The organism is Psychrobacter sp. TAE2020 (assembly GCF_018919485.1).
In the GTDB taxonomy this organism is placed as follows: domain Bacteria; phylum Pseudomonadota; class Gammaproteobacteria; order Pseudomonadales; family Moraxellaceae; genus Psychrobacter.
Genome location: NZ_JAHLMU010000001.1, coordinates 2,880,694 through 2,938,364, shown reverse-complemented (window position 1 = coordinate 2,938,364; position 57,671 = coordinate 2,880,694). Strand labels below are relative to the sequence as shown.

The window sequence follows — 57,671 nt, the reverse complement described above, 5'->3', positions numbered from 1 at the left end:
TTACCATTCAATATTCACTTCTCGTGATAATGTGGGTTTTGTGGAGAATCAATTGGGAACGGTTGGGTAACATAGTCAACCATGCTGATAGCCGCGGTCAATGCATGAATACTAGTGTCAGTATCCTCGTAACTGACTATAGCGCTATTGCTGGCGGCATCGAGCTCAATAGCAGTTACGCCAGTAATGTTTTTTAGCGCTATCATAATACTGTCGAGGCCTTTAGCATCTCTGATATTATCGATACTTACTCTCGCTGTTTGCATAGCCATAAGCTTGCCCTCTCATTTTGGAAGATGGTGTTTATTGAGTATCTAAAACCTCAAAGCCTTTTACTAAGTCGTCAAGCTGCTTTAATTGCTGTAGAAATGGTTCAAGCTGGCTCATGCGTAGGGCACAAGGACCATCGCACTTGGCCGTCTCAGGACTAGGATGCGCCTCTAAGAACAATCCTGCCAAGCCTGTTGCCATGCCTGCACGTGCCAAAGTAGTAATCTGCTCACGGCGACCACCAGCACTATCACTACGCCCACCTGGCTGTTGCAAACTGTGAGTCACATCGAAGAATACTGGCACATCCATCTGCTTCATAGTATCGAAACCTAGCATATCAACTACTAAGTTATTATAGCCAAAAGCGCTGCCACGCTCGCACAAGATAAGCTTATCATTACCAGCCTCAAGACACTTATCAATAATATGACGCATCTCGTGCGGCGCTAAGAATTGTGCTTTTTTGATATTAATAATAGCGCCAGTCTTAGCCATTGACTCTACTAAGTCAGTTTGCCTAGACAAGAAGGCTGGCAGCTGAATAACGTCAGCAACTTCAGCTACGGGCTGCGCTTGATGAGGTTCGTGAACATCAGTAATGATCGGCACTTGATAGCGCTCTTTGATTTGGCCTAGCCAATCAATACCCTTTTCTAAACCAGGTCCGCGAAACGAATGCAAACTTGAGCGGTTGGCTTTATCAAAGCTGGCTTTAAACACATAGCCAATACCTAAGCGCTGACAGATATCGATATACTGTTCAGCAATTTCAAAAGCCAACTCTTTGGACTCTAAAATATTCATACCACCAAATAACACAAATGGCTGATCATTACCGATAGTGATGACTTGCTGACTATTGATGCTGGTGTCTGTTTTTTTGGGCGTCACAAGCTGGATATGTGACTGCGCAGTTAGTAAAGGGTCCATAAAATAGCCGTCCTAGTTATTATTGCTGATTAGCGCTGCTGATTATTATTATCTGGTACTCGATAGCTATTGTAACTGATAGTCCTGTAAAAAAAAGCCGCTAAGTTGCATTAGCCACAAACGATATAAAATCAAAACCATTCACTTGCATAAGCTACTGACCAAAAAAAGACTACTCCGTAGAGTAGTCTTTTTTTTATTTCAAACCATTAAAACTACAGCTATTTGAGCCTAACAGTGTTTGCAATTATAATTATTTGAGCTAAAACGCGCTTAAGCTCAAAAAACTAGTTAATATCGCTATAGTTTTTAGCCGCTTTTACGAAGCTATTAAACAACGGATGGCCACCGCGTGGCGAGCTAGTAAATTCAGGATGGAACTGCACCCCGATAAACCATGGATGCTCAGCAATCTCTACTGATTCAACTAAATGCTGTTTAGTTGAGTAGCCCGATATAGTCATACCAGCTTGCTCTAGTGGCTCAATGTAACGGTTGTTCATCTCATAGCGATGGCGATGACGCTCTGTGATTATATTAGAGCCGTATATTTGGCTAAGCTTACTACCAGCGACTAGCTCCGCTTGTTGAGCTCCAAGGCGCATAGTACCACCAAGATCAGAATCATCACTGCGTATTTGCAATTCGCCGCGCTCATCTAACCACTCAGTAATCAGACCAATAATCGGCTCGGCAGTCTTACGATCAAATTCAGAAGAGTTGGCATTGATATTGAGCACATTACGAGCGTACTCGATTACTGCCAATTGCATACCCAAGCAGATACCTAAATAAGGTACTTTGTTCTCGCGAGCATAAGTAATAGCTTTTATTTTACCTAGCGTACCGCGCTCACCGAAGCCTCCAGGCACTAAGATAGCATCAGCTTGTTTCAAGCGCTCAAGCAAGCTATCGTCAGTCTCTAAATGCTCAGCATCGATATAATCGATATTTACTGCTGCTTTATGGGTGATGCCAGCATGCAGTAAAGCTTCATTTATTGACTTATAAGCATCAGGTAATTCAACGTATTTACCTACCATAGCTACGGTTACCGTAGTCTCAGGATTGAGCTGCGCCTCAACGACTTTGTCCCAATCACTCAAATCCGCTTCTGGCAAATCAAGACCAAAACGCTCACAAATTAGATCATCTAGATTCTGTTCATGCAGGGTGCGTGGAATTTGATAAATACTCTTAGCATCTTCGCACATGATGACCGCACGCTCTTCAACGTTAGTAAATAGCGAAATCTTACGACGATTATCAAGAGAAATCTTGTGCTCAGAGCGACAGATTAGGATATCAGGCTGCAAGCCAATGGAGCGCAGCTCTTTTACTGAATGCTGCGTCGGCTTAGTCTTAGTCTCTCCAGCGCTAGCAATGTAAGGCACTAAGGTTAAATGCATAAGCATGGCTTTATTACGACCAAGCTCAACTTGCATTTGACGCACTGCTTCCATAAATGGTAATGATTCGATATCACCAACAGTACCACCAATCTCAATAATAGCCACATCGTAGCCTTCACCACTAGCTAAAATCTTACTCTTAATCTCATCAGTGATGTGCGGAATAACTTGTACAGTACCGCCTAAGTACTCGCCGCGACGCTCTTTGTTTAGAACGTTTTGATAGATACGGCCGCTGGTGAAGTTATTACTCTTACTCATTTTTGAATGGCGTAAAAAACGCTCATAATAACCCAAGTCCAAATCGGTCTCTGCCCCATCAGCAGTGACGAACACTTCACCATGTTGAAAAGGACTCATAGTACCCGGATCAACGTTGATATACGGATCCATCTTGGTCATAGTGACATTGACACCACGTGCTTCTAATATCGCGGCAAGAGACGCTGCGGTGATACCCTTTCCTAGCGAGGACACTACCCCACCGGTCACAAATATAAACTTGGTCATAGCACTCTATCAGTAATTGGTAAAAGAGGATTTTACTAAAAATACGTCATGAAATATAGGGCAAAACCAAAACTCTGTTAAATAGTTAGCTTTTAAGCTCTACTAATACTGATGTTGACACTTTGACCCGCTAAATTGTCTGTAAAAAACTCATAGGACTAAAAAAAACTCACCCCGAAGGATGAGTTTTTAAATCTAAAAGCAGTTTGGTTTAGTTTGGTAAGGATCATTTCTACAGCAAGCCTAGCTTTAGAACTTATATTCTAAACCTGCACCAAAGGCAAATACATTGATATCAGACTCAATAACATCATAGCGATCAAATTTTTCTTTACCATTTTTATTAACTTTATTTACTTTACCTACAGCAACGTAATCTGCTGAGTTTTGACCAATATAAGCATGTCCAGTGATATCTTTTTTAAACTGGTAAGTACCTCCTAGCACAATCTGATCTGAGTTTGAGTTGCTAAAACCATTTAGATTATCAGTTTTATTATATTGCACATAGACGGTGGTAGGTTTTGCGAAGCTGTTTAAGCCCATCTTACCACTGACTACTAGGCCTTTTTCTTTATCTGAGCCGGCAAAATCATAATCAGCTTGCTGATACATAACCCCTAGAGTTACTGGGTAATTAATATAATGAGTCAAATCGGCAGTAGCAGTAGCACGTATAACATCACCGCCATAATCAACTTTATTCTTTTGCTTAGCATCAGCTAGATCTAACAGATTGATATCGTCTCTGACATCCATATCTTTACTATAAGCAACGCCAGCGGTAAAGCCAGTACCTTGGTCAAACATCAATGAAGCGCCGTAGCCGTTTTTGCTATCATCAAAGCTTTCATCAGCGGCGTATTGGAGAGCTAAAGCTACTGGCAGCTCTTTGTATTGAGGGGCAAACCAGACGATTGAATTGTTCTGGCGAGAGTCATCTAGCATATTGAGTGCGCGTAGCTCATTTTCATTTTTGAGCTTACTATCGCCTAGATTATCCCAATAGCCTTCAGTAAGGGTGACGTTATTCACTTCACCTAATACTGATGAGTTGCGACCTAAGCGCAGTTCACCGAAGCGTTTATTGGCTAAACCTAGATAAGTATCACGACTTTTAAAGCCATCTTTATCTCCATCAACACTGATACCGTACTCTAACTGATACACCACTTCAGTTGCATCCGTTATCGACTCAGAGCCTTTAAGGCCAATACGCGAGCTATGGGAGTTTATTTTTAGTGCTTTTTTATCATAGTCTGTTGGGGCATCTGTGGTCTCATTGGGAGCAAGACGAGTCATAACATCAGACTCAAAATTAACATAGTCAGCGGTCACAAAAGCTTTGCCATAAACCTTGGGAGCTGCATGCGCAGTAGAGAATGCTACAGCCGATAATGCTGAAGCTAAAAGTATTTTTTTCATAACGAAACTCGATTTTACAGTGATATTTAGGTCATTTTGCACAGTATTAAAACGCAGACATAAAACCAAGCATAAGCTTAGAAATAATTATCTTCGTATAACTGGCTTTAAATAGGGGGCTAGGCAACATTTGTTGCTGGGTGAGTACTTGGGCTGCAAGGATAGCAACTTTGACATTATTTGCAACATTTATCGCTAAGGGAGTCGCTGACTTTTTTAATAGTAAGAACTACTACTCTGTAAGTTTAGTCTTTGTTTATTTAGTAGTGATAAAAATATAGCTGTTTATTAAAGACATAAAAAAACTCACCCCGAGGGATGAGTTTTTTTAATACTATTCTAATAGTTAGATTAGAATTTGTATTCTAGACCAGTACCAATTACTACTACTTTAGCATCGCCCGCTACCTGAATATTAGAATTAGCTAAATTATCAGCCATAACATTATCAGCTTTGTTCATACCAGCATAGGCATGCGCAATGATGTTATCTTTATAGAAGTACTTACCACCAACAACGATTTGATTTGAATCAGAATTATTAAAACCATTCAAATTATCAGTTTTGTTGTATTGTGCATAAATAGAAGCTGGACGGGCAAAGTTTGCTAGAGCCATCTGAGCGCTAACCACCAAACCTTTTTCTTTAGAAGATCCCTGATTATAATCAGCTACTTGATATAGCGCACCTAATTTTACAGGAGCAGCCATATATTTACCTAGATCAACAGTAGCGGTACCACGGATGATATCACCATCGATATTTTGATCTTTATCATATGCAACACCAGCTGTGTAGCCAGTACCTTGGTCAAACAACATCGCAACACCGAAGCCTGTGTCATCAGATTTATCACCATCTACATCATTAGAGCTATACATTGCTGATAATTGTAATGGCAGACCGTTATACTTTGGTGCAGTCCAAATAAGTGAGCTTGCAAGACGGTTACTATCCGCCATGTTTAACGCTGAAACTGTTTCTTTCTCATTTACAGTTTGGCCTAGATTATCCCAGTAACCTTCGTTCACAACAACGTTGTCAATACGAGCTAGGGTTGATTGGTTTTTACCAGCACGGAACTCACCAAACTGTTTGTTATTTATACCAAGGAATGTATCACGGTTAGTGAAAGTAGCGTTATCACCAGAGATACTTGTACCATACTCTAACTGATAAATAACATCAGTGTTAGCAGTCATAGCTTCAGAACCTTTAAAGCCTAAACGTGAAGCATGAGAATTAATCTCTACGGTGCTTTCATCATACATATTGCCAGCAGGGCCATCAAATTCGGCATTGATGTAGTCAGCCGCTAAAAAAGCTTTACCATAAATAGTTGGTGCTGCATTGGCTGCAGATACAGATAGGGCTGCGATGGCTGTAGCTAGAAGTAACTTTTTCATGGGGATATCTCCACTTCACAATTTTAGTAATAAGCTAGCTATTATTAGCTGGTGCTCATAATGGTATCGTCACAAATCCACAAAGATATAATGTGTAACTGGCTACCTAGATTAGTCAGAAACAAGTTTGACGTAGTTTTGTTACCATAAGATGAAAAAACAACTACTTACATAATTCATACCATCAACTTTAAGGTTAATGTAACTGTCATGTAATGTTCGGTTGTTAACTTTCTGATGCGTAACATGCGTTACCAAACTCATACTTCGGATATAAGCATAACAACTTTGACATAATTTGCAACATATTTTTTAGTCTTGATAGCCGTTTTTTGTTGTTATTCCCTGTAAGCCTTTAGTAACATTAGCGCCGATAATAAAAAAATTGCAATAAAAAACACTGCTACTTTGCAACAAAGATAGCAATGCTATATATCAATAAAAATAACAGACCTATACAAGCATCCTATAGCGTAGACCAGTTATAAATCTACTGATCTACCCTATAGCGGCCTAAAGCATAAGTAAGCTCGTGTGAGCACTATTGATCGATTAAGCTGATCTAGAGACTACCCTTTAGCTCACGACGTGCGTGATGTAATAAAGGCTCAGTATAGCCACTTGGTTGCTCTCGACCTTTAAATACTAAGTCACAAGCCGCCTTAAAGGCTATTGAGCCATCAAAGTCAGGGCCCATAGGCTGATAGCTAGGATCATTAGCGTTTTGACCATCGACCACTTTTGCCATACGCTTCATCACTTCCATAACTTGTTCAGTGCTGACAATATTGTGATGCAGCCAGTTAGCGATATGCTGACTCGAGATACGCAATGTGGCTCGATCTTCCATCAAACCGACGTTATTAACATCTGGTACTTTTGAGCAGCCAACGCCTTGGTTTACCCAGCGTACTACATAGCCTAAGATGCCTTGGGCATTATTCTCTAGTTCTGTCTGTGCTTCCTCAGCCGTCCAATCAGTATCTTTAGCCAGTGGAATACTCAAGATATCATCTATATTGGCACGCTTACGTGATTTTAGACGGCTTTGCACTTCAGCCACATCTACCATGTGATAATGCATACTGTGTAAAGTGGCGCCAGTCGGTGACGGTACCCAAGCAGTATTAGCCCCTTGTTGCGGATGAGTAATCTTAGTGGCCATCATCTCCTTCATATCATCAGGACGCGCCCACATGCCTTTACCGATCTGAGCATGACCTTGCAAGCCAGTTTCAAGGCCAATATCGACGTTCCATTGCTCATAAGCTGGCTGCCATGCTTGTGCTTTCATCTTGATTTTACGCACAAAAGGTCCAGCATTCATACTAGTGTGCATCTCATCACCAGTACGATCTAAGAACCCCGTGTTAATGAAAATAACCCGCTCTTTAGCTTGGCGAATAGCTTCTTTAAGATTCACCGTCATCCGGCGTTCTTCATCCATAATGCCCATTTTGATGGTATAACGTGGTAAACCTAATACATCTTCAGAGGCTGCAAATAACTCATTAGCAAACTTCACTTCATCAGGACTGTGCATTTTTGGTTTGACGATATACATAGAACCTGTGCGCGAGTTCAAGTGCTTAGACTTGCCTTTCAAATCATTTAATGACATAAGCGGGGTAATCAATGAATCCATAATGCCTTCAAAAACTTCCTCTGGTCCATCACCCAAATCTACTAATATAGACGGGTTCTGCATCAAATGGCCGACGTTACGGATAAGCAATAGAGCACGACCAGGTAATACTAGCTTGCCGCCATCTGGGGTAGTATATTCGCGATCAGGGTTTTGCTTACGAGTACGTAACTTACCCCCTTTTTCAAAGCTTTCTTCTAGATTACCATTCATCAAGCCAAGCCAATTGCGATAGACGGCAACTTTTCCTTCAGCATCGACGGCAGCAACAGAATCTTCGCAATCTTGAATAACACTAATAGCAGACTCGAGTAGCACATCTTTAATATTAGCTGGATCATCCTTACCAATGGAGCTATTAGCATCGATCTGAATCTCGACGTGTAGGTTATGGTTCTTCAGCAAGATAGCCGTTGGGTTATCCGCAGCTCCGACGTAGCCGACGAACTTAGTTGGATCAACAAGCTCGATACGCTTATCACCTTGGGCAATCTCAAGCTTGCCATCGACTATTGCAAAACCAGTAACGTCATTATAAGAGCCAGAAGCTAAGGCAATATTGTCGTCTAAAAATTTCTTAGCGTAAGCTACGACTGCTGCACCACGTTTAGGGTTATAGCTGCCTACCGGCTCTTGACCATTTTCTGAACTAATAACATCAGTGCCATATAACGCATCATATAAACTGCCCCAACGAGCGTTAGTAGCGTTCAGTGCATAACGAGCATTTTTAACCGGCACTACCAGCTGTGGCCCAGCTATATCAGTAATTTCTTTATCGACATTCTTAGTGCTAACTTGGAAATCACCGCCTTCAGGCAGCAGATAACCGATGTCGGTTAGAAATTGCTTATAAAGAGGATAATCAATGACCCCCTCTTTGGCAGGATGATCTAAATGCCATTGGTCAATTTGGTCTTGTAGTTTGACTCGGGTAGCCAGCAAGGCTTTATTACGTGGCGTAAACTCTTTGACAACCTTCTCAAAACCTGCCCAAAAATTATCTGAATCGACACCGACGCTAGGTAGCACTTCATTTTCGATAAAGTCATACATTTGCTGTTCGATGGCAAGAGTGCCTTTTTGGATACGATTAGCGTGAGAAGCCTGGCTCATAGTAGTGTCCTTATCTATACGTTAAAGGTGTTAATGTTGAGTTGTGCTATTGGTTGCGCAAACTAATCAGGGTTTAGCGTGCTATATTTCATCCGAACTACACTCATTTTAGATTCAGATATCTGTTATCAAAAACAGTAGTAGTTAACTAAACTTCAATAATCTAAACCTTAATTTTCTCTCAAATAAAAAGCCGCTGACTAAATTTTAACGGCTTTTAATCATACTTTATGAGCAGTAAACTTAATGCCAACCAAGATCATTCTAAGTGCAGATCAAAACCATTAGAATATTACTGTAAAACCATTCTATAGTGGCTTGATCTGCCTACTAGCGCAAACTGATAATAAATGCTAATTATCCAGCAATAAACACTAGTAACTAATAGTAAGACAAATTACCTAGAAAGCAAAATGCATCCTACTATCAAATTAAGAAATAAACAATAATTAGCCATTCATAAGATAAATAGCGAAGTTTTATATTAATGATACCTTAGGCTGTGTATACCTTTAGCGAGGTACTACAACTTAGCTAATGACATGACTTGAGCGTCTACATAAACTGTAAGTAATCATTACCAATGATCTTTAGCGCTCCTTACTATCGCTGAGATTCAATCAAATAAAGAGGATGACTGCTATAATAGCGCTGATAGAACCTCCTTAATAAATACTAACTTGCCAATAAAGCTTGAATATTCTATGACTCCTTATAAAAACCATGCGCTAGATGCAAAACTAGCCATTGAGCCAGCATATAAAGACAACACTACTAGCGCTGTTAATAGTAACGACGATAGCGATGACAGTAGCGAAGACAGTGTCGATGTGGCACGACTACGCACGCCTATCAAAGTTGACCTGACGCCTATCTATGACTTTTTAGGCAGCCGGACAGACTCAACATGGGTAGACCATGCTCTTAACCACTTACCTTTACTCATACAAGATCATGCCAACTGTGAAAAGAAGGCTGCAGGTACAGCGATGAATCTTATCTTTCGCTATGAGTTTGCCTATGATTTGCAGCGTAAACTTGCGCAGCTAATACGCGAGGAGATGCTCCATTATGAGCAAGTGCTCGGTATCATGCATGAGCGTGGGCAGGATTGGCAGTATCTGAGTGCTGGACGCTATGCTAAAGGTATGCTCAAACATAAGCGTACTTTTGAGCCTGCAGCAATGATAGATATATTGATTATTGGTGCTTTTATTGAAGCACGCTCCTGTGAGCGTTTCGCAGCATTGGCTGAGGTAATAGAAGACCCCCGTTTAGCGAAGTACTATCGCTACTTACTCAAGTCTGAAAGTCGGCACTTCGAGGATTATTTAGCTTTGGCGCAATCACTATCTGAAGACAATATCGATGATCGAGTAGCCTTTTTTAAAGTGTTGGAGTCTGAGCTGATATCGAGTCCAGATACTGAGTTGCGTTTCCATAGTGGCATACCTGTTTAATACCAGTCTCGCTATTTGCTTGTTTGCCTGATTAGCTTGCTTGCTTTTTTAATAATCACTTAGGTAAATTTATAATGAGATACTAATACAATAAGCACAAAAATAGCGCAAAAAAAGTCCTTGCTACTAGTCAATAGTATTGATTAGTAGCAAGGGCTTTTTATAAAACTGTTTTACTATTGTTATAAATCTGATTGGTGACTTTAGCGACTAGCGCTTTGTGACACTAGTATCATATTGTTTATTGGCTTTTGCCACGTTATGGGGATCATGATCTTCAGTAATACGCTCAGCGGCAGCTGGATTAACTTTTTGTAGCGCATCATCAGGAACTATGCCTTTATTATCAGCAGCGTCCCTCAACTTATAATTTTCATCAGAAGTTTTTCGGTCATCATCGCGATTAACTGGTGTAGTCATAATTTGCCCTTACTTTCATGGCTGATTAAAAAAACAGTCGACTTGTATGCAATAATTGATTAGTTACTATTAGTCTTTTTGGTCAGGGTTTAAAATGCGGCTTTGCGCATTATCAACACTAGCATAACGATTCATCTCAGTAATGCCTTCGCTCTTAGGAGCTTCGCTACCCACAGTATATTCGTTAATTCCTTCATCAAAAGCACTGCCCCCTTGTTGATCTCGACGATCAGGCTGACGAGCAGCATTATCACCCTCGTTAACATGTACATTATCGACTATATTTTTATCAAAAGTATCAGTGCCATTAGTAACAGACGTATTAGCTTCTAGCTCATCATGATTAACGATATCATCTTGAGTGATAATATCCCCTTCTACCCACTCATCATTAGCTCCAGTAGTAGCCAAGACGTCTTGATGATTCACTCTTTCACTTACTACACGCTCACTAGTGTTGCTATTAGCTATACGTGAATCTATAGAATTATCATCCAAGCTTTCTATATCCTCAATGAGCCCTGCTCCTATTACCGTTTCTTGCAGAGTTCGAGTGCCTTTGATTTCATCATGCTCAGCAACACTGGCATGATTATTTATAACAGTATTAGCAGTGTGTTCAGTGACCATTTCATTTAAAGTTTCATGACTGCTAATTGGAGTTTTAGTTAATGCCGGATCTTTGGTTTCCATTTTATTATCCTTAGAGTAGTTAGGCTTATTTAATAGCTGTTTATCTAATAGCTTAGTCAATAACTTAGTCAACAATCGTAGCTTAGGACTTATCAATCAACTTAAATAATTAAATCTTATTACCATCTTGACTTAAGTCATAGGCATTTAGATCACCAACATTTTTGCCGCCATCTGGTAAGTTTTCCTCTTTACGAGGATCAGAATATATTTCATCTGTTTCTTGAGATTTTTGCTGAGGACCATCTATTTCTGAATCATACTTGCGTCCTTCATAGCTGCCTTTTGCATTATCTGGAGCTACAGAAGCAGGATCCTCTACAATGACCTGTTCTTCATTATTAGGCTGTTCATTATCAATCATCAACTGCTTATCAATAGTAATGTCATTACCTAAAGTACTTTTAGCATTATTTATAGCAGGTTTCATAGCGTGTCCTTGACATAAGTATCATGATTATTATTAGTAGTGAGCTTACTTATCAGTACGAGATTTTTCATCAATAAAAGGGGTAGCTTCTTCTGCCGTCAACTTTTGTGGTTTATCATCCTGTTCGGACTGGTCCAAATTAATCTTGATCTGCTCGGCATCAGATTTTTTTACGGCTGTTGTTACTGCAGACTTTGGTTCTAGATCCTTATCTGAGCTATTCATAACCTCTCCTATCAGCAATTAAGGTTCAATATTAACAATGATTATTGTCTCTAAAAACTAGCTGTAACCCCATATAACCCCTTTATCTAAGATCTGAATTAAATAACTTTAGCGGTTAATAGAAAGCCAGTAATAGGCAATTAATAGTTTGGCAGCAATAATATTCAATACTATAAACCACTTAAGTATAAGTAATTATCCGATTACTACTCTAGTGTACTGCGGTATCAATATGTGAATATATGTGAGGTTAAAACACGGTTTGTAACTCAATCTATTTTGTAAAAAAAACCAAATATAGCTTATTAGCCATACTTGGTTTCTTATAGATATTACTACTGTCAAACTCAGGGGTTATTAACTACCCCCTAACTATCTCGGACTCTCACCAGCATTACTAGTGATACCCTACCAATGCTATTAGTAAAGCATTGGCTGTTAAGCGTCTAAGCGTCACTAACACCGCTAATAGTCTTTAGTAGATAATCTTGCGCAGTGTGAGCGGTCTCGCCAGCACTTGGCTGTAGCTGTTCCCACTTCCCTTTACCCTCCAAACTCCATGCCTGTACATTATCTTGTAGATAATTGAGCAGACCATCTTGATAGATCTGTTTAAACATCTTTTTATCTTGAATCGGAAAGGCGACTTCTACTCGGTGGAATAGATTGCGATCCATCCAATCGGCACTAGCACAGTACAAGCGCTCGTCGCCATTATTGTGGAAATAATAAACCCGAGTATGCTCTAAAAAGCGGCCAATGATCGAGCGCACAGTGATATTCTCAGACAAGCCTTGTACTTGTGGACGCAGGCAACACATCGAGCGCAAAATAAGCTCAATCTTAACCCCTGCTTGTGAGGCATCATAAAGCTTATCAATCAGACGACGCTCAGTTAAAGCATTAGTCTTGATGATAATATGAGCGAGCTTACCAGCTTTAGCATGAGCAATTTCGTCGTCAATAAAGCGCATAAGCTGCTCATGCAAAGTAAAAGGCGCATGAAGTAGTTTTTTTAGGTTAGCAGGTTTGCCCATACCTGTAAGCTCTTGGAAGATTTTATGCACATCTTCTGAGATGTCAGGGTCAGCGGTAAACAAACCATAATCGGTATAAACCTTGGCATTGGCCGCATGATAGTTGCCGGTTCCCAAATGCACGTAGCGAATGATTTTGTCATCTTCACGGCGCACAATCAGCATTAGCTTGGCATGAGTTTTATAACCCACAATGCCGTATACCACTACGGCGCCAGCCTCTTGTAGATAATTAGCAACGGCGATGTTGGATGCTTCATCAAAACGAGCGCGCAATTCGATAACAGCGGTAACCTCTATACCATTACGCGCAGCAGCAGCCAGTGCTTGTACGATCTCAGAGTTAGTACCGGAGCGATATAAAGTTTGTTTAATCGCTAATACTTTAGGATCGTTAGCGGCTTGCCATAACAAGTTGATAACGGGTGAGAAAGAGTGAAAAGGATGATGTACTAATACGTCCCCTTTACGCATCGCACCAAACATACTAGTACTGCGATCGAGCTTATCAAATTCGCGGCGAAATGCTTTGGGTAGGACATGAGTAAAAGGCTGATAGCGTAGATTAGGAATATTAAAATCAAATAACAAACGAGTTAGGTTCACTGGACCATTAACTCGGTAAAGCTGATTTTCATGCAACTCAAACTGGTTAAGTAGATAGTCACTAATAGGCGTTGGACAGTCAGTAGTTACCTCAAGGCGCACTTTATCACCGAAGCGACGATTCTCAAGCTCACCTTCTAAAGCTTTGGCAATGTCATCGACATCATCAGCTAAGTCCAAATCTGCATTACGAGTCAGTCTAAACTGATGGCAACCCGTGACATTCATCCCTGGAAATAAATCACCGATATGCTCATGAATCACTGCCGAGAGCATCACATGGTGCTCTTTACCACCCGTCAACTCATCAGGTAAGCGAATGACTCGTGGCAAACTACGTGGTGCTGGTACTATAGCTAAATTAATATCGCGACCAAAAGCATCCTTACCTTCTAAACTGGCAATAAAGTTCAAGCTTTTATTGACTAAACGGGGGAAAGGATGGGCTGGATCAATACTGATCGGTGTCAATACTGGTGATACTTGCTCAATAAAGTAACGCTTCATCCATGCCGACTGCTCGCTATTTAGCTCATCACGCTTTAGATAACGAATATCTTGTTCCGCTAGCGCCGGTAAAATGTCCTCATTCAAAATACGATACTGCTCTTCGATAGCCTTATGAGTAATCGCTGATATCTCGCTCAAAGTTTCGCTTGGGCGCATACCATGAGGGCTATGCGCAGCATCACCGAGATTGAGCTTTTGCATAAGACCAGCTACTCGAATCTCAAAAAACTCATCTATATTCGATGAAAAAATAATTAAGAAGAATAAGCGCTCAAGCAAAGGATGCAAGGGACTTGCCGCTTGTGCCAATACTCGTAGATGAAACTGCAATAAAGATAAATCACGGTTGATATAGCTGTTCGAAGAATAACTACCATCATCAAAACGTTGCCAATCAATTTGGGTAAGAGGCGAGTGCTTAATGAGAACGCTGTCCTTACTACTACCGATATTACTATCATTATTAGGGTTATTAGGGTTATTAGGGTTATTAGTATCGTTATTATTATTACTTTTCACTATTGCCATGCTCCTACTCCAGGTTGTCATTAGGCACTATTATCTACTTCGATTGCTACTACAACTATTCAGTGCTGTAGCTACTGTATAGGATAATGATGTCACTGATACTTTTTTAGTATTACTTAGGCTATTATACTTATACGAATTTTAGTTATTAGACTTATTAGACTTGGTTTAATAAAGACATATTAAAATAAAGGCTTATCACCATAAAATCTTAGTACTACAAATTAAAGATGGCCTTTATAGTTATGCCTATTGCGGTAAAGCGGCGTTGTTCAAGCGTTTTTTTATAATACGCTGCTTATTACGCAAACGTCTATCATTGCGATTATTTTCATAATATTTAGGGTTGGTCAAAGTGGCAATGAGCAGTGCTGACTGATCTCGGTTTAGATTGGCAGCTGATTTATCGAAATAGTGTTGTGCAGCGGCCTCAATACCATAAATACCATCGCCAAATTCTGCGACGTTAAGATAAGCACTTAGTATACGTGGCTTGTCCCAAAAGGCTTCGATCATTACCGTAACCACTGCTTCTTCGCCTTTACGAATGTAAGAGCGATGTGAGGTCAAAAATAAGTTTTTGGCTAATTGCTGAGTGATAGTAGAACCGCCAGCAGAGGACTTGCCAGTCGCTTCGTTCTTTTTCATAGCTAATTCAATGCCTTTAAAGTCAAAGCCGTTGTGCTGACTAAAGGTTGAGTCTTCGCTGACTATAGCCGCTTGTTTGGCCGACTTAGCAATCTGATCATAATCTACCCAAGTTTGAGTAACGCTGCCACCAGTGAGTCGATGCGTAAGCATAAACATGCTGTTATTAATAGGCTGGGTCTTCCACAATAACAACAGTCCTGCTACCAACACATGAAAAGCTATCATTAAAATTATCACTGCCAGTAATAGCCGTTTGATAAATCCGCCAAAACTTGTCATGTGTTAAGTGTCCAATTAATTAAAAGAATAATAAGTGACCAAGATTGAAGCTGATTAGTAGGCTATCTTACCCAATCTCACTATCTGTGTCACTGCTGCTGTTATTATTTGGCTGATTTCTTTATCATATACAACATTCCCCACCTCTATAACTAGTCACACTATCTCCAACAAACCACTGCGATAGCCAGCACTTTAGTAGTAGCTATTCTACTATCAACCACTTTGCTATGAGTTTTTATATGAGTAACTGTATGAACTATCCTGACCCTATGCAAGCACTACGAGCGGCTATTATTGAGGCTACACCTAAGCTCAATCAACCTGAACTCTATCAGCAATGGTGGCTACTAGGTACTTCAGGCTGTCACTTGTGCGACGATGCTGAAAACATACTAATGCGCTTACAATCCGTACAGCCGCTTAGTTACCAGAATATCGATATCGCTGACTTTGATGAAACTTTGATGCTGAGCTTTGCCACTAGCATTCCAGTATTATTGACTGTCAATAAGCGTTTAGATTGGCCCTTCTCAGTACTAGATTTGCAGCAGTTATTGTCTGAGTATTAACCGTTAACTTACCTCACTTATCTTTTTATTATGTTAGCCATAGTTAGCTTTTAAGCAATAAGCTAGCGCGCACTCGAATATAAATATGACAATAGCCACTCTACTCCTACCAGATAATAGTCACTTCATCGTTAGCCGCTTAATGCTAAGCGGTTCATCCCTACTAAAATAATCTACATAAATTCAAATGCTCAGGTAAAAATAGGGATTACCTGTATACTGCTCAGCGTGTTAAACCGTAACCACCAAGCTTTATCCCTGTATCTACTAGATAGCTGTATTGATTTCTGTAATTAGAGATTATTTACTAGTAAAATTTTTTGACTTTTGCTATGTTGTTCAATGAGTCAACTCCTGACGTTGACTCATTGAAGTTCTATCTATCAACTGTATAAATTTCACTCTATGTTCAGTCCCTTATAAAAAACAAAAGCCAGATAGAGTCAAACACTAATAAACCAGTTAATTGGCAAAATATTTGATATGACTTTAGCCTCATTGAGGTAAGCTTAGTAAAATAATGGATTAGTACACATTGCAACAAGGATTGTTCAAATGTATACATTTTTGGCCTTAGCGCCGATTTTAGTAGTTCTCGTACTGTTAGTAGTTATGCGGCTACCCGCCAAAATATCTATGGGCGTTGCCTATTTAGTCACTGCACTGTTAGCTTTATTTGTCTGGCAAGCTAGTGGCGCGCAAGTAGCTGCCGCCACAGTAAACGGTATCATCGTTGCCCTCACCCTATTGTTTATTGTATTTGCTGCTATTTTATTATTGAATACCCTAAAAGAAGGTGGTGCTATCATCGCTATTCGTAAAGGGTTTATGGATATCTCACCCGATAGACGTATTCAAGCCATTATTGTCGCTTGGCTATTTTGTTCAATGGTCGAAGGCTCGTCAGGATTTGGTACTCCCTCTGCTATTGGGGCACCGTTACTACTCGCCTTAGGGTTTCCGGCGATGGCCTGCGTTATGGCTGTGCTTATTATTCAATCGACGCCGGTATCATTTGGCGCTGTAGGTACTCCAGTATTACTTGGGGTATGGACAGGAATCAATGATAAAGAAGATATCACTCAAGCTATTGCTCCGCTATCTCCAGAAAACTATCTATTACAAATCACCGCTAATATCGGTCTTATTCATGCCGTAGTAGGCTTTTTAATTCCGCTAATTCTAGTGGCTTTCTTGACCCGATTCTTTGGTGAGAAACGCTCTTTTGTTGAAGGCTTAAAGGTCTGGCCTTTTGCTATTTTTGCTGGTCTTAGCTTTACCATTCCTTACTTTTTAGTAGCCAAATATCTAGGCCCAGAGTTTCCGTCACTAGTTGGTGGTTTTATCGGCTTAATGATCGTATTGCCTGCCGCAAAACGTGGATTTTTGATGCCTAAAGAGATTTTTCATTTTGCGCCAAGAGCTAAATGGGATAAAGACTGGCTAGGCTCGCTGCCTGAAGAAAAGTACGATGACACTATTGCCCCGAAGTTTTCTTTGGTCAGAGCATTTTCTCCTTATCTTGTGGTAATCGCTTTATTGATTATAACAAGAGTAGTAGCACCGCTCAAAGCGTTCTTAACTGGTGATATGACTACCATCGAATTTAGCAATCTATTTGGTACCACCATATCTAGTAAAGTACAGCTGGCCTACTCTCCGGGTACTATTTTAATTATCAGCTCATTACTATGTATTTTATTATTCAAGATGAATGCTCAAGCGGTGAAACGTAGTTGGAGTAATTCAGCCAGAACTATGGTTGACGCTGCACCAGCCCTACTGCTTTCTGTGCCTATGGTACAAGTATTTATTAACTCTGGTTCAGCAGCTGATGTGGTTAATGCCCTACCAGCTATGCCGATACTATTGGCTGAAAGTGCCGCTGGTGCCTTTCAGAATGCCTGGCCATTAGTAGCGCCGTGGATTGGGGCAATGGGTGCCTTTATTGCAGGCTCGAATACGGTTAGTAATATGATGTTCTCTTACTTTCAATGGTCTACTGCCAGCCAAATTGGCTTCGATACTAATCTTGCAGCCCAGGTGGTCGCTCTACAAGCCGTAGGCGGAGCAGCTGGTAATATGATTGCCGTGCATAACGTGGTCGCCGCTTGCGCAGTAGTGGGACTCATGGATAAAGAAGGCTACGTTATTCGCAAAACCTTGCTGGCAATGACCTATTACGTCATTCAAGCAGGATTAATTGGCATGGGTATTATCTTTGGTAATATAATGTGGTGGATCTTAGCGGTGATTTGGCCAATAGTATTCTTTGGGCTTATGGCCATAACTGGTAAAAAAGCCACTAGCTCAGTCATAGACAACCGCTAAAACCTATACTCTGACTAACAAAAGATCATTATTAGTATTCGAGCTGACGCTACCATGATCATTATGGTAGCGTCAGCTTTATAGTCAGACAGCTTTTACAATTAAACAGGCATTGAGTTATCTGTTTAATTAATAAGGAAAACCCCATGAAAAATTTAAGCAAGATCACTGAGATTGAAGACTTACGCCGCGTAGCAGAGCGTAAGATTCCTCGTATGTTTTATGATTATGTCGATTCAGGCTCATGGACCGAAACTACTTATCGCAATAACGAAACCGACTTTGATCGTATCAAGCTGCGCCAGCGGGTATTAGTCAATATGGAAGGGCGTTCGCTAGCTACTGAAATGCTAGGTACGCCAGTCAGTATGCCAGTGGCCATAGCCCCTACTGGCTTTACTGGGATGATGTGGGCGGACGGTGAAATTCATGCGGCGCGTGCTGCCGAAAAGTTTGGCGTACCATTCTCACTATCGACCATGAGTATTTGCTCTATCGAAGATGTGGCAGAAAACACTAGTGCACCGTTTTGGTTTCAGCTCTATATGATGCGTGACCAGGATTTTATCGCCAACTTGATTCGACGGGCTAAAGCTGCCAACTGCTCTGCTCTGATCCTAACCGCTGATTTACAAGTGCTGGGTCAACGCCACAAAGACATCAAGAACGGCCTATCTGCTCCACCAAAGCCAACCCTTGCTAATATCTTAAACCTGATGACTAAACCCGAATGGTGTCTAAATATGCTGGGCACCAAAAGACGCACTTTTGGTAATATCGTCGGTCATGCAAAAAACGTCGAGGATATTTCATCGTTATCGGCTTGGACAGCTGAGCAATTCGATCCAGCACTGAGCTGGGACGATGTGGCGCGTATCAAAGATATGTGGGGTGGCAAGCTGATTATCAAAGGCATTATGGAGCCTGAAGATGCCGTGTTAGCCGCTCGCAGTGGTGCCGATGCGCTAGTGGTTTCTAATCATGGTGGCCGTCAATTAGATGGGGCACCCTCCTCTATCGCTGCGCTCAGCGATATTGTGCAAGCGGTACGCGCGGAGAGTAGTCAGATTGAAATTTGGCTCGACAGCGGTATTCGCTCTGGTCAAGACGTGCTCAAAGCTATGGCCTTAGGCGCTAATGGCACTATGATTGGGCGAGCGTTCTTATATGGCCTCGGCGCTTATGGTGAAGATGGGGTACGCCGAGCGCTTGAGCTGATCTATAAGGAGTGTGATACTACTATGGCTTTTTGTGGTCATACTGATATCAACCAAGTAACCGATGACATCTTAGTCAAAGGCTCGTTTGAGCAGCTCAAGACGTCGCTACCTTATGTCGCCCCTATGCGCTGGTAGTATCGATAATGGCAGTAATTTTGTTTATAATGCAGATATCTTTTATACTCTACCCATAACTTTTAACTGATATTTAGCACTATGACTATCAAGCAATTATTTAAAACGGCACCGTTAACGACTCTATTGCTAATCAGCTTTATTTGTCTGTATATCCTGCAAGTGTTAACTGGTGTCGATGCCAATAATCCAACGACTGAAGCTTTATTATACTGGGGCGCCAATGCTCTGCCTTTTAGCATGGGTGATCAGCCTTGGCGCTTAGTGAGTAGTGGCTTTTTACACATTGGCTTGATGCATCTACTCTTTAATGGTTTTGCCATGTACTTCTTTGGACAAATTGCAGAGCCGATGTTTGGTTCAAGCAAGTTTCTTGCGCTGTTTTTATTAGCAGTGATCGGTGGTAACTTGCTTAACAATCAGATGACTTGGTTGGGCATTTTGGACGGCACAGGGCAGCCCGGATTATCTGCTGGGGCTTCTGGTGGCATTATGGGTATCGGTGCGGCGCTGCTAGTGGCAGCTTTGTTTAAGATATCAGTCAATAACATGGTACTCAACTTAAAAAGCTTAGTGCTGGTTATGGGTATCAATCTAGTCTACGGCTTTGCAGTACCTGGTATTGATAATGCAGGTCATATCGGTGGCGCTATCACTGGGGGCATTATGGCCTTAGGCTTTGGTATCGCTTATCGTCAGCGTCTCAAAGCCCAGCTAGCGGCTATTCCCGCAGCGGTCTATCGGACTACTGATCCAACTTCCACTATTTACACTACTGAGCAAGCCGCCAGTATTACTGATAGCGACAATTTCGATAAAGACTCAGCACACCTCGATAATACTAATCAAAGTTATACGGTTGACCAGCGCATTTATACCAATAATAATGTCGATAACCCTGTAAACTTAGCTCATAATACTAATACAAACCAAGCCTTTGACCCAGCTGATTTGAATAGCAATATTGGTGCTGATGTTCATTCTGATGCCAGTGATGACCCTCAGATCACGAATAGCTATGCTGCAGTGTTAGCAGCAAAACCCGCTATGCTTTGGCAATTACTGCCTTGGATTATTATTATAATTATAGCTATAGGCTTTAGCTGGTGGTGGCTAGATATTCATAATCAAATATTAAAAGTATTAGCTGCTCAATAAAGTAGTGCTCAGCTTCACCTTATTCTTCATCGCTTATGAGATCCGACTATGTCTAAACTATCTATTATTAATACGCGCACTGTATTGGCATCAACCGCCGCCGTTACTTTGCTAGCTACAGCCGGTATGGCAAATGCTGCCTTGTTTAAAAACATACCTACTGATCCAGACGCTGAGTTAAGCGTTGGCATAAATGTTTTGTATACCAACAGTGCTTATGATACTGATAAGAATCAAGTACGCGTATTGCCTGGGGTTTTTTATGATAATAATAGATTTTATGCGCGCGGTGCTCAAGCTGGTGCGTACTTAATCAATGATGGTACCAATCAGCTATCAGCTTATGCACAACTCGATGGTAATTCATTCGATCCTGATGATGCTAACGGGGCGCTATCGGGTCTTGATGAGCGTAAATTATCAGCAGCGGCCGGTTTAAGCTATCAGCGTCTCACTCCTGTTGGTGGCTTCCGCGCCCAATATGCTGCTGATATCTTAGATCGTAGTGGTGGCAATACTGGTCGTTTATCTTACATTGGTAAAGTCAGTAAGAACAAGCTAACTGTCTATCCAAGCTTTGGTTTTGAATACCATGATGCGGATTATAATAATTATTACTACGGGGTTAGTAACGAAGAGTCAGCGCGTACAGGCGTTGATGCTTACGAGTCTAATAGTAGTTTAAACCCTTATATCAATGTCAGCGCTAACTACGACTTTAGTGATAAATGGGCAGGATTTGCTAATCAAAGCGTAAGCTACTTAGCCAATGAGCAATACGACAGCCCGATGGTTGACTCGCGTGTAGACGCAACCTCTACCCTTGGTTTGCTGTATAAGTTTTAGCAATATCAGCTTAAAAGCTAAATTTTAGTATTTGACGTAGGCTGGGCTTTTAGCCCAGCTTTTTGTTGGGCAAAATTAATGGGTTTGTGCGTATGTCCCCTACCACAGCCAAAAATCTACAAACCATTATTTAAAATAGAAAAATTATCGTAGGCTGGCGCTTTTAGCCCAGCGCTTTTGATTATACAATTTAACAGGGCACAACTTATAGCTTGTTAGCTAAGCTGCTATTTTTATTTAACAAAGGTATTTTTGCCTAGCTGTTGCTGGGCTAAAGCCACAGCCTACAAAAGCTGTTGAAACCTAGATTTTATGACAAATTATGGTTATTGTATAATAAGCTGTTGGGGGTCGCAAGCTCCGCCCAACCTACTGATGCACTATCAATTTAGTTATTTTGTATTTATTGCTGTTTTCTAATACCAAGGGGATGGAAAGAGGAATTATCTCCTTGTTCTTTAGCTTTTTTATACCAAATCAAAGATTTTACATGATCAGGATTAACCCCTAAACCATATAAATACATCCACCCTAAGTTTACTTGTGATTTTGGATCGCCTTGACGGGCAGCGATATCGAACCATTCTCTAGCTTTTAAATAATCTTGCTCTACTCCTTTGCCTTCAAAATAAAGCAAACCCATAAAGAATTGAGCATTGACGTTACCCTGATTAGCAGATTTTTCAAACCATTTTGCCGCTGCTATATAATCAGAGGCTACCCCTAATCCTGAGCCATATATTGCCCCCAAAGCATATTGAGCGTTTGCTTCCCCTTGTTTGGCTGCTTTTAAAAACCACCTTCTGGCTTCAACATAGTTTTTGTCTACATCTAAGCCTTCAAAGTACATCGCTCCAATAACATATTTAGCGTCTACATCTCCTTCATTGGCAGCTTCCAAAAGCTCACTCATAATTTGGCTGTAGTCCTCTGTAACTTCATTCTCTGACTCATTATTCTCAACAAGACTATTTTGTGAGTTGCGCTCCTGTTGTACCTTAAACTGTTCAGTTATCACTTTATCACTTGCTGATGCCGATGGACCGAATCCAACTGCTAAAGCTAGCCATAACCCTAAGTGAACCGCTCTATTTATATAGTTTGGTTTTGAATACATAATTTCACTCTCAATGTTTCAATCACTTTATAATATAGGGTTTGCTCGTAGAATGCGCTTTATGCATCGATAAAAACGATCTGTGCAGATGACTTTTGGAAAGCACCCTACGCTTACTTTGTCATGTTAGCAGTTATAAGCAATGTCTAATTTACGATTTATGAATAGTTTAGAGTACGGTTTAGCCCTGATTGCATCTAAAAAAAGACCTTGCCATATAACATGACAAGGTCTTTTTATTAAGTAGGTTTATAAATTCGTGGGTTAGCACCCAAGCTACAGACTCAATAAAATCTAAGCCTTACTTTTCAAATACTCTAACATAGTGTCTGCATCTGATACTTCAAACGGGTCTATTGGGCAGTTGTCGCCAAAGTCATCTTCTTTAAACACTTTTTTAACGGCTTTATTGTCGACAAGCATCGAATAACGCCATGAGCGCATACCAAAGCCAAGATTACTCTTATCAACCAGCATGCCCATTTTACGAGTGAACTCACCATTGCCATCAGGCAGCAAGAAAACATTTTCGCGGTTTTGCTTGAGACCCCATTGGTACATGACAAAGGCATCATTGACAGAAATACAAACTATTTTATCTACGCCCAACGCCTTAAACTCATTATAAAGCGCTTCATAACGAGGGAGATGGCTGGTCGAACACGTTGGCGTAAAGGCACCTGGTAGCGAGAACACAACCACTTTTTTATTGGCGAATAACTCATCTGTGGTTAGGTCATACCAAGTGAATGGGTTGTCTCCTCCAATAGAGTCATCGCGAACACGAGTTTTAAAAGTCATATCAGGTACATGGGTAATCATTATTTACTCCGATTTAAGTTATTGTCTTTTTTTCCAAAATTCTGCATGTGTATGATAATAGCTATAGTAATCCATAAGCAATCTTTGAGCTTATATCCACTATATAATATATAAAACTAGCTTTAAAAATATCAACCAAAAAAAGACCTTGCCACATCCTTATATAAAGGGCGACAAGGTCTCTTTATCAAGCCAAAAAAAATTTTAAATTAAGAAGGATGCACCATATCCGCAGGCGTGACCCACTCATCAAACTGAGCTTCAGTTAGCAGCTCTAGCTCAACGGCTACTTGCTTAAGAGTTTTGTTTTCTTTATAAGCTGTCTTAGCGATTTTAGCGGCGTTTTCATAGCCAACATGACGGTTTAAGGCAGTAACTAGCATCAATGAGTTATGCAAGAAATCATCGATTTTATCTTTTACTGGCTCAATACCAACTGCGCAGTTATCGTTAAAGCTGTTGCAAGCATCACCCAATAATTGGATAGACTGCAACAAGTTATAAGCGATCACTGGTTTAAAAACGTTCAACTCAAAGTTGCCCGATGCGCCGGCCATATTGATAACCGTATCATTACCCATAACTTGCGCTACCACCATAGTCATAGCTTCTGACTGAGTTGGGTTGACTTTACCCGGCATGATAGAAGAGCCTGGCTCGTTTTCAGGGATAGTTAACTCGCCAAGACCACAACGAGGGCCTGATGCCAACCAACGTACATCGTTAGCGATTTTATTTAAGCTGGCGGCTAAAGTTTTTAATGCACCAGAAGCGAATACTTCTGCATCACGAGCAGCTAAGGCTTCAAACTTATTCGGTGACGTAACAAAAGGCAAGTTAGTCAATGTGGCTAATTGCTCAGCTGCTTTTACCGCATAGTCAGGATGAGCGTTAAGACCAGTACCGACCGCCGTACCGCCTAATGGTAGCTCATACAAGCCCTGTAAAGCATTATCAATACGCACTAATGAGTGGTCAAGTTGGCTGACATAGCCGCTAAACTCTTGGCCTAAAGTCAAAGGCGTAGCATCTTGTAAATGGGTACGACCAATCTTCACAATACTATCAAATTCTTTGGCTTTATTATCTAAAGTATCGCGCAATGACTTAATAGCTGGAATCAATAAGCTATTGATTTGACGAGCTGCAGCGACACGAATAGCCGTTGGGAAACTGTCATTGGTTGATTGTGCATGGTTGACGTGATCGTTAGGGTGGATAGGCTGATAGCTACCACGCTCAGAACCAGCAATTTCGTTAGCACGGTTAGCCAATACTTCGTTCATGTTCATGTTTGATTGAGTACCAGAGCCGGTCTGCCAAACAACTAACGGGAACTGATCTTGCAGGCCACCGTTAATTACTTCGTCAGCAGCTTGGATAATCAAATCACGCTTATCAGTATCGATACGCTCAAGGCTAGCATTAGTGATCGCCGCGGCCTTTTTGACTAACGCCATCGCTTCAATCATGGCACGTGGCAAAGTCTCGCCACCGATTTTAAAGTTCTCACGGCTACGTTGGGTTTGCGCGCCCCAGTAGGCATCAACGGGCACTTCTACGTTGCCCATAGTGTCTTTCTCAGTACGCGTTGCCTGATTCTGTGTCGACATAACTGCCCTCTTTGATAATTCGTTAGTGGATGGTTTGACGGTATAAAGTGCAACACCCGCTGCACAAAAAGGAAAATAGGATGTAAAGCGTCATTATGATAGCATGACTTATCATAAATTTCCTCAAGACCACTAGTTAATGAGTATAAGGGACTTGGATGTCTAACAAGCAAATATCGATAACCAGAAAGTCCGCCGAAAGCACCGAAATCAAAGGCACAGCTAATAACCCAGCAAGCCCTAAACTTAACCTTAATTCAGATGTTACTGAAAATGTGATAACCGCTATCACTGATAATGATAGTCGCCCTATCACTGATGCGGCGTTGCCTGATTCAACAAAAAACCTCGTTAACCCACCTCGAAGACATTTCACTCGCCAGCGTCGGCTATTAACCACTAATCAACGACAGCAGTTTGCGCGTGATGCCAGCCTGCATTTAATCAAGCTACAGCAGCGCTTGCCTGCCAATGCGCGAATCGGCTTATACTATGACGGCTTTGGTGAGCTGCCGACTCAGCCACTATTGGATTGGTGTTTACGTTTAAACTATCAGCCTTATTTGCCTGTGGTTGGCTCGCTTGGTCGCGATGATAAACGACTGCGTTTTGTACCGATTTATCATAATAAGTTAATAAAGGTCCCAACTCGTATCCATAGTTTAGGCATGAAACAAAACCATCATCGTCGTCTGCTATGGGCCAGTGAATTGGACTTGATTGTCTGTCCATTGACTGCGCTCGATACTCAAGGTAATCGAATGGGGATGGGCGGTGGCTTTTATGATACGACGCTGAGCAAAAGCTATCAGTCAGGTTATAAGAAACCATTAAAAATAGGCTGGTGCTATGACTTTCAAGTAGTCGAGCAGCTAGTCAGACAATCTTGGGATGTGCCGTTAGATGGCCTAATAACGCCAAGTGATATAAGGTGGTTTCGATGAAAGACGACTCTAAAAATAATACTGATAATAAATCTAGCGCAGATGGCGTCATTGATTATTTACAAGCATTGGACGATAAAGATGGGCAACATGAGCAACTTTATTATAGTCAAGAACAGTCATTCAGTTCTGATGAGTTAGCCGGCGTTATTAATGAGCAGCGCTTGGCTAAGTTACTGGCGCAGAGTGATGATTTTTTGAATAGTTTAACTGTTGAGATTGAGGATTTTGATCAGGACTCTGACAAGGATAACCATTAACAAATTGAATACATTGTAGGGTGCGCCCAGCGCACCGATAGTTAATCGTAACTCTATTTTCGCTTAACACCGCCCACCCTATGCAACGGCTCAACCTATTTCGCAGTCTACTTATCAACATTTCAAATAATGATTTTGCACAATGATGTGCTGGGTTAAAACCCAGCCTACGCAAAACGGTATTGAACCTTGCACCGCAAAACTTATAACACCATCGCTGCTATCCAACCGAAGGCTAATAATGGAATATTATAATGCAGGAAGGTTGGCACTACGCTGTCTCTAATATGGTCATGCTGACCATCGACGTTAAGACCAGAGGTCGGTCCAAGAGTTGAGTCTGACGCTGGTGAACCGGCATCACCCAATGCCCCTGCGGTACCAACGATGGCTACCGTGGCTAGGGGTGAAAAGCCCAGCGAGATACATAACGGCACATAAATAGCGGCTAATATAGGAATAGTCGAGAACGAGGAGCCAATACCCATAGTCACAATAAGACCAAGCGCTAGCATAACAAAAGCGGCTACCGCTTTATTACCAGCAAATAATGAAGTAGCACCATCGACTAACGGCTGAATCTGCTCAGTGGCTTTCATGACTTCAGCGAATCCTTGAGCGGTGATCATAATAAAGCCAATCATCGCCATCAGCTTGATACCATCATTAAACACCGTATCAGCATCTCGCCATTTAACCACCCCAGTGGCCATGAACACCCCGAAGCCAAACATCGAGCCGAGCAGCAACGAATCGGTATACAGCTGCACGACAAAAGCCGTGACAATGGCTACTAGTGCTACTAGCGTTTTTAATTTGCTTTGTGCTTGTGCCGCAGCAGCCGTTTTACTTAAGGCATCGCCCTCTACTACTTCGTTGTTTATCGCATCATGAGCTTGTTTATCAACTGCTAGCTGCTGATACTCGCGGGGTTTACGGTAGCTTATAAATACGGCAACCAGCAGACCAGTAAACATACCTAGCGCTGGAATGGCCATCGCTTTCGTCACTGAAATATTACTAACGTCAATCCCAGCTTCACCAACGTTTTTGAGCATAATTTGGTTAAGATAAATATCGCCAAATCCATAAGGGATAAACATATAAGTAGTGACTAGGCCAAAGGTGATTAGACAAGCAATCAGTCGTCTATCAATATGCATGCGGTTAAAAGCTAGTAATAGCGGTGGTACTAATAAGGGGATAAAGGCAATATGAATAGGGATTAAGTTTTGGCTAAAGCAGCTCATCATCACTAGACCGGCGAATAGCATATACTTAATCATGCCACTAGTACCGCCAGCATCAATACGCTTGATAACTGAGCCTGCCAGCGACTGTGGCAACCCTGAATGAGCAATCGCTACCGCAAAGGCCCCCAGTAGCGCATAAGATAACGCAATTTGGGCTCCATTACGGATACCTTCTTGAAAGGCATTTAGGGTATCAGTCACCCCAAGACCTGCTATCAAGCCGCCAGCCATCGCACCGATGATCAAACTCAATACCACGTGTACTCGCGCTAATGATAGCCCTAGCATAATAACGACTGCTAGTAGTACCGCATTGATGGTCATGTTCTTGCCCCTTGCTTTTTAACGGCTATAATCGATTCAATTGAAAAAAATATAGTGAAACAGTCCTGTGAAGATGATTTTTCAAGCTCTTTGACGCCAGCGCCGTGGCTGTAATACAACCACAGTCGCTAGAACAATTCATGATCATAGTTATGAATGACACTTTTTTGTTTTCAATAGACTATAGCTTATTGGATTATCCACTTTTTTGTTTAGTCACTGGTTTATGACGGGCGTTATTTTACCTTATTTTTCTCTCAAAGCCCATTTATAGAACCAGCTAGGCAGCACACAGTAATGACCTGCACTATTTTGAGGTTAGTAGTTTAACAAGCCTTGCAATTTTTTATGGGGACACCATTTATCTAAACATGAACCCAACTTGACTGAACAAGTCTGGTTAACAAGGAAATAAAACAAATGACTGACTATACTATTGATAAAGACAACATTGATATCGATGTGTCGACTGCTGTAGAAGATGATAAGCAAGAGGCTGTGCAAGAAGACCAGCTAGATGATCCTACAACGGCGCCAGTAGAAAATTATTTGCCTTTGCTGGCCCTGCGTGATGTAGTGGTTTATCCACATATGCAGATTGCGCTATTCGTTGGTCGTGCACCATCGGTCAAAGCGGTTGAGTTGGCACAAGCAGAATATGGTAATAAAGTATTAGTAGTCGCCCAAAAAGATTCGCTTACTGAAGATATTGATCAAGATAATCTCTATCAATATGGTACGGTTTGCCGCATCGTCAGCACTATGCCACATGACAGCGATGAAGACTGCATTAAGGTATTGATCGAAGGTCAGTATCGTGCGCGCGTCGATAGTATAGAAGAGCACGATGATATTTTGATGGCTACTTTTGAGCAGGCTGATGTCGATATAGAAATGGATGACAGCCAACAGAAAAACACCATCAAAGCTTTGACTAGCCTGTTTGAGAGTTATGCGGATGCGCGTTTGCGTAATGCTCGTGAGCTGACTCGCGTGGCTAAGCGTATCGATGACTTGCTTGAGCTAGTGTATTTTATCTCTACCCGAGTATCGATGGACTTAGAGATCAAACAGTCGTTCTTAGAAAACAACGATATCAAGACTCACATCAATACTTTGACTGAGTACTTAGTCAAACAAAGCGCTGAACAAAATATCGAACAAGATATCCAAGATGCTGTACGTCAGCAAATGGAAGACAATCAGCGCGAGTACTTTTTAAATGAGAAAATGAAAGCTATCAAAAACGAGCTGTCAGATATGAATGACGGGGCGTTTGATGGTGAAGATGATGTTGGTGAGCTAGAAAAACGTCTTGAAGATGCCGACTTACCAGAAGATGTACGCAAAAAAGCCGATCAAGAGCTGAAAAAGCTAAAGATGATGCCACCAGCATCGAGTGAATCCTCAGTAGTACGTAACTATATCGAATGGATTTTAGACACTCCGTGGAATGCTACTACTAAAGTTTCTATTAACTTAGAAAAAGCTAAAACAGTTTTAGATGAAGATCATTATGGTCTAAAAGACGTCAAAGATCGTATCTTAGAGTATTTAGCAGTACAGTCACGAGTGAAAAAACTGCGTGGCCCAATCCTTTGTCTAGTCGGTCCTCCTGGGGTAGGTAAAACTTCCTTAGGCGAGTCAATTGCACGGGCTACTGGTCGTAAGTTTGTACGTATGGCATTGGGTGGCGTGCGTGATGAAGCTGAAATTCGTGGTCATCGCCGTACTTATATCGGTGCTATGCCGGGCAAAATCGTGCAATCATTAGCTAAAGTAGAAGTCAAAAACCCACTATTCTTATTAGATGAAGTCGATAAGATGGCACAAGACTTTCGTGGTGATCCAGCATCAGCTTTGCTAGAGGTATTAGACCCTTCACAGAACGATAAATTTAATGATCATTATTTAGATATGGACTTAGATTTGTCGCAAGTGATGTTTATCTGTACCGCTAACAGTATGGATATCCCAGCAGCGCTGCTTGACCGTATGGAAGTCATCCGTCTGCCAGGCTATACCGAAGAAGAAAAAGTCAATATTGCCCAAAAATATCTAGTGCCTAAAGCTATTAAGCAAAATGGTCTCAAAGAAGGCGAGATTGAGATTGTAGAAGCGGCATTGCATAGCATCGTTCAGCGCTATACCCGAGAAGCCGGCGTACGTAACCTTGAGCGTGAAGTTAATAAAATCTGTCGCAAAGTAGTGCGTAGCTCGGTTGAGAGTCATGGCGCCCGTGCACCGAAAAAAGATGAGCGTAAGCTGATCGTCGTTGATGATAATAATATCGATGATTACCTTGGTGTACATCAGTATGACTTTGGTCTTGCTGAAGAAGAGCCTGAAGTTGGTCGTGTTACTGGACTGGCTTGGACACAAGTTGGCGGTGAACTACTGACTATCGAAGCGGCAGCGATGAAAGGCAAAGGCGAGCTTATATTTACCGGCTCTTTAGGGGACGTGATGAAAGAATCCATCCGTGCTGCTATGAGTGTGGTGCGTGCCCGTGGTGATAGCTTAGGCATTGATTACGAGACCTTTAAAACCACGGATATTCACGTTCATATGCCAGAAGGTGCGACGCCAAAAGATGGTCCATCTGCTGGTGGGGCACTTACTACTGCACTAGTCTCGGCTATCACAGGCATCCCTATCCGTCCTGATATTGCTATGACAGGTGAGATTACTTTGCGTGGTAAGATCTTACGTATCGGTGGTCTTAAAGAGAAGCTATTAGCGGCGCATCGTGGTGGTATCAAGCATGTGTTGATTCCAGCAACTAACGAGCGCGACTTAGCAGATATTCCTGATAACGTCAAAGCAGGCCTGACCATTCAGCCTGTAGCAACGATTGATGAAGTATTAAAAGCGGCATTAGTTAGCATGCCAAAACCGCTTAAGCCAGCTAAAGTGACGGTAGATAAAGCCACCAGTAAAGCACTACATAGCTAATAGCAGTAGCTTTAATTAGCTTTAAAAAATCATAAGCTAAAAAGCCGCTCACTATCATAGTGGGCGGCTTTTTTATGGGTGATACTATTTTAAAGCAAAATAGCAATTTGAAAGCAAACATAGCGGTTTTAAAGCAAACATAACGATTTGATTAAGTGAAGTTTTAAGTGCAATACGTTATTTAATAGTTACCGTCATATAATAAGGCTTCGGCGTATTACTTTCACGTGCTTGGTTACGTGGCTGTAGTACTCGAATCGTATGTTCGCCTGTTTTGTCTAGCTTTACTGGATCTAGGCTCAAATCTGGAGAATTAGTGCCGTAGAGTACAGGATATAAGTCGCTGCTACCAACAATAGTCGCACTCACGCTTTGGCCTTTTTTGGCGTAGAACTGGTACTCGCAGTATTGATCCCCTTTCACTACCCCTGCTCGGCTAACATCATAACTGCCTTTAGCTACACGTAATTCTTTCACCCCGCAATCTGCAGTATAGTGTAAATCACCGCTTTGTACTGCAGCTGAAGCAGCCGTTATTCCCGTGCTCATGATGCCTAAAGCTAATGCTGCTGAACCGGCCAAACTAATTAGAGTACGCATATTACTTCCTTCTATTTATTAATTAATATCTACTAGCCATTACTAATGCTAATTATTGCTGTCATAGTTATTTTTTAGAGTAATAATATCTAAATCTGACTAGCTATTTTGCCTCACTGATTACCTATTAACCATTTTATTTCGTCACCTTATGTTAAGCATTTAGTAAGCTATTGCGTCTATATGGTTATGACACTTTACATATATTAACGCTTTGTTGCGTTTTTGATAAATATCTAACTCTATAGCTTGGTTATACTCCCTATGATGAGATTACGAAATATTGAATTATTTATAATATATTTTTAATTTAATGTTCACTCAGTTATAAGTAAAAAACCTTATAAAATATTTTCTATTTTCTATTCTATTATTGGAGCTAACGATGAATAAGTTAATGATGACAAGTGCTTTACTATGTGGTTCAGTATTAGCAATGACTGGTTGCCAAACGGTACAAGATCAATTAAAAACTGGTAATCCTCTTAGCCAACCAGTACTTAAATCAGCCATTATGACTACTGATGGCAGTAACAAAGAGATTGGGCAAGTCTTCTTACGTCCTGTTGAGGGCGGTGTGCAAGTCTATGGTAAATTGATGGGTCTGCAGCCGGGCGCAACAGTTGCTCTGCATATTCATGAGACCGGTAGCTGTGGCAATATGGGTAAAGATGCAGGCGGTCACTTTAACCCTGACAAATTCCCACACTCAAACCCAGACGATGTAGCAGGTCATGCAGGCGATTTACCAAATGTGACCGCTGATGAGAGTGGCGTTGCTCCTATCAACTATGTCAATAAGAAAATCTCTGCTGCCCAAGCGGGTAAATATAGCGTTAATCGTCTAGCATTCATCATTCATAGTGGTGCTGATGATTATACTAGCCAGCCTGCAGGCGCCTCAGGTGACCGTATTGGCTGTGGTATTATCGTGGCTAACTAATCGGTAAACCTAGATGTGATTAACCATAAAAAAACCTCTTAGATTATCTAAGAGGTTTTTCTATTAATAGCTTATTAAATGAATGAGGAATCTACTCCTCTACCCACTCACCCTTACGCCAGAATAATCCCCAACGTGAGGCTTTACCATTTTTTTCTGAGCCAATATATTGCTCTTTTTTCTTACGGGACCAACGCAGAATAGTTGGGTTACCCTCAGGATCTTCGTCCGGCCCTTCAAACAGATATTGAAACTTATCTTCCATTTTATCTTTAATCTCACGCAGTTCCGCCAATTTTGGTGGTCGTGTTTCGCGCACTTTCGGGAACTTGGAAGCGGCTAGGAACATGCCTGCTGCCCCTTCACGCAAGATAAAATGATCCTCATGCTTAATCGACTTAAGCTCTGGCATGTCGATAGGATCCATACGTGGCGGTGCCGGCTCACCGGTCTTAAGCACTTTGCGAGTATTATCACAATTTTGACAAGCAAAGTAAGGTCCAAAGCGGCCAGTCTTAAGTTCCATTTGACCATCACACTTATTACAATCAATCGTTGGCGAATCTGAGCCTGGGACTTCAAACTTACCTTCTTCTAGCACATAGCCGTCACAATCCGGATTGTTACCACAAACATGAAGCTTTAGGCCACCATCAACGATATAGCCGTTCATAGCCGTAGCACATTTAGGGCAACGTTTTTTCTCCATTAAATCTCTGACTTCAGCCGCTTCATCATTACCTTCTGGATCATCCAGATTGGCAAAAGCTTCGACTGGCATTAAGTTTTTGGTGCCTTTACAACGCTCTTTAGGCGGCAAATTATAGCCAGTACAGCCCAAGAATACGCCTGTCGAGCCAGTGCGCAGTTGCATCGGACGATCACATAAATCGCAATGGACATCGGGCACATCAGTGGGATCATTGGGACGCATACCATCTGCATCTTTGGCATGTTCGACTTTCTTTTTAAAGTCGCCATAGAAGTTATCAAGTACATCTTTCCAATCACGCTCTCCATCTGCCACATGATCAAGCTTATCTTCGAGCGCTGCGGTAAAAGTATAATCCATCAAGTCTGGAAAACTGGCGACCAGTCTATCAGTGACAATATCGCCCATTTTTTCAGCGAATAGACGCTTATTCTCAAGTTTGACATAGCCTCGATCTTGAATAGTGGAGATGATAGAGGCGTAAGTAGAAGGTCGACCGATGCCTTTTTTCTCCAGCTCTTTAACCAGACTGGCTTCCGTAAAACGAGGTGCTGGCTTAGTGAAGTGTTGGCTTGGATCAAGCTGATCTAAGATCAATACATCGCCTGTTTTGACATCAGGTAGTAATGTATCATCCGCTTTGGCTGGTGATAACACTCGCGTATAGCCATCGAAAACCATAGTACGACCACGAGCTTTTAGCTCAACATCTGCTGCTGCCACGAACAAGTTCACGGATAGATATTTAGCCGCTGTCATCTGACAAGCCACAAACTGCCGCCAAATTAGCTCATAGAGTCGAATAGCATCGCGCTCCACGCCTTTGAGCTGAGTAGATTTCATATTGACGTTAGAAGGACGAATCGCCTCATGCGCTTCTTGGGCATTTTGCTTATTACCATAAAAGTTAGGCTTTTCAGGCACATATTTAGCGCCATAGCTGTCTTCGATATAGCTACGTGCCGCAGCTAACGCATCACCCGATAAGAAGGTTGAGTCAGTACGCATATAAGTGATGTGACCCGCTTCATAGAGACGCTGTGCCAAAATCATAGTCTTTTTGACTGAGAATCCTAAGCGAGTACTAGCGGCTTGCTGCAAAGTTGAAGTGATAAATGGGGCACTTGGCCGTGACTGAGTGGGTTTCTCTTCGCGCTCTTTGACTATGTAATCGGCCGTATTTAGCACGGCTAATACTTTATCGGTTTGCTGTTTATTAACCAGCTTTAGTGTCTTACCGGCTTGTTTAGTAGCTTCTAAACGTATAGCTACTTGCTCAGCGTTTTTCTTAGCATCGGCTATATGAGTATCAGCGTGAATCTGCCAATATTCCTCAGGAATAAAAGCGCGAATTTCGTGCTCACGCTCAACCACTAGACGCATAGCTACTGACTGCACTCGCCCTGCTGATAGACCACGAGCAACCTTTTGCCAGAGAATAGGCGAGACCATAAAGCCCACTACGCGATCTAAAAAACGTCGTGCTTGTTGCGCATTGACGCGATCGATATCGAGTTTTGAGGGTTGCTTAAAAGCATTTTGAATAGCATTTTTGGTAATTTCGTTGAATACTACACGCTCATATTTACTATCAGCGCCGCCGATGACTTCTTTGAGATGCCAAGCGATAGCTTCTCCTTCCCTATCCATATCCGTTGCTAGATAGATCTTGTCAGCGTCTTTGGCTAAGGCTTTGAGCTCTTTGATAACCTTGGTTTTATTCGGCAATACTTCATAGACTGCCGCCCAATCATGTTCAGGATCAACGCCCATCCGTCGCACTAGTGCTTGCTGGGTTTTTTCTTCTTTTGATAAGGTTTCATCTTTATTAGTAGCAGCTTTTTTTGCGCCTTTACTAGCCCCTACTGGTAAGTCACGGATGTGGCCAATACTTGAACGGACAATAAAGTCATCGCCCAAATACTTATTAATCGTTTTTGCCTTAGCTGGTGATTCGACAATGACCAAAGACTTACTTTTATTGGGAGTTTTGCTAGTTTTAGTCACAGTTTTAGCAGCTGCTTTGGTAGCAGTAGATGAGGTAGCACTTTTTTTGGTTGCGGTTTTGGCCATATTTGACTACACCATAATATAGGGAATAAAAGGAGGTATAAGTTAGTAGCTAAGCATTTTTAATTAAGCATTTTTGACTGCACTTGGTATCAACTAAACGTTTGTACCGTTAAATATTTGATCAGGCAAGCACTACAGCTACTCACAAAAAGGTAATAAACCATAGAGCAGTCCAGTAATCATTGCTAAATAATGAACCAATAGCTACGATATAATTACCAAACAGCAATAAACTTAGCAAGACGTTACACTTCTATACGTCAAGCTGTCAACTGTAAATAATACAACTTTAGCTAAAAACACTTAGCTGAGCATACTCTATCTGAATAAAATCTGAGTCAATAAATAATCTGATCTATGGTTAGAGCCTGTTCAACTTTCAAAACTAGAAACTAGAAACTACTGATAGCTAAGAGCTTTTGTTCATAAACTAGTCAAGTTAGTTACTGCGTCATCATTATTTATAGCTGGGTTATTTGTAGCACTGCTTGACAGAATTTGCATCTGCAACGCCCACTTCTCAAGCTGAGCTTTTAGCGCTAACAAGTCAGGCTCAATAGCAGCTGCTTTATAGCTCGGATTAGTCATAGGGCGCACATAGGCGATATCTTCCCAATAAATAACGATGCTATTAGCTTTAATCAGTAACGCTTTAACAAACGGCTCAATCGTATCTGGTAACGCCAGCGCCGTCTTATCTAAATTAAAATTAGCTGCTGGCTTCGCCGTTTTTGACCTGCTGGATGGTTGAAAAATCGTATCAGTATTCAGCTCACTAGCTGGTTGATTGGTCACAGCATCAGTACTAGTATCTGGACGCCACTGACCATCGATAACTTGATAGCGTGTTAACGGCAGCTGTAGGGTGTCTAGCACCACACCGTACTGCCCTAACATACCACGGCCATACTCATTGTCTTTACCCCTGACCCAATCCGGGCAAGCAACTAACTTAGGATTGAGCTGCAAACGTCGCGCAGTCATACGCAGCTTATCCAAACGCTGATCAATAGCGCTAGGCTTGAGCGCCATCATACTCCCTAATACAAAGAGTACAATAGCGATGGCAATCCACATTCCCATGATAACTTAGCCTTTTGACAGATTAGGATGAACTAAAACAACATATCGATACTAGCAACGGTTATAGAAACTTATTTATTTAGCTATTTGCTGATAGCAATATAGCTATCGGTACTCGTTATAACTACTAGTACTCGCTATAGCAACAGATACTTACTCTATTACAAATACTAAGGTAGCTCCTTATATGAGCACTAACATAACCATTGATCTGGCTATTAATGCAGCCACCAACCTCACTAGTTATATAAAAAACCCTTATCTATAGCTACTCATAATGAGTACGAACTAGTAGAAATCAAGCTCTACTTGAAGTTCAGTCAGCAACTAGAGGCTTTATAGTACTAATAGTTAAAATAATTAGCCTATTGTTTTGACTACTATATCAATAGCTTAACTGCACAACTATCCAAGCTAATAACTACTATAATAACAATATACAAAAAGTTGCTTTGATAAAAAAATGCTATGATAAACGATAATTTCGAAGCTGCGGAGGTTTATTATGTCTTATTTTCTTACTACTATAGTAGCTACCCTAAAGCCCCTATTGACTCAATATGCAGCCTCTACTATCACTAAATCAAATATTGCCTTAGTAATAGCGAGTGCGGGCCTGTTGTCTTTGTCAGGCTGTGCCACTACCCAAAGCTTAACTCCACAGCAATGTCAGGCCAGCAATTGGCAGGAAGTTGGTTATGGGGATGGGGTTAGTGGACGCTCGGGAGCTTACTTCGGTCACTACACTAACAGCTGCGCTAGTGTAATCGGTGCTACTCCTGATCGTATCTTATGGGAACAAGGTCGTCAGCGAGGGTTAAAGCAATACTGTACTGAGCTAAATGCCTATAAAGTAGGTCGTGAAGGCTATAGCTGGCAACCTGTTTGTCCACTCGAGGGCATCGATAAGCTAGAAGAGGCTTATGCGCAAGGACGTTACTATTATATTCGTCAACGTGACCTAGATTATTTACGTTCACCTTACCCCTTTGGTTACGGTAATCGTCTAGGTTATGGTCGCTATGGGTATGCGCCATTCAGTTATGGCTGGTAAGCTTTTATATAAATATTGGCAAATAAGATAAAGAAAGCCTCGCAAGGTAAACCCAGCGAGGTTGGAGAAGATTGCTATTATTTTATTTATTTTTCTTATTATCCTAGCTATATTTTTACTGATTGCGCTACTAATATATATAATTCGGCTGTTTTTCTGACCGCTGCTAACTGCTAATTCAGCATGGTGTGGTGAGCATGCTGTAGTAAGCACACTAAGCTTAGTGCAGTTAATATAAGACAAGCTTAGTTTTACATCCGGTCTAACTGCTCTAGAAGCCAGTTGCTAACTTTAAATACTAATACTGACTCAGTATGATCCAAACCTAATAATTAAAAACCAACCGCTATTACCTGCTATTCATTCACAAAAGCTATCTTAGTCAGACCCGCCTGACTAGCGGCGGCCAATACTTGCGCGACGCTATCATACTTACTTTGCTTATCAGCGCGCAGTTGCAGCGAAGGGTCTTTACCGGTATTTGCCGCTTGCTGTAACCGAACTTCTAACTCTGCCATACTAATCGGATCACTATCCCAAAATATCCCAGCATCTTTGTCTATGCTAATTTGGATAGCTTCTGCTGGTTGCTCATTGAGTGCCGCATTAGTCTTAGGTAAATCTAAAGGTACTGTTGGATTCAGTACAGTGGCAGTCAATAAGAAGATAATCATCAATACTAGCATCACGTCAATCAGCGGAATGAGGTTCATCTCATTCATACTCTGTACGTCATCGTTACCTAGTTGAAAGGCCATAATTTTCTCGATATATTCTTAATGTAATCTCAATTGATTTTCAATTATTTCTTCTGCTATTTAGAGCTGTGAGCTAGAAGCATTACGATACTGATTACTGGTTTCTACTGTTTGGGCAGGAGCTGGATTTACTGCTGTTTCAGTACGTATAGAAGGAGGCGCAGAAGGTACAGTGGCCCTAGCAACTGACTCAGATAATAAATCATGAGCTCTATCATTAGCATGATACATGATGCGGCGATTGACACGTACCGCAAGGTTATAAAACACTACTGCTGGGATAGCAACTGCAATACCTAAACCAGTCATAATTAGCGCTTCGCCAATCGGCCCTGCTACTTGTCCCAACCCTGCTTGACCCGTGGCACCGATATTGTGCAGCGCATGAAAGATACCCCATACTGTACCGAACAGACCGATGAATGGGGCAATCGCCGCAGTAGTACCTAAGATAGGCAAGCCGCGCTCACTATTATAACGATAACGACCGATATATTTTAGCAGCGCTTGTTCAATCACCAATCGACGTGTTGCAGCATCAGCCCCAGCTAATTCAGGATGTTTTGCTTGGATCTTTTGAGTCAAATCATCAGCAACACTTATCGACAGCTTACGGCTTTGAATCACTCGCACGATACCTGTTACCCAAGAGGTAACAGATAAAGCTAGTAATAAGAAAAATAGACTCTTAGTAACTATATCACTGTATTGCCAGTAGTTTGCAAAGTCCATTTCAGACCCCTTAGTTGTGTTTTATAGCATAACCTTACTAGGGTTATTTAATAAAAAATTTATAGACGTTATTATTTATTGATTGTGGATTATTAAGGCATTTTATAAGTAACTGATAAAGTAACGTTACCAACTCTTGGCACACCATCTTTAGTAAAAGGTTTAAATTTCCCTTTGCCTGCTTGTTGTACTGCGGTTCTATCTAATAAAGCATTGCCCGAGGAATTTGCCACTTTTACACTTTCGATGCCACCTTGTTTGTTGACACGGAACAATAGTCCTACGGTAAAGCTATCCCCTGATCTAGCGCCTTTTTCAGCACGAGAAGGAAAACTAAAGTTAGGCGGCGATCCTGCCCAACTAGCGTTACCAGCAGTGAAACTCATAGGCTCGTTGTTAGCGGCCTCAATTTTAGCTTGAGCTTTTGCAGCATCTGCAGCTGCCTTAGCATCTGCTATATCTTGTGCTCTTTTACTATCAGCAACCGCTTTAGCATCAGCCATATCTTGTGCTCTTTTACTATCAGCAACCGCCTTAGCGTCAGCCATATCTTGTGCTCTTTTACTATCAGCAACTGCCTTAGCATCAGCCATATCTTGTGCTCTTTTACTATCAGCAACTGCCTTAGCATCAGCTATATCTTGTGCTCGTTTAGCATCGGCGCTCGCTGTAGATATCTTACTGTTAGTAACGATATCTAACGGTTGTTGATTGACTGGCTTTGCAACAATAGGCTGTTGTTTTACCGTCTTAGCGATAGGCAGCTTAAGCTCATTAGGTTTAGTCTTTTCTTCTGTCACCGGTGGTATTATTACTTTTTTGCTAGCAGGTTTGATTTTTTCGATAGCTTTTTCAACCACTTGTGGCTTAGCAGTGACAGGTTTGACTTTAGGCTGAGCTTTAACCTCTAATACAGGCTCTGGTTGCGTTATCTCTATGTTGTCGATTTTTAGTGGTTCAATTTCGATAGATGGCTGGAGTAGCTGTATTTCGATAGGAGGCAAAGCTTTGGGTGGCGGAGTAATAGGCGTAGTTGGATTTACCATCACCAATGCCATAGCGGTTAGCAGGTGTAGTATTACTACTATGCCGATAGCAGTCACTATCAGCTTGAGCGATGATGTATTGGGATTCGTTGAGGCCATAACACCTTAACCATTAACTAAATTACAGTGAATTAAAAATAGCATAGTAATACAAACGATAACCATTATCAATAAATATAATAAGTTTATTGACCATTGTCGCTAGCAGTCATTATCTACCACCCTACTACCCTTTTAAGAGACTATAACTACCCATAACTAGGCTGTTAATAATAACCATTATCGTTTTTGTTGATAAATATTCTTATTTGCTTTATCATTAACTCTTGATAAGTGATTATCTAGCTAAGGTTTTATAGTAAATAAACCGACTCTATAATTAACTTCAACACTATTAATTTTAGCATTATTAACCTTAGTACTATTAACCTTAGTATCATCGAGCATTGTTTTAGCGCCCTTCTCTATAGCGCTAAGCAGGCTCTTTTTTCTTTTTATTCTGACCAGTAGCTTGTTAGATGCTGATCATAAACCACGATATACCGAGTTTCTTATGTCTGTTATTACTGCCTACAACGCCAATACTACCGCCAAAAAACTTCTATCTATACGCCCTCTATTAGCGGCTATGACCACGGCACTGATGCTTAGTATCAGTTTAGCAGGCTGCTCATCTGCGGATACGACTCAGGACGACACTAAAAAAGAAAATAATAGTGCTGATGCGACCTCGAACAGTACTACTAACGATGCGGTTGACGTGACTACTATCGATGTTGATACCGTTAAAGGCAAAGTAAGCCTGCCGATTAACCCTTCGCCTATCGTGGTTTACGACATGACCTTGATGCAAGATTTAGCCGCGTTAGAAGTAGCAATCGATGGTAAGCCGAGTGGTCTACACTTAGATAATCTACAATCAAAAGTCCAGCCAGATCCTAAAGAGATGGGTACCGTATTTGAGCCTGATTTAGAAGCTTTAAATGCCATGCAGCCGCAAGCTATCTTGATTGGCTCGCGTATGGCGGAAAAATATAATGAGCTATCAAGTATTGCGCCAACCTTAGATATGAGTATTGATACTGCCAACATCTATCAATCAAGCAAACAACGCTTACATGATTTGGGTGCTCTATTTGGTAAAAGCGATCAAGCCCTAAAACTACAGCAAAATATCGATGGCCTTATCAAGCAAACACAAACCTTAAGCAAAGATAAAGGTACAGGCTTAGTAGTCATGGTCAACGGTAATAAACTATCCGTTTACGGCGATAAGTCACGCTTTGGCTTTATTCATAGTGTCCTTGGCGTGCCTATGGCTGATAATCAAATAGCCGATGCCCGTCATGGCCAGCCAGTATCTTTTGAATATTTACAAAAAGTGAATCCTGACTGGTTATTCGTAATAGATCGTAGCGCCGCTATTGGCGAAGATAGCGTCGGTGCCAAAGCGGTACTAGATAATCCTTTAGTGGCTCAAACAAAAGCATGGAGCAAGAATCAGGTGGTTTATTTAAGCCCAGATTCTTACTTAGCGTTCGGTGGTTATAACCAATGGATGCAAGATTTGACTGCTATTAAAACGGCTTTTACTAATGCTAAGTAGTGATGAGTTGCGCGAGAAAATGTCTTTTTCAACGTAAATTAATAGCCATCCAAATCCATGCTGTGGGCCATAAATAGCTATGTCATTATTCTCTAATCGTCATAATAGTAAGCTTGACAATACTACTGGCTTGAGTGCCACCTCGTCGTGGCGTTCGGGTTACGATAATAATAACGGTCAAAAACGTAAAGCTGCCTTGCCACCTTGGGCAATAAACAGCGCTAGCTTTTTGATAATGACCTTATTGATATTACTGAGTCTGTCTATCGGTGTCGCAGACTTTTCGTGGTCAGGCATACTAAAAAGCCTAATCAATCATAATGCTAATGCGGACAGCTCCCTGATGCTCGTTAGCCGTCTGCCACGTACTATCGCTATTATCCTAACCGGTATAGCAATGGCCGTGGCTGGTATGATTATTCAAGTGGTACTAAAAAACCGTTTTGTCGAGCCTTCTATGGTGGGCGCCACTCAAAGCGCTGCCCTCGGACTATTAATAGTCAGTTTACTGTTTCCCGCCAGCGCCCTTATTGTCAAGATGAGTGTAGCGACCATCGCTGCGGTCATTGGCATGATGATATTTATGCTGCTGATTCAACGCATTCCCCCTACTGATTTTTTGATGATTCCCCTTATTGGTATTGTATTTGGCGGTATCATCGATGCAGCCACCACTTTTATTGCCTATCAGACTGAGACTTTGCAGATGCTCAGCGTTTGGCAATTTGGTGATTTTTCTAGTGTGCTAGCTGGTCGTTACGAGCTGTTATGGCTGACGGGTGGTCTATGTGTCATTGCTTATATCATTGCCGATAAGCTCACTATCGTAGGCCTAGGTGATAATATCGCCTTGAACTTGGGGATCAGTAAGCGCCAAGTGACTTGGATCGGTGTGGCTATGGTAGCGATGATGAGCGCTGTAGTAGTAGTCACCGTTGGGGTGATTCCATTTATTGGTCTAGTGGTGCCTAATATCGTCAGCCGCATCATGGGTGATAAATTACGCCGTAGCTTGCCAGCCGTAGCTTTGCTTGGGGCATCAGCAGTATTGCTCTGCGATATCATCGGCCGATCTATCCGCTATCCATTTGAAGTACCAGTGGCGACTGTGTTTGGAGTAGTAGGTACTTTAGTATTTTTATGGTTACTGTTGCGTGCCCCTAGCGAATCGTAGCTTGCCTATAGACAACTAAAAACCCAGACTACTAATGCTAAAGAAAACTCTTACATTCATCATTTTTATAACTAAATAGATCTGTTTTAGCTTGTTGTATTAACGGTCAGTATAAAGGCGTCGAGATTTATGCCAGCTATACTGACTATATTTACCATCCTCATTTATAAGATTAGCGTATGCCTTCTCCTTCTAATGCTAGCGATATAGATACCGACAGTGATGCCGATGCTGCTAATACCAATACTATTTTTTCTGACCAACTCTCCCTTCTATGGCAGAGGCTAACGGCACATCCTTGTCTGCTAGCGACTGTAGTGTTAGTGATTTCAGCACTATTATTCTTAACCGTGAATGTGCATGGCCATTGGGACTTTGCCTTACCCCTACGTAGCAAAAAACTGCTGGCGTTGATGGTCGTCGGTTACGCTATTGGCGTTTCTACCTTACTTTTCCAGACCTTGACTCATAATCCTATTTTGACACCGTCATTATTAGGTTTTGACTCGCTATATGTATTACTACAGAGCTTACTAGTGTTTTTCTTAGGAGCGATCAGCTTTACTAGTCTTAATCCAGTCGCAAAGTTCGGCCTTGAGATTGGCCTGATGTTTGGTGCTTCGTTATTACTATTCCGCTTGCTATTCTCTAATACTAATCAGGATTTAACCCGCTTAATCTTAGTAGGGGTTATTTTTGGGATATTATTTCGCAGCTTATCCTCATTGATAGCGCGATTGATTAATCCCGATGATTTTGTGGTAGTACAATCAGCCAGTTATGCACAGTTTAATACTGTCAACCCGCAATTATTAACTATTAGCATCCTCATTTGTGCGCTTACTGGAATAGCGATTTGGCGCTGGCGTTATCAGTGCGACGTCCTGATGTTAGGTAAGCCGCAAGCTATCAACTTGGGTATCAATTATCAGCGCTTAGCCTTTAGGCTATTGACTGTCATCTCAATACTAGTAGCAACTGCTACCGCATTGGTTGGTCCGGTGACCTTTTTTGGATTGTTAGTTTGTGCTTTGACCAATAGAATCGCCAGCAATATGTCTCATAGTCAGCGCCTGATATTGGTTAGTTTAGTCGCTATGATTTGCTTAGTGCTTGGTCAAACTATCTTTGAGCAACTGCTCGGTATGGCTGGGGTACTATCGGTAGTCATTGAATTGGCTGGTGGCGTAGTATTTTTATTATTAATATTCATCAATCATCGTCGCTAATTAGCGTCCTCTTAAAACTAAGCTAATATTTTTGTGGTTGTCAGCATCGTTAGCAGTGTTATTAATACTATTTAAAACTTCTAAAACTTATCTTTCAGCAAGAGCTATTATGATTAATATAACCGACGTATCGCATCACATTGGTAAGCAGCAAATCTTACATGATATAAGCTTAGCACTGCCACCCTCACAGGTTATTGCTTTGATTGGTCCTAATGGCGCAGGTAAATCGACGCTATTTTCGGTGATGGCACGCTTACAACCTTTACAGTCTGGACTAGTAAGCTTTGCGATGTCTGACGAAATACGGGATATCGTCAGCTGTGATGCCCGTAAATTAGCCACTACGGTAGCGATGCTTGGTCAAGACAATCAAGTTCAAGGGCGGCTGCGGGTGCATGAACTGTTAATGTTCGGTCGTTACCCTTATCATCAAGGCCGACCAACAGCAGATGATCAGCAAAAAGTCGATGAGATTATCGAACGCTTCGAGCTTGAGCCGTTAGCCGGTAGATTTTTGTCCACCCTATCAGGGGGACAGCGGCAACGAGTACTGATTGCGATGATTGTCTGTCAAGATACTCCTTATCTACTGCTCGATGAGCCCCTCAACAATCTGGATATGTACCATGCTGGCCGCCTAATGCGCGAGCTACGTGAGTTGAGTCATAGCCAGCAAAAAACTGTGGTTATCGTCCTGCATGATATCAATCAAGCGGCGCAATTCGCTGACACGGTAGTGACGATGAAAGAGGGGCAAGTCATGGCGGTTGGTAGTCCTATAGAGGTCATTACTCAAGCAACAATGAAACAGCTATATAATGTCGATGTTACAGTGCTTAATCATCAAGGTCGTCCAGTGATTGTCGATGCAGCTTAGTTTGTGGTTTACTGTTCAACACACCTTATTTTTGCTGTTCTTTTTTGTAGGCGCTGACGACCTTTTAACCACAGATAAGTGCCGGTTATACAAAGCAACGTCACTGCTAAGCCTACTATCACTAGTAACAGTTGGTATAATACATGCCAGAATGCTTGACCAATCTCTGCCATATGTAAGGCCGATAACCAATGATCGACCTTATTGCCTAATAATGCCTGATAACCAAAGTTCACTCTAACGATAGCCCCAGTTTTGGCATCTACAGTTAAGGATGAAGCGCCGCTGTGGCTGCCCACATCTTTGTCCGTCTTAAAGCGCAGCTGCCATTGATTGTCCTCAGCTACCCAGCGCATACCCAATAGTTGCTGAACCTCAACACCATTGTCTGCAGCCGTTTGCTTAGCCATCTTAGTCAAAGTAGCAATACTGTTGACTTTAGTCACCGCATAGCTTGAGTCCTGCTTATCATTCAAAACCGCAGTACCTACTAGCGCCTTTATAGTCTTCGTATCTGTGTTTTTGCTATCCGTACTTAGTAGTTCATTACCTTTAATCTGCTCAGATTTTTGCTGTGCTTTCTGTTGCTTGGCTGTTTGCTGCTGTGAGGTCTCATATCCAGTAACCGCTTTCATCACAGGCTCATAGACGAGCGGTAGGTTAAAACTGACACTCGACCAAGCGATGACTAACAATAGCCCCCACAACCATAATCCAAATGCCTGATGTAAATCATAGTTTAACTTAAAGGTATTGGTCTGAGTACGGATCTTCCAAGCAGGTAGCCAACGCTTAATAAAAGAAGCCCGTTTTTTGCGACCTAATTGTTGAACTTTAGCGTGCTTAGGCTGTTGGTTTTTGATTTTTCGCGGCAAAGTTAAATACAAGCCAATAAGGCAATTGAGCGTCCATACTACACCTACGATACCCAAAATCAGTTTGCCAATATCCCCAAGCAACAGCTCACGGTGCAGATAAAACACTTTATACATAGTATTGCGCCAAGCCCATTGCTCTCTATCACGAGTACCAATAATCTGTTTAGTATAAGTATTAACATAGACTTGTTGAAAAGGCGCTTTTACTTGGTTACCCGCTGTCTCGTCGCTGACTTTATCTACTACAAAGACCGCTGACTTATTAAGCTCTAGCGATGTTGGCATACTCGAAAAACTATACTGTGGATAACTAGTTATGACCTTATCATGCAGAACACTAATAGGCAGTTGTGCTTCATTTTGCACTTCGCTATAAGCCAGCTTATGGTTAAAAACATCATCCAGCTCATTATAAAATGCTAATAGCGCTCCTGTAATACTAGTGATAATTAGAAATACTGCTATTACCAGTCCGCTGTAACGATGAATCCATAAGCAAGTTTGGCGAGGGTTAAATACCATCATTGGTGCTAACTCTTTATTAGTGGTTTATTTAATTGATGGATTTAGTGTTTTTACCATATCAGCAACCACTAAAAAGTCAGCCATCGGTAAAGACAGCTGACTCTATTAATAGCAGTAAGATAAGTTAAATTAGAACTGATAGCTCAAAGAGGCTTTAATGTTACGGCCTGGCTCAAAGTCAGTACGCAAGTAGCCATCTTCAGGACGTGGCTCAATGATACGTGACGCATGACTAGCATAAGTTTTATCAAAGATATTATAGACCCCAAGCGTGGCTTTTAGACCTTCAACTTGTGTTGGCATATAGCTCATAAAGATATCATGCACATCATAGTTAGGCTTTTTAAGCTCTGCCTTTTCAGTGTTAGGGGTTAAGTCTGCTACATAAGTACTGCGCCAGCCAAGCTCCGTAGTATCGGTTGGTGCATAAGCCAAGTTAACCATATACTTATCGCCGGAATCAGAGCTACTACCAGTCACTGAAGAGATACTATAACCGCTCTCTTCACCTTTACTGCGGGCATGAGCATAGCTTAGACCCATACTGAAGCTATCAACCTTATAATCTGCTGAAAGCTCGACCCCTTTAATCTTATAATCTTCGTCTTTATTAGTCATGCCTTGGCATTTGCCATTAAGTTGCCCAGTAGTACAGTCTAACCCAGGGTGACTACCTCCTGATCGAACGAATTCAAGATAGTTTTCAATATTAGTCTCAAAATATTTACCCGTTAACTGTAGCGAATCATCAGCTATAGTCAGACCACGTAAAGTGGTAGTAATGCCTACTTCAGCGTTATCACCTTCTTCTGCTTTTAAGTCACTATTAACAAAAGTACCCGTGCCATCAGCGTTAAAAACAGCTTGGCTTAAGTCTGGACCGTTAAATAGCTGTGTATAGCTCGCAAATATCTGCGTACTAGGTGCAATCTCATAGCTAGCAGCCAACGCCCCGACTACATTATTATAAGTTTTGCCCGCAGACACAAATTCAGGAGACTGATAACGATCATAACGTAAGCCAGGAGTTAAGGTTAACTTACCCATTTGCCATTGATCTTCTAAGTATAGTGAGGTATTTGTTGCCTCGTCAGTACCACTAACAGGGTTAGTAGTGCCGCGCTCAACGCCATTATAATCAGACTCCTTTTTATAATGCTCAACACCGGCAATTAGTTTATGGCTGCCAACTGTGCTGTCGATAACGCTAGTGTTTTGGATCTTAACACCAGTAGTTTTAACTTGCGCATCAAACTCATATCCAGGATTCTTAACATAATCAGAATCACGTAAGATTCGGGTTTTTGTTTGATAAACATTAGTATCAACATCGATCAATTTGTTTACTGGATTATAGCTATAGTCTAACGCATAAGTATCGCGTTTGACTTTTTGTGGGATGACGGGGTTCCAGCTATTAGGTCCTGGACTGGCTGGAAAATCAGGACGTAGAGGGAACCTACCGCTGTTTTCAGTACTGCTAAGGCTGGCACCAACATGATGATCTTCTGCAATATAAGCACCCGCTTTTAGTAAGATGTTTTCACCCTTACTCTCTTCAGTCTGAATCTTACGACCCTCGCCATCTTCACCTGCATTCGCATCACGCTTGCCATAATAGGCTAGCAAGTCAATATTGTCTGTTGGTGCGCCATAGACAGTCGCCGAAGTGAGTAGCTCATCATTATTACTGGCATAGCCGATATTCAATTTAGCACCGACTTTCTGACCAGGTCGTAGCAAATCTGCGGCATCGACAGTTTTAAAAGCAACCGCGCCACCTAAAGCATCGTTGCCAAGGGTGACTGAGTTATTACCGACTGAGACTTCTGCCTGTTTCAATAAATCAGGGTCAATAGTGACGTCACCCATATGATAAAACAACGTACCTTCTTGACGGGCACCATCGATAGTTACTTTAAGACTAGTATCATCAAGTCCACGTATACGTATGCGCTGATTGACCGCTGAAGTGCCTCCTACTGTGACCCCTGGCACTACATTCAAAAAGTCGCTTAAATGATTGGCTTGCTGCGCTGGGGTATAGTCATCTGTATATACCGAGTCCTGTTGTACTTTTTTATTTATAGAGCTGTTAGCGGTTACGGTAATAGTCTGTAAATTAGTGCTAGGTACGCTATCTACATCAGCAGCATTCGCCATTTGTGACCCTAATACTGCTGCTATACCTATAGATAATACGCTTAAACGACTGGAGAATAATACTGCACTCATAGTTGACTCACTCAATATAATTATTAAAATTTGGTAAATTGACGCTACTTTTAATAGCTACTCTAGTCTTTGAGTAAAAACCTAGCATTCGAGTAAAAATAAGAACATTTAATAATCCTTATTTTAAGCTCTAAAACGGCTTTAAGCGGACGATAAAGTTAAAAAAAAACTTAATGATAATTATTAACATTTACATAATGCGCATTATAATAACCAATCATTAACCATTAAGCAATATAGAGATAAAAAGTTTTTTTAGCGCTTATCTGACCCTTATAATTATATTTATAAATTATTGTTTGTTAATAAGTTAATGTTATTAATAAGCTCTATAATTAATCGCTCAGCAACAATATAATTGATCTAAATATCATTAGTATTTGTTTTTAAAGAAGAAAAAAAACTTATATAGTTATTGATTAATTTTATTATTACTATAAGCAACGATTTTTAGCTTTACTTTTAGAAAATAACTGATATTCAATTAAAAAAATCATTGCAAAAGCTTATCTTTTCCCTATACCCTAGATAGGACTGACTAAACGGTCAGGTTTATCAATAACCAACTAACAAAATTAATCATTAATTGTCGACTAATTCATCAACTAGCACAAGGACGAGTGCGACTCTTTGCTGCTGTCATAAGATTAAATAGTGTATATGACAGATTAGATATTCAAATAGAAATCAATATTTAGTAATACTCATTGTTTGTTTATTCAGAACTTTAGTGAAGATAGGACTGCGAACTTACTTTAAAAGGAAACTACTATGAGTGATGTTCAAGGAAATCCCGATCTACTGTATGGACTGCACGACCGTCCTGCACCATTGAAAGCATTTTTAGGCGCTGTGCAGCACGTATTAGCCGCATTTGTAGGGGTTATTACGCCCTCCTTAATTATTGGTGGCGCTCTAGGACTGGGTGAGCATATACCCTACCTTATTAGTATGGCCCTAATGGTATCTGGGGTTGCAACCTTTATCCAAACTCGTAGAATTGGTCCTGTTGGGTCAGGATTAATGGCGCTACAAGGTACTAGCTTTGGCTTCTTAGCGGCAGTACTTGCGGCGGGTTTTGTGGTAAAAAATCGTGGTGGTAGTCCTGAGGAGATTCTATCCGTCATCTTTGGGGTTACCTTCTTAGGTGCCTTTGTCGAGATCTTTTTAAGTCAGTTCATCACTAAGCTTAGATCTTTGATGAGCCCTATCGTCACGGGTTGCGTCATTGTTACTATTGGTCTGTCATTGACCAAGGTAGGACTAACCGATCTAGCAGGCGGTGTTGGTGCTGAAGATTTTGGTAGCATCGCTAACCTAATGTTAGGCGGCGCCGTATTGGTCAGCGTAGTACTAATCAGTATCGTTAATAACAAAGTGATTCGCTCAAGCGCTATCTTTATTGGTCTGATGTTAGGCTTAGTAGTAGCGGCATTTATGGGTCGTATTGACTTCTCCTTAGTCTCACAAGCACCCCTATTGACTGTGCCAATCCCTTTTAAATTTGGTTTTGGTTTTGATTGGCAAGCATTTATTCCTATTGCCTTTATGTATATCATTACTAGTATTGAAACTTCAGGTGACTTGACTGCAACGTCGATGATCTCAGGAGAACCTATCAAAGGTCCTCTTTACGAAAAACGTATCAAAGGTGGGGTATTGGGTGATGGTGTCAACTCTGCAATTGCTGGCATCTTTAACAGTTTTCCAGTAACTACTTTTAGTCAGAATAACGGCGTAATCCAAATGACAGGTATCGCCAGCCGCTATGTTGGCTTCTATGTCGCCGGTATTCTATTCTTTATGGGTCTATTCCCTATCCTAGGCGCTATCTTTACTCAGTTGCCAAAACCAGTTGTTGGCGGTGTAACCCTATTGATGTTTGCAACCGTAGCGACTGCTGGTATTCGTATTTTATCAACGGTAAACTTTACTCATCGTAATATATTGATTATCGCCACCTCACTAGGTCTTGGCTTAGGGGTTGCTTTTGTACCTGATGTATTTGCCCAAATGCCACAAATGTTCCGCAATATCTTTGGCTCAGCAGTTACTATGTCAGGGGTAATAGCTATTGTGCTCGATACGATTTTACCTAAGAACTTCGGTATAGAATATGATGATAAAGAGCAGAGTGTACAAGATAACATAGAGCCTCTTAGAAAGAATGTCTCTTAAGCTAACTCATTACAGTGTAATAGGTAATCAATACAAGGCGTAGTAAAGTAACTTTGCTGCGCCTTAGTTCTAATTTAGGCTAACACCTATTTATCAGCGCAGGTTTGCCAATTGATAGTTATACGAAAGCTGATTAGGATGAATTAATTTTATAGGTTCGCATATAGACAGATACGCTAGTCGGAACTGTTATAAAATAAAAATAACCAAAAAACTTACAATAATATTTAAAACCGTTAAGTAGTTGATCAGTGATAGGCACTAGTAACCACTTATCTAATCCAGTTATCCCCTTATTATCTTCTATTCATATAGCTTTATTCGATGCCACAACCGCGCAGAATAAACGGCACTAAGAAGTCGGCAGCACGCGCTTCATCTTCTCTATCATAGGCATCTTTTTGCAGTAGACCAATGATTTCTGTTTCAAATTCGGCATAACGTTGTGTAGTGGCCCAAATAAGTATTAGCAGTTGTAAGGGGTCAGCAATACCAATTTTGCCTTGTTCATGCCAAGTGGTCATAACTTGAGCTTTATCAAGCGCCCACTCTTTCATTGTCGTTGACATAAAGTCATGTAAGTGCGGTGCACCACCGATCACCTCGACTGCGAACAGTTTATGACGATTTGGGTGAGCAAAGGCTTGATGCAATTTAGTACGTACAAACTTTTCTATTACTGTTTTAGGATCACTGTCCACAGTCATAGTCACTAGGCCAGTGTTCCATTCTTCAATGATGGAACGCAGTACTACTTTATATAAATTTCTTTTATTTTTGAAGTAATAATGGATATTTGCTTTGGGTAGCCCAGCACGGTCGGCGATACCTTGCATAGTAGCACCACGGTAGCTTTGCAAGACGAATTCTTCTTCGGCAGCGCTCAATATAATGGCTTGATTATGCGCACGAATATCGTGTTGGCTGCGATGAACAGTTGCTTCCGCTGCGACTAAATTTTTGCTTTGGTTATTTTGAGTCATAACAGTCATAACTTAATTTATTTGAATAAATGGGATAGAAAATACATTATCTTCCATCTCTAAGCTGTATTTATATAAGAAAATGAAAAAAATACAAGTTTTTATGGCAGATAAGGCGACAAATAGAAATTTTTTGTATAAAATAGTTGACCAAATGGTCAGGTTTTAGCACAATAGATAATGTTAAACCAAATACCAATTAATTAATATAACTTTAGTAGCTGATTTGTTGGTTTAGATCTCCCTTGCTCGATACTATTAATGAGCTTTTATATCGCCCCAAATAAATTACAAGAAAAGGAAGTCACTATGAGCCTAACTTTAGCCCAATTCAATGAACTGTCAAATGCGGACGCCACTGCAACACTTCTAACTTGCTGTACCAGCATCGCTTGGGCAGACCGCTTAGCTGCTGCGCGTCCCTTTGCAGACATCGAAACTATGCTTGAGGCCAACGATGCTGCTTGGAACGAAGCGCAAACTAGCGAAGCCAATCTTATAGAAGCTTTTGACGGACATCCACAAATCGGTAATGTCGACTCACTAAAAGAAAAATATCGCAATACTCAAGACAGTGCTGCTCACGAACAATCAGGTGCCACAGATGCTGAAGACCAAGTACTAGAAGACTTGGCTCAAGGCAATCAAGACTATCTCGATAAGTTTGGCTTTATTTTCATCGTCTTCGCTACCGGCAAAAGCGCTCAGCAAATGCTAGATCTGTTGTTGGCTCGTCTGCCTAATGATCGCGAGGCTGAATTAGCTAATGCCGCTGCTGAACAAAATAAGATTACTCGTCTGCGCATCCAAAAACTATTTGGCATCGCTTAACTCATTAATTAATAGATATCGTAACGGCAGTCGCTACTTGCACAATATATGAGTGGCGGCAGCGTTTATACCAATCAACTTAAAAAAAGGAAATATTATGTCTGCAACTTTATCATCACATATTTTAGATACTCACCTAGGTAAACCTGCTGCTGATATCGCAGTAACCCTACATCGTATTAAAGATGGCAGTGAAGCAACATTACTAGCTAACGGCACTACTAACAATGATGGTCGTGTTACTCCAGACAGCTGGCAGTTTGATGGTGCTGTAGACAGCGCTGAGCAAAACTTGAGCAATGGTCGCTATACTTTGACTTTTGATACTCAGTCTTACTTCGATGCGCAAAAACTAACCGCTTTTTATCCACAAGTTATTATTGATTTTGTCGTCAGCGATGCTAGCCATTATCATGTCCCACTATTACTCAGTGCCCATGGCTATGGTACTTATCGCGGTTCGTAATTTAGAAATTTAATTTAAAAACTAATCGTGTTATAGCACTCAGACACGGTTTTAGCCATCAAATAATATCATTATAGACAGCTAATACTGGTGACTTTTATTATTACTCTTTGTTATAAATAGCAAAGAGTAATAATAAAAAATTATTTATCTTATGACATTTATGCATCAATAGACATAGATTATTAGATATCTAAAATGGCATGGAAACGCTTGTAATTTTATTCAAGCGAGAAAAGTCATTATAAGTTGCCAAGACCTAGCAATACAAAAGGACACTTGCCTCATGGGCGCATATCTTCTCGATTGGTTAGCTTTATTTTTCCGCTGGTTTCATGTCATTGCTGGTGTGGCATGGATTGGTGCGTCATTTTACTTCGTATGGCTAGATATGAGTTTGCAGAAGCCACCAGAATGGAAAGCCAAAAAAGGTATTTCAGGTGATTTGTGGGCAGTACATGGCGGTGGTTTCTACGAAATCGCTAAGTACAAGCTTGACCCTGAAGAGATGCCAAAGACTCTACATTGGTTTAAATGGGAAGCCTACACTACTTGGTTGACTGGTGCGGCGATGATGTCTATCGTTTATTATGCCAACGCAACGGCCTATTTAGTGGATCCAAGTAAAGTCGATTACGGCAGTAATATTGGTGCTATTGCTACTAGTATTTTATTCTTACTCGGTACCTACGCTATTTATGAAGTAATTGTCCGTAGTCGTATCGGCAAAAATAAGATGACTTTTAGTATCACCATCTTTATCTTAATGATTATTGCAACTTGGGGTTCTTACCAGCTGTTCAGTGATCGTGCCTCTTTCATCCACGTTGGTGCCATTTTAGGTACTATCATGGCGGGTAACGTATTCTTTGGTATTATGCCCGCTCAGCGCGCACTAGTAGATTGCGTACGTAAAGGTGAAAAGCCAGGACCAGAAGTACAAGATTTGGCATTAATGGCTAGAAACCGCTCATTGATGAACAACTACTTTACCTTACCACTAATCTTCACCATGATTAGTAATCACTATCCAATGATGTATTCATTTGGAGATGGTAAAGGGTGGTTGGTTCTAGTATTCGTCGGTGTTATCACGGCAACTGCTCGTCATTACTTTAACCAAAAGCATTTGGGTCATAGTGAGCCAAAATATTTAGTTATTCCTGCAATAGCTACGTTAGCATTGATTTTCTGGATGCGTCCTGCACCTATTGAGCCATTACCAGTTCCACCAGTAGCAGCAGCGCAGCCAGTAGCTGACGCAGCACCTGCCGTTGCCGGTGCGCCTGCTGTTGCCGGAGCGCCTGCTGTTGCCGGAGCGCCTGCTGTTGCCGGAGCGCCTGCTGTTGCCGGAGCACCTGCTGTTGCCGGAGCTGCTGCTGTTGCCGGAGCTGCTGCTGCAGTACCAGTTGCTGCATCATCAGCCGATGATGCCATCATTGGGATTGTGCAAGCAAAATGTAGCGTTTGCCATATGGCACAACCAACGCAAGCCGGGTTTAATGCCCCACCAGCAGGTATTATCATTCAGACTCCTGCTGATATGAAGACTTATCAAGCTAAGATTGTCACTGCAGTACAAACTGGTTATATGCCATTAGGTAATATCACTAAATTAACTGATGAAGAGCGTGCACAAATCGTAGCTTATACTTCAGGACTTTAACCCTAAAGCTTAAAAGTCAACTAGTACTCTGTCCAAAATAATAGCCAGTCAATGACTGGCTATTATTTTGTCTCGCTGTTGTGTAAGTCATCTTTATACCTATAAGTGAATAACTTTCTTCACCTATTTGTTGGATGCAAATAAAGTAAAAGCATCACCAATGGTGGCATTATCTGTTAAAAGGAATCAACGATGACTGATATAAGACCTCAAGATTACCAAATTATTAATGATTATAATCAACTCAACCCTGCTATAAAAAGCTCAAGACTCTACAATGAAGACTTAGCGCCTCTACAATCCAAGGATCGTACTTAGGGGTAGTTTGCGATATTTAATGTTTGGTCCAACGACATTCAAAGCTTATTTGGCTACGCTCTAGCCGCTTCGCTGTTTTTAAGTTACGGGCTAAATAGCTGGTGGGTAATGGCCTCTATTGTTTGTGAAGGCTTCATTGTGATGTTTATGGTGAACCTAACTGGTAATCGTTAATGCTATTGGTACCATCATTGCACCTTTTTTTGGTATCTTAGGGGTTGATTACTACTTGATAAAACCTCAACATATCGATATCACTGACTTATTCTCTGACAAACCAGATGGCGCTTACTACTACTATAAAGGCTGGAACATTCGTGGTTTGATAGCTTTTGCTATTGGGGCTATCTTCTCTATTGCCACTATCTTGGTGCCCATGCTGACCAAACTTTAAAGGTATGGTTTCTTGCTAGGAGCGATGCTAGGTGGCATCGTTTATTAGCTACTAATGCGTCAATATGCTGTTACTCCTAACTCTTTACTAAAGTAAGAATGACTATAATTTAAACTGATAAATGAGTACAAACTACCTCATAAAGGTGTTGATAACTGCTTATTAGTAACTATTATCAATATTAATTGATAATTATCTTGACCAAATGATCAGATAGACATACAGTAAAGCAATATTATTATATAACCTCTGTCAAAATAAATATGACTGGTTAAGGCTAGCCTTTAAAAGCAAATAAACCATACTTATGGGTATTTAAAATGCTATTATTTTAGGCTACCTACTGTTTCAAGCCATTACTTATTTCAAGCAAATAAATAATGCGTCCAGTTTGATCCTGTTATAACGACTCACCTCGTTACTATCTGAAAAACTCAGTTTTACCGCAGCTCTCGAAGCTGACTCTAGATCTGTCAGATAATATCTACAGCCTAACCGAACGACATCTAAAACTTATTCAGTTATACCTACGCTTTTTATTATTGAGTAAGCACTTTTCAAGTCATAACCTTGAATATTAAGTGCCAACTCGTCAGTTAAACCACGCGCCTAGAAATACCAATACCTACAATCAGCATGCTGATACCTTAAGCATAGTGAGCTTTACCCTAGTAGGCGAAACCTTCATCAGCATTGTTTTACGCACTCAAGTGTTGTCGAACTATTATGATAGATAGTCCTACGCATTAAATTGATTTCATAACTACTCTGTTTTTATAAAGGAATATTGACAATGACCCAGAAAATCACCAGCGACTTTGACCAAGCTGCTTATCCTCGTGACCTAAAAGGCTATGGTGATAATCCACCAAATGCTAATTGGCCGGGTGGGGCAAAAATAGCCGTGCAGTTTGTACTAAATATCGAAGAAGGCGCTGAAAACAGTGTACTTCATGGTGATGGTCAATCAGAACGCTTTTTGTCTGATGTACTAGGTACTCCAGAATTTAGCAATCGCCATCAGTCTATTGAGTCTGCATTTGAATATGGAAGCCGGGTTGGCGTTTGGCGTGTGCTAGATGTGTTTAAAGAGTTTGGCTTGCCTATTACTACTTTCACTTGTGCCGCTGCAGCTGAAAAAACTCCACATATCATTGAGCGTGTTCTAGAAGACGGACATGAAGTAGCTAGTCATGGTTTGCGCTGGATAACTTATCAATACATGTATCGTGAAACTGAGCGTGAACATGTACGCGCTGCCACTAAAATATTTGATCGGATGCTTGGCGGACAGCCATTAGGCTGGTACACTGGTCGTGATAGCCCTAACACGCGTGAGCTGGTCGCTGAACATGGCGGTTATATCTATGATTCTGACTCTTACGCTGATGAGCTCCCTTACTGGCTGAATGTCAAAGTACAAGACGGCAACAGCTTAATTCGCAAGCCGCATCTAGTTATCCCTTATACGCTTGAAACCAACGATATGCGTTTTGCTTCAAGTCCAGGATTCACAAACGCTGAACCTTTTTATCAGTACCTAAAAGACAGCTTTGATACCCTATATGAAGAAGGCGCCACTAAGCCTAAAATGCTGACGATCGGTCTACATTGCCGTATTATTGGTCGTGCTGGTCGTATCACTGCGCTCAAACAATTTTTGAAGTACATCACTAGCAAACCTGACGTTTGGGTGTGTCGCCGCGACGAAATCGCTAAGCATTGGTATGAGAATCATCCAGCAACCGCTGATAACACCGCTAACTGGATGTAAGCCCTGAAGCGTATCATCATGGTAATAAGCATCTACATAGTAGCAACCAAGTAAGCCAACTGCTGATACGCTCAAGGTGGTTTATACCTCACTGATTCAACTGCTCAAATACTCTCTCTTGTGTCCAATATTTGCTTAGCATAACTAAGCAAATATTGTTAACACTCTGCCTGATGGTTTAATAAAATGAGCAGCAAACTGCAGGTGAACTACCTAACTGTAACGATCGTTCAGTGCTAGAAAAAGCTTACGAATAAAAAAATAATACCGTTATCAACTATTGACGGTCTATAACTTAATAAACCATATCATTAGAAAAGGCCACGTTATGAAAACAACGATAATTGCTAAACCTCTAACTAAAGCAGCATTTGCACCTTATGGCTCGGTGATTGAACCTTACGATGACCAAGAAAAATGCCCTGA

Annotated in this window: 48 protein-coding genes (1 of these 48 running past the window's edge); 23 read left to right on the top strand and 25 right to left on the bottom strand. The window is 41.2% G+C overall.

Annotated elements, in window-relative coordinates:
* Positions 1–14 precede the first annotated feature (14 nt).
* From KPY62_RS12105 to KPY62_RS12080, 6 genes are all read right to left on the bottom strand, one after another.
* Positions 15–272, bottom strand: coding sequence for a heavy-metal-associated domain-containing protein (locus KPY62_RS12105; protein ID WP_216582561.1), 258 nt, complete (start codon positions 270–272; stop codon positions 15–17).
* A 31-nt stretch (positions 273–303) separates the two neighbouring features.
* Positions 304–1,203 (bottom strand): 3-deoxy-8-phosphooctulonate synthase, encoded by a 900-nt coding sequence (gene kdsA / locus KPY62_RS12100; RefSeq protein WP_216582559.1) that lies wholly within the window; start codon positions 1,201–1,203, stop codon positions 304–306.
* A 287-nt stretch (positions 1,204–1,490) separates the two neighbouring features.
* Positions 1,491–3,125 (bottom strand): CTP synthase, encoded by a 1,635-nt coding sequence (locus KPY62_RS12095; RefSeq protein WP_216582557.1) that lies wholly within the window; start codon positions 3,123–3,125, stop codon positions 1,491–1,493.
* A 249-nt stretch (positions 3,126–3,374) separates the two neighbouring features.
* A complete protein-coding gene (locus KPY62_RS12090; protein ID WP_216582555.1) occupies positions 3,375–4,550 on the bottom strand; it encodes a porin in 1,176 nt (391 codons plus the stop codon).
* Positions 4,551–4,901: 351 nt separating this feature from the next.
* A complete protein-coding gene (locus KPY62_RS12085; protein ID WP_216582553.1) occupies positions 4,902–5,957 on the bottom strand; it encodes a porin in 1,056 nt (351 codons plus the stop codon).
* 562 nt (positions 5,958–6,519) lie between these two features.
* Entirely contained in the window at positions 6,520–8,718 is a 2,199-nt protein-coding gene (locus KPY62_RS12080) for a malate synthase G (RefSeq protein WP_216582551.1), read from the bottom strand.
* 704 nt (positions 8,719–9,422) lie between these two features.
* Here KPY62_RS12080 and KPY62_RS12075 point away from each other — a divergent pair.
* Entirely contained in the window at positions 9,423–10,178 is a 756-nt protein-coding gene (locus tag KPY62_RS12075; RefSeq protein WP_216582549.1) for a tRNA-(ms[2]io[6]A)-hydroxylase, read from the top strand.
* A gap of 210 nt (positions 10,179–10,388) precedes the next feature.
* Here the strand turns inward: KPY62_RS12075 and KPY62_RS12070 are convergent, their stop codons facing one another.
* The 6 genes from KPY62_RS12070 to mtgA all read right to left on the bottom strand — a co-directional run bounded on the left by KPY62_RS12070 (position 10,389) and on the right by mtgA (position 15,557).
* Positions 10,389–10,598, bottom strand: coding sequence for a hypothetical protein (locus KPY62_RS12070; RefSeq protein WP_216582547.1), 210 nt, complete (start codon positions 10,596–10,598; stop codon positions 10,389–10,391).
* A 69-nt stretch (positions 10,599–10,667) separates the two neighbouring features.
* On the bottom strand, positions 10,668–11,291 hold the full coding sequence (locus KPY62_RS12065) for a hypothetical protein (RefSeq protein WP_216582545.1): 624 nt from the start codon (positions 11,289–11,291) through the stop codon (positions 10,668–10,670).
* Positions 11,292–11,400: 109 nt separating this feature from the next.
* Positions 11,401–11,721, bottom strand: a complete 321-nt coding sequence (locus KPY62_RS12060) for a hypothetical protein (RefSeq protein WP_228730684.1) — start codon at positions 11,719–11,721, stop codon at positions 11,401–11,403.
* 45 nt (positions 11,722–11,766) lie between these two features.
* Entirely contained in the window at positions 11,767–11,946 is a 180-nt protein-coding gene (locus KPY62_RS12055; RefSeq protein ID WP_216582543.1) for a hypothetical protein, read from the bottom strand.
* Between the two features lie 446 nt (positions 11,947–12,392).
* On the bottom strand, positions 12,393–14,627 hold the full coding sequence (ppk1, locus tag KPY62_RS12050) for a polyphosphate kinase 1 (RefSeq protein ID WP_216582541.1): 2,235 nt from the start codon (positions 14,625–14,627) through the stop codon (positions 12,393–12,395).
* Positions 14,628–14,876: 249 nt separating this feature from the next.
* Positions 14,877–15,557 (bottom strand): monofunctional biosynthetic peptidoglycan transglycosylase, encoded by a 681-nt coding sequence (gene mtgA, locus KPY62_RS12045; protein WP_216582540.1) that lies wholly within the window; start codon positions 15,555–15,557, stop codon positions 14,877–14,879.
* A 254-nt stretch (positions 15,558–15,811) separates the two neighbouring features.
* On the opposite strand from mtgA, the gene KPY62_RS12040 reads away from it, so the two are divergent.
* From KPY62_RS12040 to KPY62_RS12020, 5 genes are all read left to right on the top strand, one after another.
* A complete protein-coding gene (locus KPY62_RS12040) occupies positions 15,812–16,129 on the top strand; it encodes a glutaredoxin family protein (RefSeq protein ID WP_216582538.1) in 318 nt (105 codons plus the stop codon).
* 555 nt (positions 16,130–16,684) lie between these two features.
* Positions 16,685–18,460, top strand: a complete 1,776-nt coding sequence (locus KPY62_RS12035) for an L-lactate permease (RefSeq protein ID WP_216582536.1) — start codon at positions 16,685–16,687, stop codon at positions 18,458–18,460.
* Between the two features lie 146 nt (positions 18,461–18,606).
* The gene (locus KPY62_RS12030; RefSeq protein WP_216582534.1) at positions 18,607–19,815 is read left to right on the top strand and encodes an alpha-hydroxy acid oxidase; all 1,209 of its coding nucleotides are present in this window, start codon (positions 18,607–18,609) and stop codon (positions 19,813–19,815) included.
* Between the two features lie 81 nt (positions 19,816–19,896).
* Positions 19,897–20,973 (top strand): rhomboid family intramembrane serine protease, encoded by a 1,077-nt coding sequence (locus tag KPY62_RS12025; protein WP_216582532.1) that lies wholly within the window; start codon positions 19,897–19,899, stop codon positions 20,971–20,973.
* A gap of 48 nt (positions 20,974–21,021) precedes the next feature.
* On the top strand, positions 21,022–21,819 hold the full coding sequence (locus KPY62_RS12020) for a MipA/OmpV family protein (protein ID WP_216582530.1): 798 nt from the start codon (positions 21,022–21,024) through the stop codon (positions 21,817–21,819).
* 403 nt (positions 21,820–22,222) lie between these two features.
* Here KPY62_RS12020 and KPY62_RS12015 read toward each other — a convergent pair whose 3' ends face one another.
* The 3 genes from KPY62_RS12015 to fumC form a co-directional block, all read right to left on the bottom strand.
* A complete protein-coding gene (locus KPY62_RS12015) occupies positions 22,223–22,936 on the bottom strand; it encodes a tetratricopeptide repeat protein (RefSeq protein ID WP_216582529.1) in 714 nt (237 codons plus the stop codon).
* Positions 22,937–23,230: 294 nt separating this feature from the next.
* A complete protein-coding gene (locus tag KPY62_RS12010; RefSeq protein WP_216582527.1) occupies positions 23,231–23,758 on the bottom strand; it encodes a peroxiredoxin in 528 nt (175 codons plus the stop codon).
* Between the two features lie 209 nt (positions 23,759–23,967).
* Positions 23,968–25,371 (bottom strand): class II fumarate hydratase, encoded by a 1,404-nt coding sequence (fumC, locus tag KPY62_RS12005; protein WP_216582525.1) that lies wholly within the window; start codon positions 25,369–25,371, stop codon positions 23,968–23,970.
* 158 nt (positions 25,372–25,529) lie between these two features.
* On the opposite strand from fumC, the gene KPY62_RS12000 reads away from it, so the two are divergent.
* Together KPY62_RS12000 and KPY62_RS11995 are read left to right on the top strand one after the other, a co-directional pair.
* Complete coding sequence (locus tag KPY62_RS12000) at positions 25,530–26,315, top strand: 5-formyltetrahydrofolate cyclo-ligase (RefSeq protein WP_228730683.1); 786 nt, start codon at positions 25,530–25,532, stop codon at positions 26,313–26,315.
* Complete coding sequence (locus tag KPY62_RS11995) at positions 26,312–26,575, top strand: hypothetical protein (protein ID WP_216582523.1); 264 nt, start codon at positions 26,312–26,314, stop codon at positions 26,573–26,575. Before KPY62_RS12000 ends, KPY62_RS11995 begins: the two co-directional genes overlap by 4 nt.
* A gap of 203 nt (positions 26,576–26,778) precedes the next feature.
* Here the strand turns inward: KPY62_RS11995 and KPY62_RS11990 are convergent, their stop codons facing one another.
* A complete protein-coding gene (locus KPY62_RS11990; RefSeq protein ID WP_216582521.1) occupies positions 26,779–28,152 on the bottom strand; it encodes a Na+/H+ antiporter family protein in 1,374 nt (457 codons plus the stop codon).
* Positions 28,153–28,572: 420 nt separating this feature from the next.
* Between KPY62_RS11990 and lon the strand changes: the two genes are divergently transcribed.
* On the top strand, positions 28,573–31,107 hold the full coding sequence (gene lon, locus KPY62_RS11985) for an endopeptidase La (protein ID WP_228730682.1): 2,535 nt from the start codon (positions 28,573–28,575) through the stop codon (positions 31,105–31,107).
* Between the two features lie 177 nt (positions 31,108–31,284).
* Here the strand turns inward: lon and KPY62_RS11980 are convergent, their stop codons facing one another.
* A complete protein-coding gene (locus tag KPY62_RS11980; RefSeq protein WP_216582519.1) occupies positions 31,285–31,707 on the bottom strand; it encodes a hypothetical protein in 423 nt (140 codons plus the stop codon).
* Between the two features lie 385 nt (positions 31,708–32,092).
* On the opposite strand from KPY62_RS11980, the gene KPY62_RS11975 reads away from it, so the two are divergent.
* On the top strand, positions 32,093–32,650 hold the full coding sequence (locus tag KPY62_RS11975) for a superoxide dismutase family protein (RefSeq protein WP_216582517.1): 558 nt from the start codon (positions 32,093–32,095) through the stop codon (positions 32,648–32,650).
* A 91-nt stretch (positions 32,651–32,741) separates the two neighbouring features.
* Here the strand turns inward: KPY62_RS11975 and topA are convergent, their stop codons facing one another.
* Both topA and KPY62_RS11965 read right to left on the bottom strand, forming a co-directional pair.
* A complete protein-coding gene (gene topA / locus KPY62_RS11970; RefSeq protein ID WP_216582515.1) occupies positions 32,742–35,435 on the bottom strand; it encodes a type I DNA topoisomerase in 2,694 nt (897 codons plus the stop codon).
* Positions 35,436–35,858: 423 nt separating this feature from the next.
* Positions 35,859–36,518, bottom strand: a complete 660-nt coding sequence (locus KPY62_RS11965; RefSeq protein WP_216582513.1) for a hypothetical protein — start codon at positions 36,516–36,518, stop codon at positions 35,859–35,861.
* A gap of 505 nt (positions 36,519–37,023) precedes the next feature.
* On the opposite strand from KPY62_RS11965, the gene KPY62_RS11960 reads away from it, so the two are divergent.
* Positions 37,024–37,572, top strand: a complete 549-nt coding sequence (locus KPY62_RS11960) for a DUF2799 domain-containing protein (protein ID WP_216582511.1) — start codon at positions 37,024–37,026, stop codon at positions 37,570–37,572.
* 356 nt (positions 37,573–37,928) lie between these two features.
* Here KPY62_RS11960 and KPY62_RS11955 read toward each other — a convergent pair whose 3' ends face one another.
* The 3 genes from KPY62_RS11955 to KPY62_RS11945 form a co-directional block, all read right to left on the bottom strand.
* Positions 37,929–38,330 carry an ExbD/TolR family protein gene (locus KPY62_RS11955; RefSeq protein WP_216582509.1) on the bottom strand — a complete coding sequence of 134 codons (402 nt, stop codon included), beginning with the start codon at positions 38,328–38,330 and terminating at the stop codon, positions 37,929–37,931.
* A gap of 60 nt (positions 38,331–38,390) precedes the next feature.
* Positions 38,391–39,062, bottom strand: a complete 672-nt coding sequence (locus KPY62_RS11950) for a MotA/TolQ/ExbB proton channel family protein (protein ID WP_216582507.1) — start codon at positions 39,060–39,062, stop codon at positions 38,391–38,393.
* 92 nt (positions 39,063–39,154) lie between these two features.
* Positions 39,155–40,207, bottom strand: a complete 1,053-nt coding sequence (locus KPY62_RS11945) for an energy transducer TonB (protein WP_216582505.1) — start codon at positions 40,205–40,207, stop codon at positions 39,155–39,157.
* Between the two features lie 454 nt (positions 40,208–40,661).
* On the opposite strand from KPY62_RS11945, the gene KPY62_RS11940 reads away from it, so the two are divergent.
* The 4 genes from KPY62_RS11940 (at position 40,662) to KPY62_RS11925 (ending at position 44,997) form a co-directional block, all read left to right on the top strand.
* A complete protein-coding gene (locus KPY62_RS11940; protein ID WP_216582503.1) occupies positions 40,662–41,714 on the top strand; it encodes a siderophore ABC transporter substrate-binding protein in 1,053 nt (350 codons plus the stop codon).
* 79 nt (positions 41,715–41,793) lie between these two features.
* Positions 41,794–42,888, top strand: coding sequence for an ABC transporter permease (locus tag KPY62_RS11935; protein WP_216582501.1), 1,095 nt, complete (start codon positions 41,794–41,796; stop codon positions 42,886–42,888).
* A gap of 179 nt (positions 42,889–43,067) precedes the next feature.
* Positions 43,068–44,117, top strand: coding sequence for an iron chelate uptake ABC transporter family permease subunit (locus tag KPY62_RS11930; RefSeq protein ID WP_216582499.1), 1,050 nt, complete (start codon positions 43,068–43,070; stop codon positions 44,115–44,117).
* A gap of 109 nt (positions 44,118–44,226) precedes the next feature.
* Positions 44,227–44,997, top strand: a complete 771-nt coding sequence (locus KPY62_RS11925) for an ABC transporter ATP-binding protein (RefSeq protein WP_216582497.1) — start codon at positions 44,227–44,229, stop codon at positions 44,995–44,997.
* Between the two features lie 8 nt (positions 44,998–45,005).
* Here KPY62_RS11925 and KPY62_RS11920 read toward each other — a convergent pair whose 3' ends face one another.
* Both KPY62_RS11920 and KPY62_RS11915 read right to left on the bottom strand, forming a co-directional pair.
* Positions 45,006–46,400, bottom strand: coding sequence for a PepSY-associated TM helix domain-containing protein (locus KPY62_RS11920; protein WP_216582495.1), 1,395 nt, complete (start codon positions 46,398–46,400; stop codon positions 45,006–45,008).
* Between the two features lie 129 nt (positions 46,401–46,529).
* Positions 46,530–48,635, bottom strand: a complete 2,106-nt coding sequence (locus tag KPY62_RS11915; protein WP_216582494.1) for a TonB-dependent receptor domain-containing protein — start codon at positions 48,633–48,635, stop codon at positions 46,530–46,532.
* A gap of 771 nt (positions 48,636–49,406) precedes the next feature.
* Between KPY62_RS11915 and KPY62_RS11910 the strand changes: the two genes are divergently transcribed.
* A complete protein-coding gene (locus KPY62_RS11910; RefSeq protein ID WP_216582492.1) occupies positions 49,407–50,813 on the top strand; it encodes a uracil-xanthine permease family protein in 1,407 nt (468 codons plus the stop codon).
* Positions 50,814–51,130: 317 nt separating this feature from the next.
* Here the strand turns inward: KPY62_RS11910 and KPY62_RS11905 are convergent, their stop codons facing one another.
* On the bottom strand, positions 51,131–51,796 hold the full coding sequence (locus tag KPY62_RS11905) for a TetR/AcrR family transcriptional regulator (protein ID WP_216582490.1): 666 nt from the start codon (positions 51,794–51,796) through the stop codon (positions 51,131–51,133).
* Positions 51,797–52,105: 309 nt separating this feature from the next.
* Between KPY62_RS11905 and uraD the strand changes: the two genes are divergently transcribed.
* From uraD to KPY62_RS11875, 7 genes are all read left to right on the top strand, one after another.
* Complete coding sequence (uraD, locus tag KPY62_RS11900) at positions 52,106–52,627, top strand: 2-oxo-4-hydroxy-4-carboxy-5-ureidoimidazoline decarboxylase (protein ID WP_216582488.1); 522 nt, start codon at positions 52,106–52,108, stop codon at positions 52,625–52,627.
* 97 nt (positions 52,628–52,724) lie between these two features.
* On the top strand, positions 52,725–53,093 hold the full coding sequence (gene uraH, locus KPY62_RS11895; RefSeq protein ID WP_216582486.1) for a hydroxyisourate hydrolase: 369 nt from the start codon (positions 52,725–52,727) through the stop codon (positions 53,091–53,093).
* 286 nt (positions 53,094–53,379) lie between these two features.
* A complete protein-coding gene (locus KPY62_RS11890) occupies positions 53,380–54,759 on the top strand; it encodes a urate hydroxylase PuuD (RefSeq protein WP_216582484.1) in 1,380 nt (459 codons plus the stop codon).
* A gap of 192 nt (positions 54,760–54,951) precedes the next feature.
* Positions 54,952–55,077, top strand: coding sequence for a hypothetical protein (locus KPY62_RS13920; protein ID WP_267459613.1), 126 nt, complete (start codon positions 54,952–54,954; stop codon positions 55,075–55,077).
* A gap of 160 nt (positions 55,078–55,237) precedes the next feature.
* Positions 55,238–55,471 carry a cytosine permease gene (locus KPY62_RS13820; protein WP_228730778.1) on the top strand — a complete coding sequence of 78 codons (234 nt, stop codon included), beginning with the start codon at positions 55,238–55,240 and terminating at the stop codon, positions 55,469–55,471.
* 793 nt (positions 55,472–56,264) lie between these two features.
* Positions 56,265–57,245 carry an allantoinase PuuE gene (gene puuE / locus KPY62_RS11880; RefSeq protein WP_216582482.1) on the top strand — a complete coding sequence of 327 codons (981 nt, stop codon included), beginning with the start codon at positions 56,265–56,267 and terminating at the stop codon, positions 57,243–57,245.
* A gap of 328 nt (positions 57,246–57,573) precedes the next feature.
* Positions 57,574–57,671 carry the start of an ureidoglycolate lyase gene (locus tag KPY62_RS11875; protein WP_216582480.1) on the top strand. Its footprint extends 463 nt past the window's final position, so 98 of the gene's 561 nt are visible here — the first part of the coding sequence; it begins with the start codon at positions 57,574–57,576; the stop codon falls past the right edge of the window.

Coding starts and splice junctions, on each gene's coding strand:
- KPY62_RS11915 (WP_216582494.1), bottom strand. CDS start 48,635: ATGAGTGCAGTATTATTCTCCAGTCGTTTAAGCGTATTATCTATAGGT.
- KPY62_RS12090 (WP_216582555.1), bottom strand. CDS start 4,550: ATGAAAAAAATACTTTTAGCTTCAGCATTATCGGCTGTAGCATTCTCT.
- KPY62_RS12000 (WP_228730683.1), top strand. CDS start 25,530: ATGTCTAACAAGCAAATATCGATAACCAGAAAGTCCGCCGAAAGCACC.
- topA (WP_216582515.1), bottom strand. CDS start 35,435: ATGGCCAAAACCGCAACCAAAAAAAGTGCTACCTCATCTACTGCTACC.
- kdsA (WP_216582559.1), bottom strand. CDS start 1,203: ATGGACCCTTTACTAACTGCGCAGTCACATATCCAGCTTGTGACGCCC.
- KPY62_RS13920 (WP_267459613.1), top strand. CDS start 54,952: ATGACTGATATAAGACCTCAAGATTACCAAATTATTAATGATTATAAT.
- KPY62_RS12105 (WP_216582561.1), bottom strand. CDS start 272: ATGGCTATGCAAACAGCGAGAGTAAGTATCGATAATATCAGAGATGCT.
- KPY62_RS12075 (WP_216582549.1), top strand. CDS start 9,423: ATGACTCCTTATAAAAACCATGCGCTAGATGCAAAACTAGCCATTGAG.
- KPY62_RS11965 (WP_216582513.1), bottom strand. CDS start 36,518: ATGGGAATGTGGATTGCCATCGCTATTGTACTCTTTGTATTAGGGAGT.
- KPY62_RS11945 (WP_216582505.1), bottom strand. CDS start 40,207: ATGGCCTCAACGAATCCCAATACATCATCGCTCAAGCTGATAGTGACT.
- KPY62_RS11905 (WP_216582490.1), bottom strand. CDS start 51,796: ATGACTCAAAATAACCAAAGCAAAAATTTAGTCGCAGCGGAAGCAACT.
- mtgA (WP_216582540.1), bottom strand. CDS start 15,557: ATGACAAGTTTTGGCGGATTTATCAAACGGCTATTACTGGCAGTGATA.
- KPY62_RS12060 (WP_228730684.1), bottom strand. CDS start 11,721: ATGAAACCTGCTATAAATAATGCTAAAAGTACTTTAGGTAATGACATT.
- KPY62_RS11980 (WP_216582519.1), bottom strand. CDS start 31,707: ATGCGTACTCTAATTAGTTTGGCCGGTTCAGCAGCATTAGCTTTAGGC.
- KPY62_RS12080 (WP_216582551.1), bottom strand. CDS start 8,718: ATGAGCCAGGCTTCTCACGCTAATCGTATCCAAAAAGGCACTCTTGCC.
- KPY62_RS11995 (WP_216582523.1), top strand. CDS start 26,312: ATGAAAGACGACTCTAAAAATAATACTGATAATAAATCTAGCGCAGAT.
- ppk1 (WP_216582541.1), bottom strand. CDS start 14,627: ATGGCAATAGTGAAAAGTAATAATAATAACGATACTAATAACCCTAAT.
- KPY62_RS11890 (WP_216582484.1), top strand. CDS start 53,380: ATGGGCGCATATCTTCTCGATTGGTTAGCTTTATTTTTCCGCTGGTTT.
- uraH (WP_216582486.1), top strand. CDS start 52,725: ATGTCTGCAACTTTATCATCACATATTTTAGATACTCACCTAGGTAAA.
- KPY62_RS11920 (WP_216582495.1), bottom strand. CDS start 46,400: ATGATGGTATTTAACCCTCGCCAAACTTGCTTATGGATTCATCGTTAC.
- KPY62_RS11950 (WP_216582507.1), bottom strand. CDS start 39,062: ATGGACTTTGCAAACTACTGGCAATACAGTGATATAGTTACTAAGAGT.
- uraD (WP_216582488.1), top strand. CDS start 52,106: ATGAGCCTAACTTTAGCCCAATTCAATGAACTGTCAAATGCGGACGCC.
- KPY62_RS12055 (WP_216582543.1), bottom strand. CDS start 11,946: ATGAATAGCTCAGATAAGGATCTAGAACCAAAGTCTGCAGTAACAACA.
- KPY62_RS11955 (WP_216582509.1), bottom strand. CDS start 38,330: ATGGCCTTTCAACTAGGTAACGATGACGTACAGAGTATGAATGAGATG.
- KPY62_RS12010 (WP_216582527.1), bottom strand. CDS start 23,758: ATGATTACCCATGTACCTGATATGACTTTTAAAACTCGTGTTCGCGAT.
- KPY62_RS12020 (WP_216582530.1), top strand. CDS start 21,022: ATGTCTAAACTATCTATTATTAATACGCGCACTGTATTGGCATCAACC.
- KPY62_RS12030 (WP_216582534.1), top strand. CDS start 18,607: ATGAAAAATTTAAGCAAGATCACTGAGATTGAAGACTTACGCCGCGTA.
- KPY62_RS11975 (WP_216582517.1), top strand. CDS start 32,093: ATGAATAAGTTAATGATGACAAGTGCTTTACTATGTGGTTCAGTATTA.
- KPY62_RS11910 (WP_216582492.1), top strand. CDS start 49,407: ATGAGTGATGTTCAAGGAAATCCCGATCTACTGTATGGACTGCACGAC.
- lon (WP_228730682.1), top strand. CDS start 28,573: ATGACTGACTATACTATTGATAAAGACAACATTGATATCGATGTGTCG.
- KPY62_RS12040 (WP_216582538.1), top strand. CDS start 15,812: ATGAACTATCCTGACCCTATGCAAGCACTACGAGCGGCTATTATTGAG.
- KPY62_RS11990 (WP_216582521.1), bottom strand. CDS start 28,152: ATGACCATCAATGCGGTACTACTAGCAGTCGTTATTATGCTAGGGCTA.
- KPY62_RS11925 (WP_216582497.1), top strand. CDS start 44,227: ATGATTAATATAACCGACGTATCGCATCACATTGGTAAGCAGCAAATC.
- KPY62_RS12025 (WP_216582532.1), top strand. CDS start 19,897: ATGACTATCAAGCAATTATTTAAAACGGCACCGTTAACGACTCTATTG.
- puuE (WP_216582482.1), top strand. CDS start 56,265: ATGACCCAGAAAATCACCAGCGACTTTGACCAAGCTGCTTATCCTCGT.
- KPY62_RS11940 (WP_216582503.1), top strand. CDS start 40,662: ATGTCTGTTATTACTGCCTACAACGCCAATACTACCGCCAAAAAACTT.
- KPY62_RS12065 (WP_216582545.1), bottom strand. CDS start 11,291: ATGGAAACCAAAGATCCGGCATTAACTAAAACTCCAATTAGCAGTCAT.
- fumC (WP_216582525.1), bottom strand. CDS start 25,371: ATGTCGACACAGAATCAGGCAACGCGTACTGAGAAAGACACTATGGGC.
- KPY62_RS11930 (WP_216582499.1), top strand. CDS start 43,068: ATGCCTTCTCCTTCTAATGCTAGCGATATAGATACCGACAGTGATGCC.
- KPY62_RS12085 (WP_216582553.1), bottom strand. CDS start 5,957: ATGAAAAAGTTACTTCTAGCTACAGCCATCGCAGCCCTATCTGTATCT.
- KPY62_RS12035 (WP_216582536.1), top strand. CDS start 16,685: ATGTATACATTTTTGGCCTTAGCGCCGATTTTAGTAGTTCTCGTACTG.
- KPY62_RS12095 (WP_216582557.1), bottom strand. CDS start 3,125: ATGACCAAGTTTATATTTGTGACCGGTGGGGTAGTGTCCTCGCTAGGA.
- KPY62_RS11960 (WP_216582511.1), top strand. CDS start 37,024: ATGTCTTATTTTCTTACTACTATAGTAGCTACCCTAAAGCCCCTATTG.
- KPY62_RS12015 (WP_216582529.1), bottom strand. CDS start 22,936: ATGTATTCAAAACCAAACTATATAAATAGAGCGGTTCACTTAGGGTTA.
- KPY62_RS11935 (WP_216582501.1), top strand. CDS start 41,794: ATGTCATTATTCTCTAATCGTCATAATAGTAAGCTTGACAATACTACT.
- KPY62_RS12070 (WP_216582547.1), bottom strand. CDS start 10,598: ATGACTACACCAGTTAATCGCGATGATGACCGAAAAACTTCTGATGAA.